General features: G+C 70.8%; 50 protein-coding genes and 1 pseudogene (2 of these 51 cut by a window edge). 31 read left to right on the top strand and 20 right to left on the bottom strand.

Going from position 1 to position 57671, the window contains the following annotated elements:
- Positions 1-970: the 5' portion of a glycosyltransferase gene (locus MQN93_RS22975; RefSeq protein ID WP_372504437.1), read on the bottom strand. The gene continues 200 nt to the left of window position 1, outside the view; 970 of the gene's 1170 nt are visible here — the first part of the coding sequence; its start codon is at positions 968-970; its stop codon lies off the left edge, out of view.
- A gap of 69 nt (positions 971-1039) precedes the next feature.
- On the opposite strand from MQN93_RS22975, the gene MQN93_RS22970 reads away from it, so the two are divergent.
- The gene (locus MQN93_RS22970; protein WP_242711062.1) at positions 1040-1825 is read left to right on the top strand and encodes a glutamate racemase; all 786 of its coding nucleotides are present in this window, start codon (positions 1040-1042) and stop codon (positions 1823-1825) included.
- A gap of 105 nt (positions 1826-1930) precedes the next feature.
- Positions 1931-2476 (top strand): hypothetical protein, encoded by a 546-nt coding sequence (locus MQN93_RS22965; RefSeq protein ID WP_016433520.1) that lies wholly within the window; start codon positions 1931-1933, stop codon positions 2474-2476.
- An 83-nt stretch (positions 2477-2559) separates the two neighbouring features.
- Here MQN93_RS22965 and MQN93_RS22960 read toward each other — a convergent pair whose 3' ends face one another.
- Positions 2560-3627, bottom strand: a complete 1068-nt coding sequence (locus tag MQN93_RS22960; protein ID WP_278191043.1) for an O-antigen ligase family protein — start codon at positions 3625-3627, stop codon at positions 2560-2562.
- Between the two features lie 244 nt (positions 3628-3871).
- Here MQN93_RS22960 and lnt point away from each other — a divergent pair, with 244 nt between their 5' ends.
- The 4 genes from lnt (at position 3872) to MQN93_RS22940 (ending at position 8932) form a co-directional block, all read left to right on the top strand.
- On the top strand, positions 3872-5482 hold the full coding sequence (lnt, locus tag MQN93_RS22955) for an apolipoprotein N-acyltransferase (RefSeq protein WP_242711061.1): 1611 nt from the start codon (positions 3872-3874) through the stop codon (positions 5480-5482).
- A 68-nt stretch (positions 5483-5550) separates the two neighbouring features.
- A complete protein-coding gene (locus MQN93_RS22950) occupies positions 5551-6030 on the top strand; it encodes an NUDIX hydrolase (RefSeq protein WP_242711060.1) in 480 nt (159 codons plus the stop codon).
- Between the two features lie 54 nt (positions 6031-6084).
- On the top strand, positions 6085-6885 hold the full coding sequence (locus MQN93_RS22945; protein WP_242711059.1) for a 3-hydroxybutyrate dehydrogenase: 801 nt from the start codon (positions 6085-6087) through the stop codon (positions 6883-6885).
- 76 nt (positions 6886-6961) lie between these two features.
- Entirely contained in the window at positions 6962-8932 is a 1971-nt protein-coding gene (locus MQN93_RS22940) for a helix-turn-helix domain-containing protein (protein WP_242711058.1), read from the top strand.
- A gap of 39 nt (positions 8933-8971) precedes the next feature.
- On the opposite strand, the gene MQN93_RS22935 is transcribed toward MQN93_RS22940, so the two are convergent.
- Positions 8972-10357: an MFS transporter gene (locus MQN93_RS22935; protein ID WP_242711057.1), complete on the bottom strand. Its 1386-nt coding sequence runs from the start codon at positions 10355-10357 to the stop codon at positions 8972-8974.
- A gap of 263 nt (positions 10358-10620) precedes the next feature.
- Here MQN93_RS22935 and MQN93_RS22930 point away from each other — a divergent pair, with 263 nt between their 5' ends.
- Positions 10621-12189 carry a glycoside hydrolase family 30 protein gene (locus MQN93_RS22930; protein ID WP_242711056.1) on the top strand — a complete coding sequence of 523 codons (1569 nt, stop codon included), beginning with the start codon at positions 10621-10623 and terminating at the stop codon, positions 12187-12189.
- A gap of 274 nt (positions 12190-12463) precedes the next feature.
- Here MQN93_RS22930 and MQN93_RS22925 read toward each other — a convergent pair whose 3' ends face one another.
- Positions 12464-13417, bottom strand: coding sequence for a GlxA family transcriptional regulator (locus MQN93_RS22925; RefSeq protein ID WP_242711055.1), 954 nt, complete (start codon positions 13415-13417; stop codon positions 12464-12466).
- Between the two features lie 106 nt (positions 13418-13523).
- Here MQN93_RS22925 and MQN93_RS22920 point away from each other — a divergent pair, with 106 nt between their 5' ends.
- Positions 13524-14162, top strand: a complete 639-nt coding sequence (locus MQN93_RS22920; RefSeq protein WP_242711054.1) for an HD domain-containing protein — start codon at positions 13524-13526, stop codon at positions 14160-14162.
- A gap of 21 nt (positions 14163-14183) precedes the next feature.
- On the opposite strand, the gene MQN93_RS22915 is transcribed toward MQN93_RS22920, so the two are convergent.
- Together MQN93_RS22915 and MQN93_RS22910 are read right to left on the bottom strand one after the other, a co-directional pair.
- Positions 14184-15419, bottom strand: a complete 1236-nt coding sequence (locus MQN93_RS22915) for a serine hydrolase domain-containing protein (protein WP_242711053.1) — start codon at positions 15417-15419, stop codon at positions 14184-14186.
- A gap of 147 nt (positions 15420-15566) precedes the next feature.
- Entirely contained in the window at positions 15567-16751 is a 1185-nt protein-coding gene (locus MQN93_RS22910) for an MFS transporter (protein WP_242711052.1), read from the bottom strand.
- A 99-nt stretch (positions 16752-16850) separates the two neighbouring features.
- Between MQN93_RS22910 and MQN93_RS22905 the strand changes: the two genes are divergently transcribed.
- Both MQN93_RS22905 and MQN93_RS22900 read left to right on the top strand, forming a co-directional pair.
- Positions 16851-17936 carry a DUF5937 family protein gene (locus MQN93_RS22905; RefSeq protein ID WP_242711051.1) on the top strand — a complete coding sequence of 362 codons (1086 nt, stop codon included), beginning with the start codon at positions 16851-16853 and terminating at the stop codon, positions 17934-17936.
- A gap of 180 nt (positions 17937-18116) precedes the next feature.
- Positions 18117-19782, top strand: a pseudogene (locus tag MQN93_RS22900) (sigma-70 family RNA polymerase sigma factor).
- A 50-nt stretch (positions 19783-19832) separates the two neighbouring features.
- Here the strand turns inward: MQN93_RS22900 and MQN93_RS22895 are convergent.
- The 8 genes from MQN93_RS22895 to MQN93_RS22860 all read right to left on the bottom strand — a co-directional run bounded on the left by MQN93_RS22895 (position 19833) and on the right by MQN93_RS22860 (position 32351).
- Positions 19833-21821, bottom strand: coding sequence for a carbohydrate-binding protein (locus tag MQN93_RS22895; protein ID WP_242711050.1), 1989 nt, complete (start codon positions 21819-21821; stop codon positions 19833-19835).
- Between the two features lie 136 nt (positions 21822-21957).
- Positions 21958-22245 (bottom strand): zinc-ribbon domain-containing protein, encoded by a 288-nt coding sequence (locus tag MQN93_RS22890; protein ID WP_242711049.1) that lies wholly within the window; start codon positions 22243-22245, stop codon positions 21958-21960.
- Between the two features lie 113 nt (positions 22246-22358).
- Entirely contained in the window at positions 22359-23117 is a 759-nt protein-coding gene (locus MQN93_RS22885) for a polysaccharide deacetylase family protein (protein ID WP_242711048.1), read from the bottom strand.
- Positions 23118-23258: 141 nt separating this feature from the next.
- Positions 23259-25187, bottom strand: a complete 1929-nt coding sequence (locus MQN93_RS22880) for a glycoside hydrolase family 5 protein (RefSeq protein WP_242711047.1) — start codon at positions 25185-25187, stop codon at positions 23259-23261.
- Positions 25188-25568: 381 nt separating this feature from the next.
- Positions 25569-26285, bottom strand: coding sequence for a LuxR C-terminal-related transcriptional regulator (locus MQN93_RS22875; protein ID WP_242711046.1), 717 nt, complete (start codon positions 26283-26285; stop codon positions 25569-25571).
- Positions 26286-26403: 118 nt separating this feature from the next.
- Positions 26404-27855: a purine-cytosine permease family protein gene (locus tag MQN93_RS22870; protein ID WP_016433501.1), complete on the bottom strand. Its 1452-nt coding sequence runs from the start codon at positions 27853-27855 to the stop codon at positions 26404-26406.
- Between the two features lie 67 nt (positions 27856-27922).
- The gene (locus MQN93_RS22865; RefSeq protein ID WP_242711045.1) at positions 27923-28393 is read right to left on the bottom strand and encodes a hypothetical protein; all 471 of its coding nucleotides are present in this window, start codon (positions 28391-28393) and stop codon (positions 27923-27925) included.
- A gap of 4 nt (positions 28394-28397) precedes the next feature.
- On the bottom strand, positions 28398-32351 hold the full coding sequence (locus MQN93_RS22860) for a golvesin C-terminal-like domain-containing protein (RefSeq protein ID WP_242711044.1): 3954 nt from the start codon (positions 32349-32351) through the stop codon (positions 28398-28400).
- A 545-nt stretch (positions 32352-32896) separates the two neighbouring features.
- On the opposite strand from MQN93_RS22860, the gene MQN93_RS22855 reads away from it, so the two are divergent.
- The 5 genes from MQN93_RS22855 (at position 32897) to MQN93_RS22835 (ending at position 38868) form a co-directional block, all read left to right on the top strand.
- Complete coding sequence (locus tag MQN93_RS22855; RefSeq protein WP_016433498.1) at positions 32897-33418, top strand: DUF2690 domain-containing protein; 522 nt, start codon at positions 32897-32899, stop codon at positions 33416-33418.
- Positions 33409-36429: a hypothetical protein gene (locus MQN93_RS22850; RefSeq protein ID WP_242711043.1), complete on the top strand. Its 3021-nt coding sequence runs from the start codon at positions 33409-33411 to the stop codon at positions 36427-36429. Before MQN93_RS22855 ends, MQN93_RS22850 begins: the two co-directional genes overlap by 10 nt.
- Before the next feature lie 101 nt (positions 36430-36530).
- Positions 36531-37253, top strand: coding sequence for a hypothetical protein (locus MQN93_RS22845; RefSeq protein ID WP_242711042.1), 723 nt, complete (start codon positions 36531-36533; stop codon positions 37251-37253).
- A 155-nt stretch (positions 37254-37408) separates the two neighbouring features.
- Positions 37409-38359 (top strand): hypothetical protein, encoded by a 951-nt coding sequence (locus MQN93_RS22840; protein ID WP_242711041.1) that lies wholly within the window; start codon positions 37409-37411, stop codon positions 38357-38359.
- A complete protein-coding gene (locus tag MQN93_RS22835) occupies positions 38356-38868 on the top strand; it encodes a hypothetical protein (protein WP_016433494.1) in 513 nt (170 codons plus the stop codon). The genes MQN93_RS22840 and MQN93_RS22835 overlap by 4 nt, the downstream gene beginning before the upstream one ends.
- 100 nt (positions 38869-38968) lie before the next feature.
- On the opposite strand, the gene MQN93_RS22830 is transcribed toward MQN93_RS22835, so the two are convergent.
- Positions 38969-40426, bottom strand: a complete 1458-nt coding sequence (locus MQN93_RS22830; protein ID WP_016433493.1) for a glyceraldehyde-3-phosphate dehydrogenase — start codon at positions 40424-40426, stop codon at positions 38969-38971.
- A 265-nt stretch (positions 40427-40691) separates the two neighbouring features.
- Here MQN93_RS22830 and gnd point away from each other — a divergent pair, with 265 nt between their 5' ends.
- The 7 genes from gnd (at position 40692) to MQN93_RS22795 (ending at position 47573) form a co-directional block, all read left to right on the top strand.
- Positions 40692-42131, top strand: a complete 1440-nt coding sequence (gene gnd, locus MQN93_RS22825) for an NADP-dependent phosphogluconate dehydrogenase (protein ID WP_242711040.1) — start codon at positions 40692-40694, stop codon at positions 42129-42131.
- 170 nt (positions 42132-42301) lie between these two features.
- Positions 42302-43801: a purine-cytosine permease family protein gene (locus MQN93_RS22820; protein ID WP_242711039.1), complete on the top strand. Its 1500-nt coding sequence runs from the start codon at positions 42302-42304 to the stop codon at positions 43799-43801.
- Positions 43798-44343 carry a cysteine hydrolase family protein gene (locus tag MQN93_RS22815; RefSeq protein WP_242711038.1) on the top strand — a complete coding sequence of 182 codons (546 nt, stop codon included), beginning with the start codon at positions 43798-43800 and terminating at the stop codon, positions 44341-44343. The genes MQN93_RS22820 and MQN93_RS22815 overlap by 4 nt, the downstream gene beginning before the upstream one ends.
- Entirely contained in the window at positions 44340-45068 is a 729-nt protein-coding gene (locus MQN93_RS22810; protein ID WP_242711037.1) for a Type 1 glutamine amidotransferase-like domain-containing protein, read from the top strand. Before MQN93_RS22815 ends, MQN93_RS22810 begins: the two co-directional genes overlap by 4 nt.
- A gap of 98 nt (positions 45069-45166) precedes the next feature.
- On the top strand, positions 45167-46408 hold the full coding sequence (locus tag MQN93_RS44245; RefSeq protein WP_242711036.1) for an acyl-CoA dehydrogenase family protein: 1242 nt from the start codon (positions 45167-45169) through the stop codon (positions 46406-46408).
- A gap of 191 nt (positions 46409-46599) precedes the next feature.
- Complete coding sequence (locus MQN93_RS22800) at positions 46600-47001, top strand: SseB family protein (protein WP_016433426.1); 402 nt, start codon at positions 46600-46602, stop codon at positions 46999-47001.
- 131 nt (positions 47002-47132) lie between these two features.
- On the top strand, positions 47133-47573 hold the full coding sequence (locus tag MQN93_RS22795) for a VOC family protein (protein ID WP_242711035.1): 441 nt from the start codon (positions 47133-47135) through the stop codon (positions 47571-47573).
- A gap of 23 nt (positions 47574-47596) precedes the next feature.
- Here the strand turns inward: MQN93_RS22795 and MQN93_RS22790 are convergent, their stop codons facing one another.
- Positions 47597-48370: a class I SAM-dependent methyltransferase gene (locus MQN93_RS22790; protein WP_242711034.1), complete on the bottom strand. Its 774-nt coding sequence runs from the start codon at positions 48368-48370 to the stop codon at positions 47597-47599.
- A gap of 201 nt (positions 48371-48571) precedes the next feature.
- Between MQN93_RS22790 and MQN93_RS22785 the strand changes: the two genes are divergently transcribed.
- Positions 48572-48985 (top strand): nitroreductase family deazaflavin-dependent oxidoreductase, encoded by a 414-nt coding sequence (locus MQN93_RS22785; protein WP_242711033.1) that lies wholly within the window; start codon positions 48572-48574, stop codon positions 48983-48985.
- Between the two features lie 91 nt (positions 48986-49076).
- Here MQN93_RS22785 and MQN93_RS22780 read toward each other — a convergent pair whose 3' ends face one another.
- The gene (locus MQN93_RS22780; protein WP_242711032.1) at positions 49077-49994 is read right to left on the bottom strand and encodes an oxidoreductase; all 918 of its coding nucleotides are present in this window, start codon (positions 49992-49994) and stop codon (positions 49077-49079) included.
- A gap of 100 nt (positions 49995-50094) precedes the next feature.
- Here MQN93_RS22780 and MQN93_RS22775 point away from each other — a divergent pair, with 100 nt between their 5' ends.
- Entirely contained in the window at positions 50095-50691 is a 597-nt protein-coding gene (locus MQN93_RS22775; RefSeq protein WP_037781928.1) for a TetR/AcrR family transcriptional regulator, read from the top strand.
- A 210-nt stretch (positions 50692-50901) separates the two neighbouring features.
- Entirely contained in the window at positions 50902-51666 is a 765-nt protein-coding gene (locus tag MQN93_RS22770) for an alpha/beta fold hydrolase (protein ID WP_242711031.1), read from the top strand.
- Positions 51667-51716: 50 nt separating this feature from the next.
- Here MQN93_RS22770 and MQN93_RS22765 read toward each other — a convergent pair whose 3' ends face one another.
- The 3 genes from MQN93_RS22765 to MQN93_RS22755 all read right to left on the bottom strand — a co-directional run bounded on the left by MQN93_RS22765 (position 51717) and on the right by MQN93_RS22755 (position 53635).
- On the bottom strand, positions 51717-52124 hold the full coding sequence (locus MQN93_RS22765; RefSeq protein ID WP_016433419.1) for a MarR family winged helix-turn-helix transcriptional regulator: 408 nt from the start codon (positions 52122-52124) through the stop codon (positions 51717-51719).
- 76 nt (positions 52125-52200) lie between these two features.
- On the bottom strand, positions 52201-52551 hold the full coding sequence (locus MQN93_RS22760; protein WP_016433418.1) for a VOC family protein: 351 nt from the start codon (positions 52549-52551) through the stop codon (positions 52201-52203).
- A gap of 205 nt (positions 52552-52756) precedes the next feature.
- Positions 52757-53635 (bottom strand): YhjD/YihY/BrkB family envelope integrity protein, encoded by an 879-nt coding sequence (locus MQN93_RS22755; protein ID WP_242711030.1) that lies wholly within the window; start codon positions 53633-53635, stop codon positions 52757-52759.
- Positions 53636-53790: 155 nt separating this feature from the next.
- Between MQN93_RS22755 and MQN93_RS22750 the strand changes: the two genes are divergently transcribed.
- The 6 genes from MQN93_RS22750 to MQN93_RS22725 all read left to right on the top strand — a co-directional run.
- Positions 53791-54753, top strand: coding sequence for an SMP-30/gluconolactonase/LRE family protein (locus MQN93_RS22750; protein ID WP_242711096.1), 963 nt, complete (start codon positions 53791-53793; stop codon positions 54751-54753).
- A gap of 169 nt (positions 54754-54922) precedes the next feature.
- Positions 54923-55384: a fluoride efflux transporter CrcB gene (gene crcB, locus MQN93_RS22745; RefSeq protein ID WP_242711029.1), complete on the top strand. Its 462-nt coding sequence runs from the start codon at positions 54923-54925 to the stop codon at positions 55382-55384.
- Entirely contained in the window at positions 55381-55761 is a 381-nt protein-coding gene (locus MQN93_RS22740; protein WP_016433414.1) for a DUF190 domain-containing protein, read from the top strand. Before crcB (MQN93_RS22745) ends, MQN93_RS22740 begins: the two co-directional genes overlap by 4 nt.
- A complete protein-coding gene (crcB, locus tag MQN93_RS22735; protein ID WP_242711028.1) occupies positions 55758-56132 on the top strand; it encodes a fluoride efflux transporter CrcB in 375 nt (124 codons plus the stop codon). Before MQN93_RS22740 ends, crcB (MQN93_RS22735) begins: the two co-directional genes overlap by 4 nt.
- A 72-nt stretch (positions 56133-56204) precedes the next feature.
- Positions 56205-57041, top strand: coding sequence for an undecaprenyl-diphosphate phosphatase (locus MQN93_RS22730; protein WP_242711027.1), 837 nt, complete (start codon positions 56205-56207; stop codon positions 57039-57041).
- A gap of 168 nt (positions 57042-57209) precedes the next feature.
- Positions 57210-57671 carry the 5' portion of a FadR/GntR family transcriptional regulator gene (locus MQN93_RS22725; protein ID WP_242711095.1) on the top strand. The gene runs 249 nt beyond the window's last position, so 462 of the gene's 711 nt are visible here — the first part of the coding sequence; its start codon is at positions 57210-57212; its stop codon lies beyond the right edge, outside the window.

The following is a 57671-nucleotide window of genomic DNA, read 5'->3' as shown; positions in this document are numbered from 1 at the left end:
CCAGCCAGGCGAGGCCGCCGAGGAGCGCGGCGGCCGTCCCCCCGGTGGCCAGACCGGCGATCAGGGTCACCGGCGGTACCAGATACACCAGGGCCAGCCCGAGCACCGTCCCGAGCAGCACCAGCGGGTTGTGCCTCAACTGCGCGTACGCGCTGCGCGAGACCATCCGCCACAGGTCGTGCAGCCGCGGATAGGGCCGCACGCTGTCCACCTGTTCGGCAAGGCCCAGCCAGATGCGGCCGCCGCTGCCCTTGACCGCGCGCGCGAGCGCCACGTCGTCGATGACGGCATGCCGGATCGCGTCCGGGATCCGCGCACGCTCGGCGGCCTCGGTGCGCAGCAGCACGCAGCCGCCCGCGGCGGCCGCCGTCCGCGTGCCCTTCCCGCCGATCCGGCGGAACGGATACAGCTGCGCGAAGAAGTAGACGAAGGCCGGCACCACCAGCCGCTCCCACGGGCTCTTCACCCTCAGCCGGGCCATCTGCGAGACCACGTCGAAGCCGCCGCTGCGCGCGGCGGCGACCAACTCCCGCAGGCTGTCCGGCGCGTGCGCGATGTCCGCGTCCGTCAGCAGCAGATATTCGGGCTCACGCGCGCGTGCCAGTGTGATGCCGTGCCGTACGGCCCACAGCTTGCCCGTCCAGCCGGCCGGCGGTTCGCCGGGCGAGCCGACGGTCAGGGGCAGTCCGCCGTGTCTGTCCGCCAGTTCACGGGCCAGGGTCCCGGTGCCGTCCGAGCTGCCGTCGTCGACGAGGAAGATCTCCGCCCGGCCCGGATACCTCTGGGCGAGCAGGGACGGCAGACTCGCCGGAAGTACCTCGGCCTCGTCGCGTGCGGGTACGACGACACAGACCGGCGGCCAGTCGGCCGGGTCCTCGCGGCGCGGAAGTCTGACGTCGGTACGCCAGAAGAAGCCCTGACAGAGCAGCAGCCACAGCCAGGCGACGAGGGAGACGACGGCGGTCCACACAATGGCGCTCACCCGCGCAGTGTGCCCCACCCGGCGGGCCCGTAGGGGCCCATCGTCTATCGTGGCCGAGTGAAGATCGCGCTCATGGACTCCGGAATCGGTCTGCTGGCGGCCACCGCCGCGGTACGGCGTCTGCGGCCCGACGCAGATCTGGTGCTCTCCCTGGACCCCGACGGCATGCCCTGGGGCCCCAGGACTCCCGAAGACCTGACCGAGCGTGCCCTTCTGGTCGCCGAGGCGGCCGCCGCGCACCAGCCCGACGCCCTGATCGTCGGCTGCAACACGGCCAGTGTGCACGCCCTGCCCGCCCTGCGGGCCCGCCTCGAGCCGGGTGTGCCGGTCATCGGCACGGTCCCGGCGATCAAGCCGGCCGCAGCGGGCGGCGGCCCGCTGGCGATCTGGGCGACGCCCGCCACCACCGGCAGCCCCTACCAGCGCAACCTCATCGCGGAGTTCGCCGACGGCGTGCCGGTCACCGAGGTCCCGTGCCACGGCCTCGCCGAAGCCGTGGAGCACGCGGACGAGGCGGCCATCGACACGGCCGTCGCCGCGGCCGCGGCGCTGACCCCGGACGATGTAACGACCGTCGTCCTGGGCTGCACCCATTACGAGCTCGTCGCCGAGCGCATCCGTGCCGCCGTGCAGCAGCCGGGCCGCCCGCCGCTCGTGCTGCACGGTTCCGCCGGTGCCGTGGCCGCCCAGGCACTGCGCCGGATCGGTGAGCAGCCCGCCCCGGAGGCCCCCGCCACCGGAACCCTCACGGTGCTGCTGAGTGGCCGCGAGGGCGCACTCGTGGCGCCCGCCCTGGCCTACGAGGAGGGCCGCCTCCTTCGGACGGCCAGCCCCGCCCGCTGAACGAAAGCCGCGAAACGGACGCCGTGGGTCCGGGATGGGCCGGACGGCGCAGTCACTGACCGCGACTCGGTGCCCGCGCAGCGAAACCTGAGTAACCTCGTAGCCATGAGGGACCACCCCCACGGCGAGAACGCCAAGCATCCCGATGTCTGGACCGGACGCGCGACCAACCGGATCCAGTGGCTGCTGGCGCTCGGCGGTGCGGCCTTCATGGCGCTCGGCGTCGAGCTGGCGGTCGACTCCGCCTGGGGGTCCGGCATCGCCCCTCTCGTCATGTCCGTGGTCGGCTGCATCGCGGCCGGGCTGCTGGTCCTCTTCGGCACGCTCGCCTTCGTGCACGTCGATCTGAAGCTGGACAGGGAGTGCGTCGAGGTGCGCTGCGGTCACATCGGCGTGCCGCGCCGCCGCATTCCCCTCTCGCATGTCGCGGGAGCGGAGTTCGCCGAGCACGTCACTCCGCGCCAGTGGGGCGGCTGGGGCTACCGCTGGCGGCCCGAGAAGGGAACCGCCGTCGTCGTACGGCGCGGCGAGGGCATCGTGCTGCGGCTGTGGGACGGCCACACATTCACTATCACCGTGGACAACGCCGAGTCCGCCGTCAGCGTCATCCGGGACCGCCTGCGCCCGGGCTCGACCGGCGCGCTGCACTGATCAGCACCGCACTGATCACCACCGCACGGACCAGCACCGCACTGATCAGCACCGCACGATCGACCCCGTAGGCCACCGGCCCATCACGGCGTCAGCCGGCCGTTGCGCGGCCGTACCTTCAGCTCCTCCTGTGGTGACTCGTCCGCGAGCGGATGGGCCGTGGCCAGGCCCGCGAGAACGCCCGCGCCCACCGAGACGGCGGTGAAGCTCAGCGCGTTGCCGACCGTGGCGATCGTCGCGAGCGCCGTCAGGGCCGCTCCGGCGGTGAGCACGACCGGTGTGGGGCGCGGGGAGCGCCACAGTGCGTGCAGCACCCAGCAGAAGGACGCCCCGAGCAAGGCCACGCCGACGACACCCTGTTCGGACGCCTGCTGCAGCAGCGCCGAATGCGGTTTGCCGTCCGAGAGCAGGGTCCGGGTCGCCGTCGTGCTCAGTTCTCCGAACCGCTCCGGGCCGACGCCCAGGGCGGCGTTGTGATGCGCCAGATGCAGGGCGTCGCGCCACAGGTCGATCCGGTGCGGGGTGAGCTGGCCCTCCAGGGACGAGGTCAGTCCGGCGGGCAGGGCATCGCCGGCGACGGCCCAGGTCAGCCCGGTCACCGTGACCGCGGCCAGGGCGAAGCCCGCGATGCCCAGGCCGCGGTTGCTCATCCGGCCGGCGGCCAAGGAGCACAGCAGTACGGCGGCGCACGTCACGAATCCGCTGGTCGAGCCGAGGAGGGCCGCGGAGACCGTGATGCCGACCGCCAGCGCGCCGAGGGCGAGGCGCACGGCCGGGAACGGTGTCGACCAGGCCGCGCAGCACGCCGCACCGGCACACAGCGTCAGCAGCGCGGCACTGGCACCGGCGTGCCCCAGCGGCGCGACGATCTGGGGTCCCGGGGCCAGATGGGGAACGGCGACGGCCAGACCGAGCCCGGCCAGCGCCCCGGCGCAGGGCGCTGCCACCGGCAGCAGCGCCCCGCAGATCCGCCCGGCGGCAAAGCCCGCCGCCACGGCGAGCACCGCGAGCAGGACGCCCTCCGGGCGTCCCTCGCGCACGGTGGCCGTGATCAGCGACCAGGTGGCGCACGCTCCCAGCACCACCACGCCCGCCGCGTCAGAAACGTTTCGTCTCTCGCCGACCTCCCCAGGCCCGGCGTCAGACGTCATCCCCGTGGAACCCACCCCGCCCCCAGAACCCGACCGAGGCCCCCCGACCCCGTACGACCCAGGTCGCCGGGCGCCTGACCGCCCCGCGACTGTGGCTGGGCACACCGTAACGGCTGATGGACGTTTTGTGGATGAGTTGGACCGAGTTATGCAGGAACGATGCGGCGCCTGGGCCGCCCGGCGTCGCGTGCTGCCCCCTGGACCGCGCTGTCCGGGCCGAAGTCACCCGCCGTACACTCCCGGAGTGACCGTCACCGCTACTTCCGTGGACGAATCGGACCAGTTGGAGCCCCCGAACGCGCCCGCCTCGCTCGCGGCCCGCCTCGTACGCTTCGTCCCGGCTCTCGCCGCGGCGCTCTGCGGAGTGCTGCTCTACGTCAGCTTCCCGCCACGCACCCTGTGGTGGCTGGCCCTGCCGGCCTTCGCCGGGTTCGGCTGGGTGCTGCGCGGGCGGAGCTGGAAGGCGGGTCTCGGTCTCGGTTACCTCTTCGGCCTCGGATTCCTGCTGCCGCTCCTGGTGTGGACCGGTGTGGAGGTCGGCCCCGGACCCTGGCTCGCGCTGGTCGCCATCGAGGCGATCTTCGTCGCGCTGGTCGGCGCGGGCGTCGCCGCGGTGTCGAGGCTTCCCGCGTGGCCGCTCTGGGCGGCCGCGGTGTGGATCGCGGGCGAGGCGGCACGCGCGCGCGTGCCGTTCAACGGCTTCCCCTGGGGCAAGGTCGCCTTCGGCCAAGCCGACGGCGTCTTCCTGCCGCTGGCCGCGGTGGGCGGTACCCCGGTGCTCGGCTTCGCGGTCGTCCTGTGCGGCTTCGGCCTCTACGAGGTCGTGCGTGTCGCCGTCGAGGCCCGGCGCACCCGCGCCGTCCGGCGGTCGGCCGCAGTCACCGCGCTGCTCAGCGTGGCCGTGCCCTTGGCGGGCGCGGCGGCCGCCCCGCCGCTGGTGAGCGACAAGGCCGAGAACGGCTATGCCACCGTCGCGGTCATCCAGGGCAATGTGCCCCGCTCCGGCCTCGAGTTCAACGCCCAGCGGCGTGCCGTCCTCGACTACCACGCGCGCGAGACGCTGCGCCTGGCCGCCGACGTCAAGGCCGGCAAGGTCCCCAAGCCGGACTTCGTCCTGTGGCCGGAGAACTCCTCCGACGTCGACCCCTTCGCCAACGCCGACGCCTACGCGGTCATCGACCGGGCGGCCAAGGCCGTCGGGGTGCCCATCTCGGTGGGCGGCGTCGTCGAGCGGCACGGCAAGCTCTACAACGAGCAGATCCTGTGGGACCCGAAGAAGGGCCCCACCGACACCTACGACAAGCGGCAGATCCAGCCGTTCGGCGAGTACCTGCCGCTGCGCTCGCTCATCGGGGCGATCAACAGCGACTGGACGTCGATGGTCCGCCAGGACTTCAGCCGGGGCACCAAGCCGGGCGTGTTCACCATGGACCACGCGAAGGTCGGCCTGGTCACCTGCTACGAGGCGGCCTTCGACTGGGCCGTGCGCTCCGAGGTCACCGACGGTGCGCAGCTGATCTCGGTGCCCAGCAACAACGCGACCTTCGACCGCAGCGAGATGACCTACCAGCAGCTCGCCATGTCGCGCGTGCGTGCCGTCGAGCACAGCCGGACCGTCACGGTGCCGGTCACCAGCGGCGTCAGCGCGATCATCATGCCGGACGGGAGGATCACCCAGAAGACCGGCATGTTCGTCGCCGACCACCTGGTGCAGAAGGTGCCGCTGCGGTCGTCCGAGACACCGGCGACGCGGATGGGTGTCCTGCCGGAGATCGCCCTGGTGCTCATCGCCGCGGGCGGCCTGGGCTGGGCGATCGTCGCCGGAGTGCGCGGGCGGCGCGCCCGGGGCATGTAGCCGTACGCCGGGCGTACGCCTCCTGGAGTGCACAGAGGCCGGGGCGCCGGCCGTTTAGGGTCGGAACCATGCCGATACCTGACTTCATCCGTGACATCCGGGCCACCGCCGGCCACCAGCTGCTCTGGCTTCCCGGCGTCAGCGCCGTCGTGTTCGACGACGAGGGCCGGGTTCTTCTCGGGCAGCGCGCGGACAACCAACGGTGGGCACTGATCTCCGGCATCCCGGACCCGGGTGAACAGCCTGCCGCCGCCGTGGTGCGGGAGGTGCAGGAGGAGACGGGCGTCGAGTGCGTCGTCGAGCGGCTGGTCTCGGTGCGGTCCGGGAAAGAGGTGACCTTCCCCAACGGCGACGTCTGCCAGTTCATGGACGTCTGCTTCCGGGCCCGTGCCGTGGGCGGCGAGGCCCGGGTGAACGACGACGAGTCGCTGGACGTGGGCTGGTTCGCGCTGGACGCGCTGCCCACCCTGACCGACTATCACCACTTCAGGATCAAGCAGGCGCTCACCGACGAACCCACATGGTTCGAGCCTATGAGTATTGGCTGAAGTATGGGGCGCCAGCACATGCAGTCGGGCGGGGGCGCTGCCTAGGGTCGACTCATGACCCCGCCCAGCGCCCTTCCGGCCCCCCATGCCCCCTCGCTCGACCTCGGCGGCCGCACCGCCCTCGTCACCGGCGCCGCCGGTGGCATCGGCCGCGCCTGTGCGCTGCGGCTCGCCGCCGCCGGGGCCAAAGTGAGAGCGGTCGACCGGGACGCCACGGGCCTGGAGTCGCTCGCCGATCAGGCCCGGGGCCTCGCGGGCACCGTCGAACCGCACGTCCTCGACCTCACCGACCTCGACGCGGCAGAACTGGCGGCGGCGGGCACCGACATCCTCGTCAACAACGCCGGACTGCAGCTGGTGCGGCCCATCGAAGAGTTCCCGCCCGACGTCTTTCACACCGTGCTCACGGTCATGCTGGAGGCGCCCTTCCGTCTGATCCGTGGAGCGCTGCCCCACATGTACGGCCAGGAATGGGGCCGCATCGTCAACATCTCCTCGGTCCACGGCCTGCGGGCCTCCGCCTACAAGTCGGCCTATGTGGCCGCCAAGCACGGTCTGGAGGGCCTGTCCAAGACCGCCGCCCTCGAAGGCGCTCCGCACGGCGTCACGTCGAACTGCGTGAACCCGGCCTATGTCCGCACCCCCCTCGTCGAGAAGCAGCTCGCCGACCAGGCGCAGGCGCACGGCGTCCCCCCGGAGCGCGTCCTGAGCGATGTGCTGCTGCAGGACAGCGCGGTCAAGCGGCTCATCGAACCGGAGGAGGTCGCCGAGGCCGTCGCCTATCTGTGCAGCCCGCACGCCTCCTTCGTGACCGGCACCTCGCTCGTGCTGGACGGCGGCTGGACCGCGCACTGACCGGGCCCGCGCCCGTCGGGGACCGAGTTTTCCACAGGGCCGACCGGGCGGCCGGGCCATGAGGAATCCTGTGAGCATGTCTCGCGATCACGTGCAGTCCGCCGGGCGCAACGGCGCCGACGCGGCCGGAGCGGCGCTCGCCGCCGAAGCGGCCGTCATCGCGCCCGGCGGCGCGGAGGCGCCGTTCCTGGAGCTGCTGGCCAGGGGCGCGTCCGCCGATGCCTATGAGCAGCCGGTGCTGCTGGCGCGCGCCGAGGGCCGGCCGACCGAGGCGATCGCCGCGCTGGAGCGGGCCAAGCAGCTCGCGCTGCGCGTGCGGGCGGAGCTGGAGGGCCGGCGCCGCCGGGAGGCCGAGCTGTCCGCGCTCTTCGAGACGGCCCACGACCTCGCGGGTCTCAGGGACCTGGACTCCGTGCTGCAGGCGATCGTGCAGCGCGCCCGGTCGCTGCTGGGCACCGACGTCGCCTACCTCAGCCTGAACGACCCGGAGCGCGGCGACACCTATATGCGGGTGACCGAGGGTTCGGTCGCCGCCCGCTTCCAGCAGCTGCGGCTCGGCATGGGGGAGGGGCTGGGCGGTCTCGTGGCCCAGACCGCCCGTCCGTATGTCACCGACGACTACTTCAAGGACGGCCGCTTCCAGCACACCAACGCCATCGACAGCGGTGTACGGGACGAGGGTCTGGTCGCCATCCTCGGCGTGCCCCTGATGCTGGGTCCCCATGTCATCGGCGTCCTCTTCGCCGCCGACCGGCGCGCCCGGGTCTTCGAGCGGGAGCAGATCGCGCTGCTGGGCTCGTTCGCCGCGCTCGCCGCGGCCGCCATCGACTCGGCGAACATGCTCGCCGAGACCCGCACGGCCCTCGCCGGCCTGGAGCGGGCCAATGAGATCATCCGCGATCGCAGCGCCGTCATCGAGCGTGCCTCCGACGTCCACGACCGGCTCACGGAGCTCGTCCTGCGCGGCGGCGGCGTGCACGACGTGGCGGCCGCGGTGTCCCAGGTCCTCGACGGCACGGTCGAGTTCACCGAGGCCGCCGATGCCCCTGCTGAGCCGCTGGAGGCCTCCCGAGCGGAGGGCCACGCGGTGTGTCAGGGGGAGGACTGGATCGCCGCCGTCACGGCGGGCGGCGAGCTGCTCGGCGCGCTCGTCCTGCGCGGGCACCCCGGTCTGGACCCGGTCGACCAGCTCACCCTGGAGCGCGCCGCGATGGTCACCTCGCTGCTGCTGCTCGCCAGACGCTCCGCCGCCGAGGCCGAACAGCGGGTCCGCGGCGAGCTGTTGGACGACCTCCTGGACGCCCGCGACCGCGATCCGCGGCTGCTGCGTGAACGCGCGTTCCGGCTGCACGCCGACCTCGATGCCACCCATGTCGTGCTCGCCGCCCGGCTCGACGGCACCGCACCCGACGCCGACCAGGAGGCCGACGCCCGCCGCCGTCTGTGGTCCGCCGCCTCGCATCTGGCCGCGACCCGGCACGGCCTGGCAGCCGCCCGTGACGGCGGCACCGTTCTGCTGCTGCCGCTGAAGCCCGGGGACACCGCCACCGAACTGGCCCGCCGCACGGCCCGCCAACTGGGCACGGCGGTCCACGAGACGGTCACGGTCGGCGCCTCCGGCCCGGTGCGGGACCTCGCCGTCGCCCCGGACACCGTGGCCGCCGCCTATGCGGAGGGCCGGCGCTGTCTCGACGCCCTGCGCCTGCTCGGCCGCTCCGGTGACGGGGCCGCGGCCGAGGACTTCGGCTTCGTGGGCCTGCTGCTCGCGGGGGACAGGGACATCGCCGGATTCGTGGACCGCACCATCGGCGAGGTCGTCGCGTACGACGAACGGCGCGGCACCGACCTCGTGCGCACCCTCGACGCGTACTTCACCTGCGGCATGAGCCCGGCCCGCACCAAGGACGAACTGCACGTCCACGTCAACACCGTGGCGCAGCGCCTGGAGCGGGTCGCCCGTCTGCTGGGCGACGACTGGCAGAGCCCCGCCCGCGCCCTGGAGATACAACTCGCCCTGCGGCTGCACCGGTTGTCGGCACAGCACTGACCCCCGCACGCCAGGCGTACGGGGGTCGGCTGCCGCGGGTCACACCGTGCGGGCGTCCGCCGGAGCCGTGGCGGGCTGTTCGTGCACCGACGGCTCGACGTCGCTCAGGTCCCGGTGACGCGTCTCCTTGGCCACGCCGACGGCGAGGACCGTCAGGGCGGCCGCGGCGATGACGTACAGGGCGATCGGGGTGGAGCTGTCGTACTCCGACAGCAGCGCCGTGGCGATCAGCGGGGCCGGTGCGCCCGCCGCGACCGAGGCGAACTGCGCGCCGATGGAGGCACCGGAGTAGCGCATCCGGGTCGCGAACATCTCGGAGAAGAAGGCGGCCTGGGGCGCGTACATCGCCCCGTGCAGCACCAGGCCCACGGTGACCGCGAGGATCAGGTTGCCGAAGCCGCCGGTGTCGATGAGGGAGAAGAAGGGGAACATCCACAGCCCGACGCCGACCGCGCCGAGCAGGTACACCGGCCGCCGCCCGATCCGGTCCGACAGGGAGCCCCAGGCCGGGATGACCGCGAAGTGCACGGCCGAGGCGATCAGTACGGCGTTGAGCGCGGTCTGCTTGGAGACGCCGGCCGAGGTGGTGGCGTAGACGAGGATGAACGCGGTGATCACGTAGTAGCTGATGTTCTCCGCCATGCGCGCGCCCATGGCGATCAGTACGTCCTTCCAGTGGTGGCGCAGCACCGAGACGAGCGGCATCTTCTCGGCCACCGCGGTCCGGTCGGCCTTGCGGGCCTCGGCCCGCGCCAACGCCTCCTTGAACACGGGTGATTCATCGACAGAGAGACGTATCCACAAACCGACGATCACGAGAACGCCGGAGAGCAGGAAGGGGATCCGCCAGCCCCAGGACGTGAACGCGTCGTCCGACAGCAGGGCCGTCAGCGCGGACAGCACGCCGGTCGCGAGCAACTGCCCGGCGGGCGCACCGGTCTGCGGCCACGAGGCCCAGAAGCCGCGGCGCCGCGCGTCCCCGTGCTCGGACACCAGCAGCACGGCTCCGCCCCACTCGCCGCCGAGTGCGAAGCCCTGGATCAGGCGCAGGGTGGTGAGCAGCACCGGAGCGGCGGTGCCGACCGAGGCGTGGGTCGGCAGCAGGCCGATCGCGAAGGTCGCGCCGCCCATCATCAGCAGGCTCAGCACCAGCAGCTTCTTGCGCCCGATCCGGTCGCCGTAGTGCCCGAAGACCAAAGCGCCGAGCGGACGGGCGGCGAATCCGACGGCGTAGGTCAGGAAGGACAGCAGGGTGCCGACGAGCGGGTCGGAGTCGGGGAAGAAGAGCTTGTTGAAGACGAGAGCGGCGGCGGAACCGTAGAGGAAGAAGTCGTACCACTCGATCGTGGTGCCGATCAGGCTCGCTGCGACGATGCGCTTGAGGCTGGAGGGCGTCGGGGGAGCGGATGGTGCTGCGGAGGCCATGTGCGCCACTTCCTCGTGTGCGGTGGGGACGGGTGTGTGTCGGCATACCGTAGGAAGGGGCAGGTCAGGGGCACATGTGGCGGGGCTACATAGTTCTGGGTGCGGCTATGCGTGCGGCCACTATGCCCACGGCCCGTACGGGGACATCCGCGACGGCCAAGTCGGCTCGGTGCATCATTTTCAGTTCTTACTTCAAGCCTTGACTTAACACGATGGGTATTGCTTGGATCGCCGGGCATCGACTGAGAGGGGCAGGGGCTGTGGTGAGACGTAGCTTCACGACCTTCGCGGCCGTCGCGGCCACGACGCTGTCCGTGCTGGTGGGCACTGGACCGGCCGCGCACGCCGACCGGTCCACGAGCGGAGCCGCCCGGCACGGCCAGGTCGTGACCGGCACCTACTCCGCGGGCGGCACCCAGAGATGGCAGCCGCTGCCGGAGATCCGGACGGGCACGGACCGCGGAGGCCCCGTCGACGCCACGGTCGTCGCCGACCCCGGTGCGCTGCGGCAGAAGTACGAGGGCATCGGCTTCAGTCTCGACGAGACCAGCGTGTCCAACCTGTGGAAGCTCACCCCGGCCAAGCGCGAGGAGGCCGTCCGGCTGCTCGTCGATCCCAGGCACGGCGCAGGACTCGACCGGTTCCGGCTGACGATCGGCAGCCCCGACCTCATCGAGCATCTGCCGTTCTGGTCGGAGGACGACCTGCCCGCGGGCGTCAAGGACGACTTCGGGCTGAAGCACTTCTCCATCCAGCGCGACATCGACCTGCACATCATCGACACCATCAAGCTCATCCAGCGCTACAACCCCCGCGCCACGTTCTTCGCGTCGGCATGGAGCGCACCGGCGTGGATGAAGACGAACAACCGGTTCACGGGCGAGGTCGCGCTCAAGCCCGGAAGCACCACGGACTACTACCAGGTCGGCAAGTTGCGCGACGACTGCATCGACGTCTTCGCGCGGTACTACGTCAAGTACGTGCAGGCGTACGCCAAGCACGGCATCCGGGTCGACGCGTTGACCCTGCTGAACGAGCCGGGCATGGACGTCGTCTATCCGGCGATGGACATCAGCGTCGCGCAGCAGCAGAAGCTGGCGCTGGCGATGAAGCGGGAGTTCAGGGCCGCGCGGCTCAACACCCACCTGTACGTGCATGACTTCAACTTCTGGGACTGGCACGACCCCAACAGCACGGCGACCAAGAACTACTACCGCATCTTCGAGGACGCGCCCGACGGCTCGGTCACCGGCAAGCAGGTCCGCGACGCGGCCGACGCCATCGCCTTCCACCCCTACTGGGGCGACCCGAGCGTGATGCGCGACGCCTACGAGGAGACCGGGAAGCCGGTCGAGATGACCGAGACGAGCGACCTGTCGCCGTCGACCGTCCTCGACTACTTCCGCCTGGACGCCGGTTCCTACATCCTGTGGGCGCAGACCACCGACCAGGACGGCGGCACACTGCACTGGACGCCCGCCCGGGACAACGACATCGACTGGGACCAGGTCGCCGCCACCACCAAATGGCCCGACCGGCTGGTGAAGGTGAACACGCTCACCAGGGACTTCTCCGTCCGCGACGAGCTGTACCCGCTGGGGCAGTTCGCCAGGTACCTGTCGCCGGGCGACGTGCGTCTGGAGTCGAGTGCCGCGCAGAACGGCGTCAGCAATGTGGTCTACCGCTCCGGGAGGAACGGTTACGTCGCCGTCCTCGGCAACGGCTCCGACAGCGACCGCAGGGTCCGCGTCGTCGTCGGCCGCCAGACGTTCGTGGTGACCGTGCCGGCCGGGTCCTTCGCCACCTACCGGTGGAAGGGCCACGCCCTGTAGGGCTCCACCCTGGACTGCCTGCGCCTCAGCGCCGCCTCCGGACGGCCCTGGCCGCGCGCCACAGCATCCCTGACCGCGGCCTTCGTACACGCCGTGAGGGACTGGTGTGGGTGGGTTCGGCGGGAGAGTGGCTCGTCGGGCCCTGGTTGCTCATGGTCGCTCTCCTGGCAGTCGGGGTAACACCCCTGACCCTGGCGGGAGTTCGTATGGAAATTGTTAGGCGAGCATGAGGAATCGCTGACAAAGCGCCGGGCCGTGCCGCTCCCTGCCGCCCTCAGCCGGTGGTCGTGGCGAAGCGTCTGCGGTATTCGGTCGGGGTCGTCCCCAGATGGCGGGCGAAGGCGCGGCGCAGGGTCTCGTCGCTGCCCAGCCCGCTGCGCCGCGCGGCCGCGGTGACGCTGTGCCCGTCGAGCAGCAGTTGCTGCGCCCGGTCGAGGCGGACCCGCTCGACCCAGCGCGCGGGTGTGGTGTTCAGCTCGGCCTGGAACAGCCGGGCCAGATGCCGGGTGCTGACGGCCGCGGATGCGGCCATGGCGGGCAGGCTGTGGTCGGCGGCGGGGTCGGCGAGCACGGCCGCGACGATCGGGCCGAGCACGTCGCTGCGGGCGGGCGGGGTCTTTAGGGCCGTGGAGAACTGCGACTGGCCGCCCGGGCGTTGCATGAAGACGACCAGTTCGCGGGCGGCCTCACGGGCCACGTCCGCCCCGTGGTCGTCCTCGACCAGCGCGAGGGCGAGGTCGATGCCCGCGCTGATGCCCGCGGAGGTGACGTACCGCCCGTCGTGGATGTGCAGGGCGTCCGGCTCGACCCGGACGCGGGGGTAGCGGCGGGCGAGCGTCCCGGCGTGGCGCCAGTGCGTCGTCGCCCTGCGGCCGTCGAGCAGCCCCAGCTCGGCCAGGACGAACGCGCCGCTGCACACCGACGCCACCCGCCCTGCCCGCTCGGCGAGTTGGGCGGCCGCTGCCAGCAGTGCCCGGTCCGGGGGCCGCTCCGCGAGCACGTCGGCGCCCGCGACGACGAGCGTGTCGACCCGGCCCACCTGGTCCGCGGCGACGGTCCGTGCCAGCGCCGGGCCCGAGGAGGTCGTGACCACGCCACCGGAGGGCGAGACCAGCACCGGCTCGTAGGAGCAGCCGAGGCGCCGCGCCTGGCTCAGCACCTCCAGGGGGCCGCTGACATCGAGGAGGGTCACCCCGTCGAACGTCAGGAAGGCGACGCGGTGCGTCATGTCTGAATCTGTGGGTTGCCCGGCACAAAGGACATGGCGCCAGCATAGGCCACACCACGAATCTGAAGGAGGTCACTGATCGAGCAGGCCGAGGAAGGCGGACATCATGAGTGAAGAGATCGCGGGCGTACGGATCCCGGACAGCGCACTGGCACGGGAGGCGACCGAGCTCGTACGGGATTCCGCCGCACCGCTGCTGTTCGACCACTCCCGGCGCGTGTTCCTCTTCGGGGCGCTGCGCGGCAGGCAACAGGGGCTGTCCTTCGACCCCGAACTGCTCTACGTGGGCGCGATGTTCCACGACCTCGGGCTGACCGAGCGGTTCCGCCGCACCGATCAGCGCTTCGAGATCGACGGCGCCGACGAGGCCCGCAGCTTCCTGCACCGGCACGGCATCACCGGCGAGCCGGCCGACCGGGTCTGGACGGCGATCGCGCTGCACACCACGCCGGAGATCCCCCTGCACATGGCGCCCGAGGTCGCCCTGGTCACCCGGGGCGTGGAACTGGACGTCCTCGGCATCGGCTACGACACCGTCTCCGACGAGGAGCGCGCGGCCGTCACCGCGGCCCACCCCCGCCCCGACTTCAAGAACCGGATCCTCGCCGCCTTCACCGACGGCATCAAGGACCGCCCCGCAACGACGTTCGGCAACGTCAAGGCGGACGTACTGGCCCACTTCGTGCCGGGCTTCGTACGGGGCGACTTCGTCGAGGTCATCAAGGGCTCCAACTGGCCCGAGTAACGGCCGCGCGGCGGGGCGACGTCAGCCGGGACTGTCGCACAGGGCGTGGTCGACGAGGGCCTTGGTGGCGCGGTTGAGGGCGGCCAGGTCGGGCGGCGCCGTGGTGGTCGTGACGGAGACGGTCACGGCGCGCCTGCCGTCCGCGCTCACGGCGGGACGGGTGTGGACGCCCGCCCCGTCGCCCTCGTGGGTGTAGTAGAAGCCGCCGCAGGTCAGCGGGATCCTGCGCAGCCCGAGGCCGTAGGTGCCCTCCGGCATCTCGGCCACGTCCTCCGGGTCGTCGGTCCGCTGCACGGTCTGCCGCATCTCACGCCACTGCGCGGCGGGCAGCAGCCGGCCGCCGGCCAGGGCGCGGAAGAAGGTGTCGAGGTCGGCGGTCGTGCTCACCACACCGGAGTCAGCGGTGTGCTGGAAGCTGTGCTCGGTGATGTCGAGGCGCTTGCCGTCGGGACCCGTGAGATACGCGTTCACGTGCGGCTCGGGCAGGTAGGGGTTGAGCCCCGGGATCGAGGTGTCCCGCAGTCCCAGCTTCGCGATCACCCGGTGCTCGATCAGCTCCCGCCAGCTCGCACCTCCGGCCTTCTCCGCGATCATCGCGGCCAGCAGGTAGTTGGTGTTCGAGTACGCCCACCGGGTGGCGCCGCCCGGCCGCGGCACGAACACCGGCCGGTGCCTCATCGCCACCGCGACCAGATCGGCGGCCGGGGTGGCGTCGTGGCGGTCCTCGTCGAAGTGGTTGATCAGCCGGTCCAGGATCGCAGGGTCGTCGATGTAGTCGTACAGACCGCTGGTCTGGCGGAGCAGGTCGCGGACGGTGATACGACTGCCGTCGTTGCCGTTGCCCGCGACGACGCCGGGCAGCCAGTGCTCGACGGAGTCGTCGAGCGACAGCCGCTTCTCCGCCGCGAGTTGGAGCACGACGGTCGCCATGAACGTCTTGGTGGTGCTCGCGGCACGGAAGTGCGCGTTCCACGGGATCGGGTCCGAGGAGCCGGCCGTACGGGTGCCGATGCGTGCCATGAGCGGCCCGTGCTTCGTCCCGTCGACCCTGGCCAGCACGTTCACATCGCCCCCTCCGGCCTGCCGTACGGCGGCCAGATCCTGTTGGAGGGCGGCTCGGCCGTACGCACGCCTCTCGTCCGGGTGTCCGGACGGGTGCCCGGCGGTGGCGGCCGTCGCGGCCATGGGTGAGGCCAGGGCGAGCAGCGCTGCGGCCAGTACGGCGGCCCGTACCTTCTTCGATGTCGGCATCTGCATGGTCGTATCCCCCGTGTCGTGAGCCTCGGGCTACAGAAATCGGTCGGTGACGATCACCAGCGAACCGGATCCGGAAGCGGGTGGGGATGGGCCTGCCCTCCCGATGAGGGGTGTACGTAGGTCCACTGCGAGGTCCGGCCGCAGCGGCTATGTGCGGTGAACTGCCGTGGCGGAGGCGAGCGTTGCGGCGGCGAGGGTGCCCCACAGGGCGGTCGCGCCGTAGGGCGCGAGGGCGGTGATGACCGCCGGGGAGACGGCCAGTCCGAAGCCCGTGGACAACTGGAAGCGGGCCAGGCTACGCCCCAGGGCGTGGGGCGGGGCGAGGGCGGTGACGAGCGCGGTGGCGCTGCCCGCGTAGACGATCTCACCGATGGTGCAGAGCACGGACACCGCGGCCACGGCCGGGGCGCCCCAGCCGTGGCCCAGCGAGGTGGCCGCGAGGAAGCCGAGGTAGGACGCGGTGAGCACCACGCCCGCCAGGGCCAGCACCGTGCGGCGGGAGAAGCGGGACATCATCACCGTGAGCGGCACCTGAAGGGTGACCACGAGCACCGTGTTGGCCACGAATACGGCCCCCGCCCACACCTGGGATGCGTGCAACTGCGTCTCCAGGACCAGGGGGAGCGCGATCTCGGGGACGTTGAGGCAGAAGACGTAGATCACGTTGGCGGCCAGCAGGGCGGGCATCCGGGGTGCGGGGCCCTGCGGGCCGCCCTCCGCAGGGGGAGCCGATGGCTGCGCGCGCAGATGGACCGACCACGCCAGGGCCGCCGCGGCGAGATAGGCGAGCCCGGTGACTGCGGCCAGCCACTGCAGTGCGACGGCACCGCCCGCCAGGCATGCGGTGGCGACCAGTGCTCCCACGCCGAGCGCGGCGTTGCGCAGGGCGCGGCCGGCGGCGAGGGCGGCGTCCCGCTCACGGCCGTGCGCGACCGTGGCCACGACGGCGGCGTGGGCGGCCGGCCACGCCTGGTTGCCGATGCCGAGGAAGAGGGCCGCCGCCGCGAACGGTCCAACGTGCCCCGGCGGGGCGGCCAGCAGGAGCGCCACGCCCACCACCCTCACCAGCATCGCCGTCGCCACGACCGTGCTACGGGCGCCCCGGTCCAGCCACCGGCCCACCCCGGGCATGCACGCCAGGCCCGCGACGATGCCGGCCGTCATGGCGACGCCGGTGGCGGGCGGGGAGAGCCTCAGCACCGTCACCCCGTAGAGCAGCAGAAAGGGGCGCAGCAGGCCGGTGCCGAGCGCGTCCACGGCCAGCGCGACGGCGTAGCGGGGACCTCCGGAAGCCTGTACGAGGGCATGAGGGCGGATGCCGGTGAGTGCCATGGCGTCAAACGCTGCGTTCGGTCGCCCGGTCGGGCACGTGGGTTGACGGACACCGTCAATCGACGCCGCCGCTCGCCGTCCGGTCGGCGATGATGAAGGGTGACCTTGAGGATCGACGTCAGCGGCGCGCCGTCCGAGCGGGTGCGGTTCGCCGCCTCCCCGCTGGCCGAACTGACCGCGATGCTGCACGTGCTGGCCGAGCCCGGGCACCATCCGCAGCTCGCCGACTGGGCCGCGGACGTCTGGGCCGGGATGCGGCCGGAGCTGGCCGAGCGGCTCCGGGAGGCGGAGTTCCTCTGGCGTTCCTCCCAGGCCGACTTCCTGATCCCCGCGCGGCCCCGGGCGACCCTCGCCGAAGAGCTGGACGACGTCGACCGGATCGACGACGAGACCTATGTGACCGCCGCGCTCGTCACCACGTGCGGCAGCAACCGGGTCCACTTCCGCGGGGCGTCGCCGCTCACCGACACGACCGCGCGCGAACGGGCCCTGGAGGTGGCCCAGGCCCGCGGCGCCCTGCAGGAGGCCTTCTCGGAACGGCTCCTCGCGGATCCGGCCACGGTGCGGGCGCGGGTGCGGCACACCCTCGAAGCATGCGCGGGCGCCTTCTTCGAGGACGCCTGGGCGGGTGTCGCCGTACGGCTCGCCAGCGACCTGCGCGTGAAGAACGACCTGCTGCAGCGCGACGGAATCCGTGCGGCCCTCGCGTCCGTCTCCGGCGCGGTCACCCTGGCCGAGGACGGCGACTGCATCATCGTGGACAAGGTGCAGGACAAGGCGACCGCCGCCCGTGGCGCCGGGGTCACCTTCATCCCCAGCGTCTTCGGCAGCCCGCACCTGGTGGCGGTGCACGCCCCCGGGTGGCATCCCGTGGTGCAGTACCCCGTGGCCGAGCCGGCACCGTCGGAGCCCGTGTCCCTGGAAACGGTCACCCTACGGCTGGAGGCGCTCGCCCATCCCGTACGGCTGCGGCTGCTGCGCACGCTGGCCCGCGGCCCGCACACCACCAGCGAGCTGGCCCACTTCTGGGAACTGACGCCCCCGGAGGTCTCCCGTCACCTCACCGTCCTTCGCCGAGCGGGCCTGATCACACCCCGACGAGAGGGTCGTTATGTCCGCTACACCCTCAACCTCCCGGATCTGACGGCACTGGGCACCGACGTACTGAGGGCCGTCTTGCGCTGAGTCGGCCCCATGTGACACTCACCACAGCCCCGCGTCGCCGGTTCCCACCCTGATCTGCGACAACACACGTCTCAGCCCCGGCTCTTGGCACACCCGTCCGAAGAACTGTTATCCGGGACCGTCCGAACGGTCTCCCAGGTATCGGGCAGGATCGTTCGACGTCGACGACGGGAAGCTTTCATGAGTACACAGCGCACGACGGGGCCGGTGGCCCTGGTGGCCGCCGCCCGAGGGGGCGATCCGGAGGCTCAGGACGCCCTGGTCAGCGCGTGTCTCCCGCTCGTCTACAACATCGTGGGCCGGGCGCTGAACGGCTCGGTCGACGTCGACGACGTGGTGCAGGAGACCATGCTCCGGACCCTGGACGGTCTTGAGCGGCTGCGCACCCCCGAGAGCTTCCGCTCCTGGCTCGTCGCCATCGCGATGAACGAGATCCGCAGGCACTGGCAGGACCGCTCGCTCGCCCCGGGCACCGTGGAGGAGGCCGAGGAACTCGCGGACCCCGGGGGCCGACTTCGTGGACCTGACCATGGTGCAGCTGCAGCTGTCGGGCCAGCGCCAGGAGACGGCCCGCGCCACGCGCTGGCTGGAGCCGGACGACCGGGGCCTGCGGTCCCTGTGGTGGCTGGAGTGCGCGGGTGAGCTGACCCGCGCCGAGGTCGCCGCTGCCCTGCAGCTGTCGCCCCAGCACACGGCCGTACGGGTGCAGCGCATGAAGGCGCAGCTGGAGGCGGCCCGTGTCGTGGTGCGGGCGCTCGCCGCCAAGCCCCCGTGCGGGGAACTGCGCGGGGCACTGGCCACCTGGGACGGTCGCCCCTCGGCACTGTGGCGCAAGCGAATAGCCCGGCACGCCCGCGGCTGCGTCCAGTGCAACGGGCTGTGGAGCGGGCTGATGCCCGTCGAGGGACTGCTGGCCGGCCTCGCGCTGGTCGCGGCGTCGCCCGCGTTGTCGGCGAAGATCCGCGCTGCCGTGGGTGCGACGACCGAGGCCGCGATGAGTGAAGCCGCGATGGCGGCACCTGGCCCGGCCTCGTCCTCCTCCGGCGGCCGTGCCGGATCCGGCCGCGGCGGCGGACATCGTGCCGCGCGAGGACGCGCGGTGTCCCGCGCCGAGGCGCGCCGCCGTCGGCGCAACCGGCGCCGGGCCGTCGCGGGCACCGTCGTCGTGGCCTGTGTCGCGGGCGGCGGCCTCTGGTACTTCGGCACGGACTCCGGGCCCGCCACCACCGACGAGGCGACCGCCGAGCACTCCGCGGACGCACCGGTCGCGGACCTCTCGAAGTCGAGCGCCCTGGAGACCTCCCCGCCCGCCTCCATATCCGCGTCGCCCTCCGCGTCCCGTACGAAGAAGGCGAGCGCCTCCAAGACCAGGCGCCCGGCCAAGAAGGCCGCGCCGACGCCCCGGCCGGCCGGCATCCCCTCCCGGACCGCTGCCGCCGCACCGCAGTCCTCGCCGACACCGTCGGACACCGTCGCGCAGGTGGTCGCGCTGGTCAACCAGGAGCGGGCGAAGGCCGGTTGCGGTGCCCTCACCGAGGATCCGCTGCTGGAGAAGGCGGCGCAGGACCACTCCGACGACATGGCCGCCCGCGCCTTCTTCGACCACACCAACCCGGACGGCGCCGACCCCGGGCAGCGCATCACCGCCGCGGGCTACAAGTGGTCCACGTACGGCGAGAACATCGCCCAGGGGCAGCAGACCGCGGAGGCGGTGATGGAGTCCTGGATGAACAGCCCCGGTCACCGCGCCAACATCCTCAACTGCTCCTTCAAGGACATCGGCGTGGGCATCCACAAGGGCTCGGGCGGCCCGTGGTGGACACAGGACTTCGGCGCGAAGCTCTGAGGCCTACGGGCCCGGCGGGCCAAGGGAGTTGAGCGGGCGGCTCAGCGGGCTCAGTGGTCGAACGCGAACCAGTTGACGTTGACGAAGTCGCCGGACTGGTCGCTCGCGAAGGTCAGATACACGGTGTGGGTGCCGGTGACCCCGGAGACGGCCGTGCTCTTCGTGGTCCAGGTCTGCCAGCCGCCCGTGCCGGTCACCTCGATGCTGCCGACGGGTTCGGCGGTACGGGAGTTGAGCCGGATGTCGATGCGGCCGCCGACACCGTCGGCGGCACCGGACGCGAGCCGCACGCGGACCCGCGTCGCTCCCTTCGCGCCGAACGCGACCCTGCCGTACGCGACCCAGTCGCCGTCGCCCACCGAGCCGACGTCCTCGCCGCCGCCGGTGTCCCCGGTGACCTCGACGGCGACACCGGAGGCGGCGTCGTACGCCTCGGCCTGCACGGGCTGGTACGCGTCGGTCGTCGTGCCGCGCGAACCCGGCGGCGTCCAGACGTACGTACCGACGGTCTTCGCCGGCAGGGTGTGCGTGAGCTGCTGCCGGCCGCTGCGCAGGGTGAAGTCCTGTGCCGTGGCAGTGCCGTTGACGACGACGGTCGCGACCGTGCCGTCCGGGTTGCGGTAGGCGACCGTGCTGACGGTGCCGGTGTTGCCGTAGTCGCTGAAGATCCGGTGGGCGCCGCGGTGGATGAACTTCGAGAACTGGGCGAAGAAGTAGTACTCGGGCAGGGCCCAGTAGAGGTCGCGGTCGTCGAGGCTCTGCACGAACGGGGTCGGGTCGGGCGTGCCGAACTGCTGGGTGGCCCGGTTCTGGTCGAGCAGCGTGACCCACGAGATGTAACCCGTCGACCAGCTGCGCAGATAGCGGGCGATGCGGTCGGCGCCCTCCGTGCCCCACAGCATCCGCTCGGTCAGCACCATGTCCAGGTCGGGGTAGCTGGTCTTCATCAGCGACATCGTGCTCGGGTCCCCGGAGTAGTCGTGCCAGGCGATGCCGTCGGTGTCGCGGTAGGTGTCGGTGTAGCCGGCGTCCCTGCTGCCGAACATGTCACCGAGATAGGACCCGGTGTCGCCGAAGTTCCAGTCCCACGCCCAGATCCGCGTGGTGATGCCGTGCGCGTCGAACTCCTCGCGCAGTGCCTCGACGAACCGCTTCGCCTGCTGCGCCGAGACGAGCATGCTCGGGTAGTGGCCCGCGGGCCAGCCCGGTTCGTTCTGGGGCGTCACGGCGTGGATGTGGATGCCCTGGCCGGCATACGCCTGGACGACCTTGCGGTAGTAGCGGGCGAGGGTGGGGACGTGCTCGTCGAGCAGGTGGCCGTCGATGAGGCTGTTGTTGTCCTTCATCCAGGCCGGGGCGGTCCAGGCGGTGCCGCAGATGGTGAGCTCCGGATTGATCCGGAGGGCCTCCTTGAGGGTCGAGATGATGTGGTTGTCGATGTCCCTCTGAATGGAGAACCGCGACAGCGTCGGATCGGCCGGGCCGTCGTCGTACGTGTAGAACTCGCCGTGCGTGAAGTCGGACGTGCCGAAGCAGATACGGGTGAGGTCGAAACCGGCGCCCTCGCGGGGGTCGAAGAGCGCGCGAAGGGCCTTGGTGCGGGCGCCCTTGCTCATCAACGACAGGTTGTGGATGGTCGAGTCCTCCATGGAGACGCCGACGCCGAGCATGCGCTGGTACGTCTTTCCCGGGTCGACGTTGATCACCGTGCCGAAGTCCCTGCCCGCCGGGGTCAGCGCGAGGTCGTCCTGCCGGCTGAGTCTGTGCGCGACCGAGGCGAGGCCGGTCGCCGGATCCGTGTACCAGGTGGCGCTCTTGGGGGCGTAGCCGGGCGCCGTGGACTCCGAACTCCAGGTCACCTCGACCTTGTCGGCGCCGTGGTGGCCGCCCGCGTCGGCGCTCGCCTGTCCCGGCAGAGCGAGCGCGGAGCCCGCCGCGGTCACGGCAGCGGCGGCCATGAACGTACGGCGGCTGAGCGGGGCACGGTCCGGCTCCTGCGGGAACGGCTGCGCCGGCGGCAGGGAGGCAGACGTGGACATGGGCGTCTCCTTGAGGGGGGTCGGGGCTCGCCGTCCTGTGAGGTCACGAATTAATTTAAGAACTAATGGAAGCCTCCGCGGAACGTCAAGGTCTCGAACACGGTTGATCGAATCCGCGCTGCGCCGGGCGCCGGGCTCAGTGCTGATGCGGCTGCTGCGGCTGCCCGTAGGACTGGCCGCTCCGACCGCCGGCGGCCTGCGCCTGCATCTGGTCGGCCTGTTCCCTGGTCAGCTTGTGCTCCGTGCCGCAGAAGGTGCACTGCGTCGAGTACTTCGTCGAGATCGGGAACAGGGGCACGAAGAACAGCGTGAACTTGGTGACGTGCTTCTTGAGCGTGTGGGCGGAGGGATTGCCGCAGTTGCCGCACACCAGCGTCAGGATCGCGAGCTGGTAGAGGTACCCCTTGGTACCGAAGATGATCATGCTGGCGGCCTCCCCGATCTGTGTGTCCGGCCATCGTGTCACGCAGCGGCAGAAGGGGAGAGGCCGGCGGGCACCTGGGCGGCAGGTACCCGGGCGGACCGAGGCGCCGTCCCTCAGCGCACCGGGAAGCCGAAGGAGTAGCCCTGCTGCTTCAGCCAGGGCAGGCATTCGCGCAGGGCGGCGACGGTCTGTGAACGGTCGCCGCCGGCGTCGTGGAAGAGGATCGTCGGGCCGTTGGCCACCTCGCTCCTGACGGTGGCGACGATGGCCTCGGTGCCGGGGCGCTCGAAGTCCTTGGTGTCCACGTTCCAGCCCAGCGGGCGCATCCCCTGCTTGGCCGCGAGGCTCCGGCTGTACGGCGTGAACGCGCCGCCCGGCGCGCGGTAGTACTGCGGCCGTACGCCCCCGGAGGCCTTGGTGATCATGTCCGCGGCGTCCAGGATCTGCTGGGACTGGTACGACTCGGCCTTCTTGTCCATGGTGGTGTCGTGCGACACGGTGTGGTCGCACAGCCGGTGCCCGGCCGCCACCACGGCCTTGACCAGATCCGGGTGGGCCTGCGCCTGGGTGCCGACCATGCAGAACGTGGCCTTCACGCCGTTCTCCTCAAGCACTTGGAGGACCTGCGGCGTCCAGACCGGGTCGGGGCCGTCGTCGATGGTGATGTTGACGCCGTGCGGCCCCTTGTCCGAGGCATGGGCGATGGACACCGGGACCGTGCGCGGAGCGGAGGGGTGCGCCGAGGCTCCCGCCTGCTCGTCGACGGGACCGGCCTGCGCGGTCCACACCGAGGTGGCAGCCGCCACCGCGGTCACCCCGACCGCCGCCGCGATCACCCGGCCGTACCATCCCCGCCCGCCATGCCGTGCCATGTCCGCTCCGCTCCCTGCCGTCCCGGTGGTGTTCGTGCACCTGTCAGGACGAAGATCGAGTGGCGCGGGATCCGGCTGTTACTGATCACGGACAAATTCGCGGGAGTTCCGAGACGCGGCACGATCACCGACGGGTGCCTGTCACGGGCGCAGCGGGCTGCACAACAGGGCCGCGGGGCCCGGTGAACTGCCCAGACGCGTGGTGAACGCGATGCCGGCGGCGTACTCGTCGGCGGCGCACTGCCCCTTGTAGTGCCCCTGCGCGAAGTCACCGCCCGCCCCGTCGGAGGGCCGGTTGTCGGAGCGGTCGAACCACACGGTCCGGCCGGAGAGGCCCAGCGGGACGCGGGCGGGTACGCACAGAGCCGCCGACACGCGCTCACCGCGGCGGCTGTAGCCGATGAGGAACTGCCCTGCGGGGCACTGGAGTTTGGTGTAGCCGCCGGCCCAGTCGCCGCCCGCGGGGACATGGCGTTCGTCGGTGACGACGGTCTGAGTGTCGCCGGCAGCGCGCAGGTCGCCGGCCGTCGTGTCGGTGCACAGGCCGCGCCCGCCGGTGTGACTGAGGCCTGTCAGCCGCAGGCCGTCGGGGCACACCGCCTTGTAGGCGCCGGAGTCCCAGTCGCCGCCGCCGCGCACCCGCAGCGACTCCACGGCGTCGCCGTGGTCGGTGGCGAGCATGCGCCACACGGGCGCCTGCGGGACGTCGCCGGTGCGGCTCGCGGCGGTCATGAGATGGTTCCAGGCAGGGGCCCGCCAGTCGTCCTGGTCGAGGATGCCGTACCGGTGCCCGGCCGTGTCGTAGCGCAGCAGCGCCCAGTCGTCGTGGCCCTCCCAGCCGACCAGCGGCCAGTACGCGAAGTCCGCGTCGTGGTCGGCGAAGTAGTCGGTGATGTTGCCGAACCAGGTTCGGGCCGCCGCTCCCGTCTCGTTCGCGCCGACGCCGAACTCGCTGATCCACACGGGCGCGGTGTAGTGCTGCCCCTCCGTGGTGACGAAGAAGGCCTGGTCGCCGAGGACTTGGTACAGCTGGTCGCGGGTCAGGTCCTGGTAGCGCGGGTCGTGGGTCTCACCGACTCCGGTGGCGCCGCTGTGCCGGGGGCCCGTGTAGCCGTAGAAGTGCGCGGAGTAGACCAGCTTGTGGGCGTCGACGAGGGTGTGCGACAGCGTGCGTGCGGGCGCGAGGGTGGGGCGGTCGTGCGGCAGTCCGTCGACGGGCAGGCCGGTCCAGTTGATGCCTTCCACGACGATGAGCAGGTCCGGGTTCGCCTCGGTGAGGATGCGGTCCGCGGCGAGTTGGGCGGCGGCGTACCAGTCGTGCTCGTCGCCGAGGCCCCAGTTGGGGTCGTCGAGGATGTCGCGGCGTACCTCGTTGTAGAGATCGGCGCCCACGACCCGCGGATCGGCCCTGTACCTACGGGCCATGAAGACCCAGTCGTCCGCCCACTGCGCGGTGGACTGGCTGCTGTTCCAGCGTTCGTTGCCGTCGATGCCGCAGCACCAACGCGTCGTGTTGGTGTGGTTGTTCAGGACGACGGCGAACCCGTCGCCGGTGAGGGCGGCCACGACCGCGTCGTAGACCTCCAGGGGCGTCTTGCCGCGCAGCTGCGGATTGGCGGCGACTGCCGTGTCCGGTACGGGAGTTGTCGCGTGGATCATCTCGTTGGAGAACGGCAGCCGGATGCTGTTGATGCCGAGTTCGTGGAAGTCGGCGAGGAGGTCGGACAGCGGGGCGCGGTCCAGGCCGAGAGGGATGCCGTACGAGTTCTGGCCGGCGTGGTGGTTGGCGGGATCGGCGGTGCTGCCGCTTCCGGTCCAGGAGCCCTGAGCGCCGTCCCAGTTGGCCGACTTGAGGCGGAAGCGGTGGCCCTGGGCGTCGACGATGTAGCGGCCGCGGGTGGAGAGGGGTGGTTGCCAGGTGTCGGTGAGTGGGGGAGCGGTGTGCGCGGTCAGGTCGACGGGGGAGTCGGCGGGAGGCCGTTCTGTGGCTACGGCGGACGGTGCCGTGTTGAGCAGCGCGAAGGACAGGGTCAAGGCTGTCAGGAACTTGACAAATCTGTCGGTCTGCATCCGGTCCTCCGGAGTCCGCGGCGGGAAGGCGATGGGCCGATCGACGAGTGGCGGCTGACACCCTATGAATGAACGGGCGTCAGGTCGATAGGGAGTTGGGGCGCGGTGGCGTCTGCCGCGACAGCGGGGAGGGGGTCGTGGCCGCGACCGGAGCTACGTCCGGCGCGGGTATGCGCAGGCGCGGTCGGGGGATCCGCATTCGGGTGCTGACGGGGGACGGCGTCGACAACACCGCGGGGCGGCGCCGGGGAATGGGCTGCGCCACCTCGTTGCACCCGGTGAACTCCCCGCCGCCGTCGCCGCGTTCGATGAGCCGTGCACAGCGCCTCGCCGCCGAGACGGCGGGACGCCTCCCCCCCCGCGAACCGCCGGAGGCCGCCATCAAGCCGCCGGGTGGATCAGCCCCGACTCGTAGGCGAAGGCGACCGCCTGGACGCGGGCGCGGGCGCCGATCTTGGCGAGGATGTGGCTGACGTGGGACTTGACGGTGGTCGGGGCGATGGAGAGGCGCAGGGCGATCTCGCTGTTGGACCAGCCGGAGGCGACGGCGGTGAGGACGTCGCGCTCGCGCTGGGTGAGGTTGTCCAGCCCGGCGTCGCGCCGCAGCGGGCGGGGGGCCGGCTCGGCGCGGACCGCGTCGATGAGTGCGCGGGTCAGGGTGGGTGTGATCACGGCGTCGCCCGCGGCGACGACCCTGATGGCGGCGGTCAGTTCCGCCGGGGAGGCGTTCGTGAGGAGGAACCCGTCGGCGCCGGCGCGCAGGGCGGCGTTCGCGTGGCTCTCGTCGGTGGCCGAGGCCAGGACGAGGACGCGGGGTGGGGTCCCTTGCGTCCCCTGCGTCGCTTCGGCGAGGGCGGGTTGGGCGGTCGGGAGGAGACGCTGCGGTCGGGCGATGCGGCGGACCAGGTCGATGTCGTCCGTGTCGGCGAGGCGGATGTCCATCAGTACGACGTCCGGGCGGAGCGCGGCGCTCATGGCGACCGCCTCGGCCCCGTCGGCCGCTTCGCCGACGACGGTCAGATCGGACTCGGCGCTCAGCAGCAAGCGCAGGCCGAGGCGCTGAAGAGACTGGTCGTTGACGACGAGTACGGAGACCATGTCTGTCCTTCCCCACACTCTAAACGAAACTGTTTCGTTCACCTGATGGGTACAGTACCCCGCACAGCTATCGAAACGACATCGTTCACCTTATGGTTTGAGTCACATCTCGCCGCGGTCAGGGCTCCCGGTGCTCGTGCGCCGCCCGCTCCAGGTCCGCCGCCTCCGCCTCGGCCAGCCGCTGCTCGGCCGCTACGTCGATGGAGCGGGTCAGCAGCCAGTAGAGCCCCGCGGAGACGGGCAGCCCGATGAACAGGGAGATGTCGGCGCCGTCGAGCGCGTCGGCGATGGGCCCGGTGTAGAGCGTCCCGACGGAGAAGAAGGGGATCATGACGACAAAGCCGACCGCGTAGGCGATGATGCCGTGCCAGCCCCAACGGCCGTAGATGCCACGGGGGTTGAAGATCTCGGCGATGGCGTAGTGGCCGCGGCGCACGACGTAGTAGTCCATGAGGTTCACCGCGGTCCACGGGATGAAGAGATAGAGGACCAGCAGCAGGAAGTTGTTGAAGTTCTCGAGGAAGTTGGAGGTCGCGGCGAGCGCGCCGACCAGGGAGAGCGCGGCCGTGAGCCCGATGGTCACCAGACGCACGCCGAGGGTCGGCCGCACCCGCTTGATCGAGTCGATCGCGCTGATCAACGTGAGCGATCCGCCGTACATGTTGAGCGCGGTGACCGAAACCAGACCCAGGACCGCGAAGAGCAGCACGATCGCGCCGAACCCGCTGAACACCTTGTCGCCCGCCGCGTTGATCGACTCGATGGTGTCGAAGTCCTTGCCCGCCCAGGCGGCGAGCAGCGAGCCGAGGACCATCAGCCAGATGCCGCCGAGGGCCGAGCCGAAGTACGTCCAGTAGAAGGTCTTGCGGACGGTGACGCCCGGCGGGAGATAGCGCGAGTAGTCGGAGACGTAGATCGCCCAGCTGATCTGGTAGCCGGCGACCACACCGAACTGGGCGAGGAACGGCGTCCACTTGAAGGCGCCGAGGTCGAAGGAACCGGCCGGGTAGTGCAGCGTGACCAGGGCGCCCACGGTGAAGATCCCGAAGACGACCAGGAAGGAGTACGTCAGGAACTGCTCGGCCTTGTGGATGACGTCGTAGCCCACCAGCGCGATGACGAGGGCGACCAGGGTGACCACGACCACCCAGAGCTTGACCCCTCCGTGCACCGTGGTGTGCATCGCCTCCCCGGCGAGGATGGTGTTGAAGACGTTGAAGCCCGCGTACTGCACATAGGCGAACAGCCACACCAGCAGGGCGCCGACATAGCCGAACTGGGGGCGCGACTGGATCATCTGGGGCAGCCCGAGCTGCGGGCCCTGCGCCGAGTGGAACGCCATGAAGAAGGTGCCGATGACGGTGCCCGCCACGATCGCGATCAGCGACCAGATCAGATTGCCGCCCTCGGTGATGCTGATCAGACCCACGGCCAGCGTGGCGATCTGGGCGTTCGACATGAACCACAGGGGGCCGAGGTGCCACAGCTTCCCGTGGCGTTCGTCCAGCGGCACATAGTCGATGGAGCGGATCTCCAGACCCGACACGCGCGGTTCCGACGATGTGCTCACGAGGCCTCCAGAGTGTTGATCCACCCCTGTGGCCACATTCATGCCCCACGGCCACCCGGTCAAGCGGTCATTGCCGACCCTTGACCGGAGGGTTCACCGAGCCGGGAGCGCGGGGGCTTTGGGAGGGGCAGGTCGTGAGCGGCTCGCTGGTCACCGTGCCGGTGGGCAGTGCGGTGTACGAGTAGCACCGGGCCTGGTCGTATCCGGCGACCTGCACCACGACGACGGTGCGGCCCTCGTCGCGGGCGAGGGAGCGGGGGCTGCGGTGCTCCAGTGCCTCGGTGATCTCCCGGTCGGTGAGGGTGCCGTCGGCGTCGGCGTCCGCGAGCCTGGACCTGAGCCGGTCGGCCGAGGCGGCGAGCGCGGCTTGGGAGTCGTGGTCGCGGCTCTGTGCGGTGTGGTGCCAGGAGAAGAAGAACCAGGTCACCAGCACCCCGGCGAGCAGGACGAAGACCGTCACCGCCATGAGGAGACAGCCGGCCGTACGGGCAACGGGCCCGAACGACCGGCCGACCGGTTGCTGCCCGTCGGAGGTCACGGGGTCATCCTCCCGTATATCCCAGGCCGGGCAGCGCGTTCTCCACGACGTGCTCGTAGCCGGTGGTGCCCGCATTGTTGGGGTGGAAGGCCTCGCGGCTCAGACACGTCTGGCCGACGCCGGAGGCCGAGATGCACACACCGTTCGGGTCCCCGGCATGGAAGTCGCCGTCCCCGTTGGGACCGAGCACGATCTTGTTGATCCATTCGTCGCTGTCGCAGCCTCCGTGGCCCACGAACGCCGACACCGGATTGACGTACCCGACGTCGAGTCCGGAGGCATGCAGATCGTCGACCTTGGCCTTCTGGGCGTCGTCCATGTAGTTGGCGAGGGTGGCGAGATCGGCGGCCTCGTCACCGTCGATGTACCAGGAGCCGGTGCACTTGACGGTGCGGCTGAGGATCTCCGGGTAACCGACCAGCACAATCTTGGCCTTGGGGGCCCGTTGCGCGATGACCTGGAGGGTGGCGCCGATGTCCTCCTTCGTCTGGTCGATGAGTGCCTCGTACTTGTCGAGGAAAGCACTGCCGGAACAGTCGGTGAGATTGGCGCAGTCGGTGACCGCGTTCACGAATGCGCCGTAGTTGTTGCCGCCGATGGTGAGCGTCACCAGAGTGGTGTCCTTGGTCAGCACGCCGGAGTCCACCTGGGGGATCTCGCGGAACTCACCGTCTCCCTGGGCGATGCCGCCGTTCTGCCAGTAGCTGGTGTCGACGGTTCCGTCCACCTGCCACGTATGGGCGCCGGAACACGCGACGAAGCCGAGTTCCGCGCTCGGGCTGTAGTTGTCGGACAGCAGCGCCAGGCTCGCGGACGTCCCCGGCAGGACGAGCTTGCGCGGCCAGGCATTGCTGCTGCGGCGGCAGGCGTTCCAGTCGACGGTGCCGTGTTCCTGGTTCGAGGATTCGTCGTACGAGCCCGCGCCCTCGCCGGAGGAATAGGAGTCGCCGAGCGCGGCCACGATGTGCCGCGGCTTGGCCGGCAGCCACTGGAAGCCCACCGCGTCCCAGGCGACGTCGTTGTCCGCCTGTCCCTCGGGCGTGTAGTTGGACAGCGTGACGCCTTGGAAGTCGGAGCCCGAGGTGAAGTGGTAGATGCCGAGGCTCACCCACTGGTTCTTGTGGGAGACGGCGTTGATGATCCGATTGTGCGTGGTGCCGTCGCCGAGATGGATGGTGTAGACGGCCTGTTGACTGCCGGAGCCGGTGTTCGGCAGGTGCACCAGCACGCGTGTCCACGAGGTGCGCTGGGTGGTGAGCTTCCATGTGCCGGTGACGGCCATGGCGCCGGAGGCGTTGCCCGGGTCGGTGTCGGGATCGGTGAGGCCGGCGAAGGCACCGTGGGAGTCGTCGCGGGCGTGGGCGTACCAGAAGTGGTCGCCGAAGCCGCCGCCGATCTGGTGCAGATCGCCCTTGGCCTCGTAGTGGTTCGCGGAATCGGCGTTGAAGTGGAAGCTGAGGGTGCCGGAGTTGGTCCAGCCCGACTTGCCGCACCCGTCGGTGAAGGCCGGAACACTGCCGGCCACGTCGTCGACGACGGTGAAGCCGAGGTCGGAGTTGTCGCACATCGTGCCGGCACCGTTGTTGCCGTTGCCGAGTTCGGTCCTGAGGGTCTTGTAGGTCAGGTACTCATGGCCGCAACTGGTGGGGCAGTAGACCTTCCAGGTGGTCTGAGTCGCGTGGTACCAGTGCGGCGGGTCGCACGTCTCGCCGAGATGGTCGATCTCGCAGCGGGGCGGGTCGGCCGGATCACAGTCGTTGACCAGCGGGTCGCAGAACGTGTCGAGGTCCGGCTTGACCGTGGAGCGGTCGGTGTCGGAGTCCCACCAGGCCGGCGAATAGCCCGCGGTGTTGCTGTTGTTGGCGGTGCCGTCATCGGCGTAGGCCCGCCCCGTGTCGATCGGCCAGGCGCCCCAGCCGAGAACCTTCTCCTCGTACGGCCAGTCCTGCGGATGCCCGGCGTCGGCATAGGTGTTGCCGTCCAGGAAGGCATGGCGGTCCGGCGGGTAGAGCGGGTTGGAGGGGTTGTTCAGCCAGCCCAGGCCCCAGTTGGCGCTCGGGTTGGCCGGAACGTAGTAGTTGAGGCCGGAGTTGTAGTCCCACAGTGCGGCGAACCAGTTCTCCGGGGCCGCCGGGTCGTCGGTGTTCAGCCGGATGCCGCCGGGGGTGATCGCGGTGTCGTGCAGCTCGTTCCACTTCGTGGAGAGCGTGCGCGCGGCCACGGCGATGTTCGAGGTGTAGTCGAGCGCGATCGCCTTCTGCTGGGCGGCCGGCAGCTCGTCCACCTCGCCCGTCTTCATCCCGTCGGTCTGCTGGCCGATGCCGTAACCGCAGTCGGTCTTGGACCAGTCGATCAACCAGTGGTCCTCGGGGGTCGCCGGGTCGCTCGGATGGCCGTAGAAGCCGTTGGTGCTGGCGAGCGTGGAGCTGGTCTGGCCGGGCAGGGCTCCGCCCTCGGCCTGCCACAGATTGGACTCCTGGGCCAGCACACCGAGGAGCACCTGCGCCGGGATGCGGCCGCCGTCGGTGCCCACCAGGCCGGGCAGCGGGAACATGCCCTGCGGATCGACGGTGCCGAGGCCGGCGGCGCTGCGCCAGCCGCCCTGGCGTACATAGGCACTGGTGAGGTTGCCGCGGACGGCCATGTCGACGGCCCACTCGACCTGGTTGGGGGTCGGCTGGTACGCCTGCTGGTTGGGGTCGTTGCGCGGCTGCGAGCACGTCCGGTCGTTGTCGACCGTGGAGTTCGGATCGCCGGCCGTTGCCGCACGCGCGGATGCGGTGGACGCAGACGCCGTGAGCGCCGGGGACACGGCCCCGCCCGCCTTCCTCGATCCGGCACCGGAGGCGCCGACCGTGAAGGCGAGCTTCTTGCCGGTCGCGGTCACATGAGTCTTGAGCTGCAGGGGAGCCGCCGTGTTCCAGGCCGTTGCCGCCAGCGGGTTGCTGACATGGCTGCGCAGGCTCTTCGACACGGCCTGGTCGATGGCGAGCGCGCCGGTGGAGGACACCGTGGCCCGGGCCGAGGCCTTGAGCCGGTGCACGGTGGCGGGCAGGGACGCCGTGGAGGTGGGAGTCCCGGTGAGGAAGACCCGTCCGGAGGTTCCGGCTGCCAGTCCCAGTGAACCGACGGGGCCTTGAGCGAGGGTGCTGGTCCTGCCGTCCGCAACGCGGCGGGCGCGGGCCCTGTCGCCCTTGCGGTCCAGGAAGTTGACGCCGCCTGCACCGTCCACGCGCAGATCGAAGGCGGGGCCGCTGGTGGTGGTCAGCTGGGTGGCGTGGTTGTTGCGGTCGAAGCGGATCAGCCGTCCTGCCGCCGCGCCCACGACACCGTCCCCGGCGGGAACCGCGGAGGTGACCTGGACGCTCTCGGTCTGCTTGCGGGTGACGGTCGCGGTGACGGTGTCCACCGTCAGCAGCCGCGTCCGGTCGGTCCGGTCGTCACCGACCTGGGTGAGCACGGCGGTCTCGCCCGTGCCGCAACCAGGGTTGAAATAGGCCAGCGTGACGGTGTGGGCGAGCTTGGTCACCTTTCCGGTCGTCAGATCGACGACGGCGGCGAAGGCTCCGTGCTCCAGCAGTTCGGGCCGATTGGTGAAGCTCCGGGGCGCGTAGACCACCACCGCTCGCTTGCCGGACCCGGTCACGCATGCGTTGCCGATCCACAGATCGGTCGCGAAGGCGGGCTCCGACACAGTCGCGACGGTGCGCCACTGGTAGGCCTGGTCGCTGTCGGCTGCCAGGACGTGCAGGCCGGAGCCGTCGCCCGTCACCGTGACGGCGCGGTCCGCGGACTTCTGCCACCCCTTGGGCAGGACCTGGTCGGGACTCAACACCCTGTCGGACTGGTCCTGTTGAGGCTTGTCGCCGCCCGGGTCCGCGGTCTTCCGCCCGACCGCGGGTGGCGACTGGTCGGCACCGGCTGCCGTCCCGACCGGGCCTCCCAGTGCGAGACTCACCAACAGGGCAAGCACCCCGGCCACAGCCGGGCGTCTACCACGCCGCAATGAACTCCCGCCCCCTCGACGTGTTGCACGCACGTCATCGTGTGGCACGCATCAGTCTCGTCATGTGCCTGACACAGGTTTTCCTTGAGTGAAGTGCTCGAAACCTACATGGGTACTGCACGTTTGTAAAAGGGTCCATACCAATCCGACACGCCCGAATCGGCCGAACCGGTCGACCGGAGGGTGGGTGTCGGCAAGTCGACGATTTCGGAAGCCGTTGAATTCCGCGCAGGCGTCGGGATGGAGGGCTGGAGGCCACGTGCATCAAATCGGCGTAGATGGCGGCAAGTTGGGGTCGACGTTGCCAGTGGCGGTCACCGATTCGAAGGTCGCCGCCTTGGGGTGTTCTTTAGTTGGTCTTGGTTGTTCCTGTGGGATTTCGACGATCATCTATTGGTGGTTGAGTCGTCAAACTCACCGTCGGTTGACGCGGTGACGGCTCCGGCCCACGCGTCAGCGATTAGCCAACTTCCCTATCGCAAAGGATTCATGTGTCCATGCGAAGACGTGCGCCCGGCTCGGGGTCCCGGCTCCGGCTCCTTCGCACGCTCAGCTCCGCGGCCCTGACTGTGGCCCTGGCCGCCGCCTGCGTGTTCACCGGATCGACAGCGGCATCGGCCGCCGGCTGCAAAGGTGCGGCGTGCACCGGGCAGAGCCCCGCCACGATGGGGTGCGACGACGACGCCCGGCTCCTGGAGGAGATCGACGACACGTCGATGTCCCTGAAGTTCTACTACTCGGGCACCTGCGACGCCTCATGGGCGTACGTCACCGTCGATCCGCAGTCGAGCATCTATCCGCAGGCGGCGAACATCTTCTACGTTCCGCAGCTCGGGGGCAGCGAGGCCTCGTACTCGGCCGGTTACGTGAACCAGGACGACGTTGCCAAGGCGACTCCGATGGTCGGTGGCAACGCGATGGCGAAGGGCTGCGCCACCGACATCGGGCCGGGTTTCGATCCGGCGCCGGAAACCTGGAAGCAGGAGGGGACCACCGGAGTGTGCACCCAATGGCACTGACCAGGAGCAACAAGAGTGCGGGCGCCCGCAGACGCACCGCTCGACGGACCGCCAGAATCGGCATGCTGTCCTGCGCCGTCCTGGCCGCGGGGCTGTTGCCCGCTTCGGGGGTGGCCACGTCCGCGCAGGCGGCGCCGCAGGATTCCGTCCCGCACACCAACGGGAACCTGTTCACCTCCCCGAAGAAGGCGCTGGGCGAGGACTGGCAGACGTCCACCGACCGCTCGGTCATCGGCACCGGCGACTCGACGGGCTTCCACATCCTGGCGGCCGACGAGTCGCAGTCCTTCCGTTACCGCGAGGTGGCCAATCTGACGGAGACCGGACTCGACGGCATCGGGCCGTGGACCGGTTACGTCTGCACCACCGGAACCGGCCGTTACGCGGCGGCCGTCTACGCCCCGTCCACGGCCACCAACAAGCCCGCTCTGATGCAGCACGGCGCCTTCGCCGCGGTGGTGGACCTGACCACCGGCAAGGTCACCCGCTCGGTCGCGGGGGTCCAACTCGCCTACTTCTCCCCGGGCTGCGGTCAGGGCGACACCGTCACCTTCACGCGCAGCGCGGTCGGGGACTCGGGGAAGGGCACCACCAAACTCTTCGACGTGGACGCCACCACCGGCAAGACCGTCGGCACCCGGACCGTCACCGGCCAGTTCACGAACCCCTTGCCGACACCGGACGGCGACCTCGGCGTGCTCGGCGGGCGGCTGGTCAAGGTCTCGGCCGGCGGACGGGCCGACGTCCTCACCGACCTGCCCGGGCGGCTGTTCGCCCTCACCCCGTCCGCAGGCGGAGCCGTCGATCTGGCCGTCGTGGCGCACGGCAAGGACGTCCTGCACCGCTGGGACGGCAAGAAGCTCACCAGCCTGGGAACCGCCCCGCTCGGCAGACTCGGTCTCTATCCCCGCCGGGGAGGCGACCTGGTCGCCGGCGACGTGTCCGGCATCGACACCGCCAAGGCACCGGGTCTCAGCAAGTCCACGGCGCCCGGCAAGCCGCTGGCCGCCTCGCGCGAGGGGCATCTGCTGACCACCTCGGCCGCCTCCGAGGAGCTCAAGGGCATCACCTCGAAGATCGGCTCGTCCAGCCGTCAGGGCGCAGGCCTCATCGACGTGAAGGCCCTCGCCACCACCAGCGGCACCCCGGCGGCCACGCAGGTCACCACGGCCGAGGCCGTGACCGCGGGCACAGACGACGTGGAACCCGACGTCAACGGCCAGCCGGAGAAGATCGCCCTCGCACAGTCAGGGGTGACGGCGAGTGACCCCAACCCCCAGTCCCACTACTCCAACTGCCTCGTCAAGCGCAACAACGTGCACGCGCAGGCCCTGCAGCCCAGCACCAACATGGTCGAGTGGGCCGTCGACCAGGCCGTGCACGGCGACCTGAACATCACCCGTCCGGCCAACTACCTGGGCGCCGGCAGTGCCGCCTACAACCCGCAGACGCTCTTCCCGCGCCTGCCGCTGACCGGCGGCGGTTACGTTCCCGCGCAGGTGATGCTCGGCATCCTCGCGCAGGAGTCCAACTTCAAGCAGGCGAGCTGGCACTCCGTCCCCGGGGACGGCGGCAACCCGCTGCTCGGCGACTACTACGGCAACGCCGACAGCATCCACAACTACCCCAACAACGGCGCCGCCGACTGCGGTTACGGCATCGCCCAGGTCACCACGGGCATGAACGAGGCCAAGCCCGACCCCTACGAGCCGACCGAGGCGTACGCGATCGCCACCGACTACGCGGCCAACATCGCCGCCGGCGTGCGCATCCTGAGCCAGACGTGGAACCAGCTCAAGAGCCTCGGCATGAACGTCAACACCGGCAACCCGGCGTATGTCGAGAACTGGTCCATGGCGCTGTGGGGCTACAACAGCGGCGTCTACACCGACTCCTCGCAGAACGGCGGGCACACCGGACTGGGCTGGTTCAACAACCCGGCCAACCCCAACTACCCCTCCGACCGGGCCCCGTTCCTGCGGGACTCCTACGACGATGCGGCACACCCGGCGAACTGGCCCTACGAAGAGAAGATCATGGGCTGGGTGGAGACCCCGCAGCTGACGTACAACGCCAAGCCGTCGTACGCCCTGCCCCTGTTCCCCACGGGTGGTACCAGCCCGGCGGGCAAGCTCAACCTCAACCTGAACTACCGCGCCTACTGCGACAGTTCCAACAACTGCGACCCGGGCGCCTCGTCCGGCAGCGACCCGTGCCCCGCCGAGAACGAGACCTGCTGGTTCCACGGCTCGGTCGACTGGGGCGCCGGCAGCGACTCCACCGACGGTTCCACCGAGAACCTGGTCTACTCCCTGGGCAGCGGCGAGCCGGCCCTCAACCGGCAGTACGACGCCGGTCCGTGCAACAACGCTCCCGCAGGTCTGCTCGTCGACGACCTGCCCGACCCGGACGACAACACCCAGGGCTGCACGGAATCACAGCCGAGCGAGGGGAAGTTCAACCTGCAGCTGGGGGACAACTTCACCTACGACCGCGGTGACGGCACCTGGCGGGCCACCGGCGACATCGCTCCGATCGACCTGCACCAGCTCGGCGCCGGATACGACGGACACGCCTGGTTCACCCACGGCTACAAGGGCGGAGCCGGCAGCGACGCCGACCTCTGGCACAGGGTCACCGCCACCTGGACGCCGAACCCGTCCCTGATGTCGGAGCCCGGCACGACCGGTCTGCTGTACGACATCTATGTCCACCTGCCCAATCACGGCGCTCAGGCGATCGTCCCGTACACCGTTCACGTCGGCATGAACACCGCGGGCGTGGCCGCCACCCGCACTTGCAGCGTCAACCAGGCCACCCGCAGCAACGGCAAGGACGTATGGGTCGAACTCGGTACCGTACGCATGTGGCAGGGCGGCAACCTCCAGGCCGACAACACCAGTCGCTCGGACTACACGGGTGATCTGGACGTCGCCTACGACGCCGTGGTCTTCTCCGCCACGACCACGGCGTCCAGCTCCGGCATCTGCTTCCACGACGCAATGCCCTGACCACGCCCGCACCATGGCAGAGCGGTGCGCCTCCCGGCCCGATACCGGCCGGGCGGCGCACCGCGCACGACAGACCGGCCTTCGCAACGGAGCACACGTTCATGAAGTTCCCCCATGTCCTCGCGACGGCGCTGGCGTTGACCGCCCTCCTCGCAGGGTGTTCCTCCCAGCACAGCTCCTCCCCGGGCACCGGCTCCTCGGCATCACCGGGACCGGGCGAAGGTGAGATCACACCCTCCACCACGGCGGGGGCGGCGGCCCCGTCCGCCACGGCGGCCCACGGTCTGGACGACTGGCCGCCCCGACCCGCGACGGCGGACGAGCTGCCGCGCAGCATCCGCAGCACCGCCGTGGCGAAGGGCTACACCGGCTCCTCGTATCTGGACATGCTGACGAAGCAGTGGCACATCAGGATGAGCCCCAGAAAGAAGAACGACTTCAACAAGAAGGACGACGTACCCCCGGTCTGGTATGCCTCGGGGTCCGGACACCCGTCGGCCGGAAGCAAGATGAGCATCGCCGTCGTCTGGAACCTGTCCGGCGATCTCGAGTCCCTCACCTGCATCGCCGACCGCGCGGCGCCCGGCCACACCGACTTCCTTCGAGCGTGCCTCGAACTGGACCACCCGAGCGCGAAGCCGGCTTCGGCCGCCGCTTGGTTCAAGGGCGCGCTCCCCAGCCTCGACAAGGCGTTCGAGAAGACCAGGAAACAGATGGCCAGTCCGCTGTACCGGTCGGGCCGGGTGGTGTCCTACCTCCTCGAATACAGCAACGGCAAGGAGGGGACGGCCTGTACGGCCCGGGTCCTGGGAACCTCGGCCTGAGCGTCCGGCGCCCCCGCCCGCGCCTTCTGTACCCCTCAAGGGTCCAGACCATTCGCCGCCACTCCGTGATCTTCACCATGTGGTCACCGTGAAAGCGCGTGCCCTACATTCCACCTGTCATGCACATGGAGTGAGAGACGATGAGGGGGTAGTGCATGCGCAAGGGGCAAGTGCTCACAGGCTTGTTCGCGGCGACGGCACTCGTCGCCGGCGTGGCCGTGAGTGCGATCGGCGGGGCCGGGGCGCCGGATGGGGCGTCACCGCAGACAGTGGCCGCAAACGCGGTCGACGAGAGCAAGTGGCCCAGCCGTACGCCGGAAAGCGGACTGGTGAAGGGGCTGTCCCTGCCCGTGGAGAAGTATCTCGTCGGCTACACGGACGTCGTCGAGTGGCAGCGCGCCCAACGCGACCTGTGGGTCGGCTGCATGGCCCGCTTCGGCTTCGACTCGTTCAACCCGCCGGTGCCCGGAACCGAACCGCCGATCGAGTTCAACGACGCCAACATGCCCAGGCGGTACGGGGCTTCGGACGCGACGGAAGCGTCCCGATACGGGTACCACCTGCCGCCGGCCCAGCAGAACGAGCCGCCGGTGTGGGAGCCGGCCTCCGGGGCGGAAGGCGCCGTGTTCCTCGGCGACGGACCAGAGGTCGAGGGCGGCACGTACAACGGAGTGACGGTGCCCGAGGGCGGATGCCGCGGTGAGACCGAGCGCCGACTCGGTGCGCTCGTGCCGGGCGACGAGGCGTCGAAGGTCAACGCATCGAGCATGACCCAGTCGTTGCAGCAGCCCGCTGTCCAGGATGCCATCGCCGACTGGGCGGCCTGCATGAAGGACAAGGGCCACCCGTTCGACGATCCGTACAAGCCCGCCGCCGGCTTCGACCTGACGACGCCCACCGCGTCGTCGGAGGAGATCGAGGTGGCCGAGGCCGACGTCGCCTGCAAGAGCGAGACCGGCCTCATCAAGGTCTGGTACGGGGAGGAGACCGCGATCCAGAACAAGGAGATCGCCGCCAGAAAGACCGCTCTCGACGCCGAACTCAGCAGGAGGAACGCCGTGAAGGCGGCCGCGCAACGAGTGAACTCGGAGGGCAGCGACAAGTGACCCAGGCCATACGCAACCTGATCCGGGCGATCCCCGTCGCCGCGCTGATCGCCGCAGGCGTCTTCTGCGCCCAGCCCGCGCAGGCCGCCACCTCCTACGAGTCGGACGGCTGCACCTCCAGCGGCAACACGTACTGCTTCGCGCTCTACTACAACAGCGTCGGCTCGACCACCAACTCGGGTGTGGGCTCCTGTTACGTCTCCAACAGGAGCGTCCCCGACCACTACGGCTACTCCCCGAACGGCGCGACACTGGTCCGCCTGGTCTTCCACTACGGACTGCTTCCGGGCGGCACCTGCAGGACCGACCCGGGCGACGGACAGCCCCTGAAGAACAACGCCGCCTCCGTCGCGAACGCCGAATGCGGCGTCTACGACCGCGTCTACTGGGGCTCCGGCTACCAGAGCATCTCCCAGGCGTTCTACGGCACCTGCGGCGGATACGGCGGCCTGGCCGTGAATCTCGTGCCCGAGCTGAAGAACAACAACGCCTCGCACAAGAGGTACTAGACCCCCCGCGTCCCACCCGCGTGTCACCGCACTCGACTGTGCGGTGACGCGCGGCGGTCCGTCGTTCCGCGCAATCCCGACGGGCGCTGCCCTGCCGGCGTCAGACCGCCGGGCTCGGGAACGTGGGGTACTCCACCCCGGAGACATGCTGCACGACCCGGATGACCTGGCAGGAGTAGCCGAACTCGTTGTCGTACCAGAGGTAGAGGATGGCGTTGTCGCCCTCCACCTTGGTGGCGCCGGCGTCGACGATCGAGGCGTGGCGGGAGCCGATGAAGTCGCTGGAGACCGCGTCGGGGGCCGTGGTGAAGTCGATCTGGCGGCGCAGCGGGGAGGTCAGCGAGACCTCGCGCAGATGGTCGAGGACCTCCTCGCGGGAAGTCTCGCGCGAGAGCTGCAGGTTGAGGATCGCGATCGAGACGTCCGGCACGGGGACGCGGATCGAGCTGCCGGTGATGCGCGCCTTGAGGTCGGGCAGCGCCTTGGCGACGGCGGAGGCGGCACCGGTCTCGGTGATGACCATGTTGAGCGGCGCGGAACGGCCGCGGCGCTCGGCCTTGTGGTAATTGTCCAGCAGGTTCTGGTCGTTGGTGAAGGAGTGCACGGTCTCCACGTGACCGCGCTCGACACCGAACTCGTCGTCCATCGCCTTCAGCGGCGGCACGATCGCGTTGGTGGTGCAGGACGCGCACGACAGGATCTGCTCGTCCGGCTTGACGGTGTCGTGGTTGACGCCGTGCACGATGTTCGGGACGTCGCCCTTGCCCGGCGCGGTCAGCACGACCTTGTCGATGCCGGGGCGCAGATGCTGCGAAAGCCCCTCGCGGTCACGCCACTTGCCGGTGTTGTCGATCAGGATGGCGTTCTTGATGCCGTACGCCGTGTAGTCGACCTCGGACGGGTCGTTCGCGTAGATCACCTTGATGGCGTTGCCGTTGGCGAAGATGGTGCTGCTCGCCTCGTCCACGGTGATGGTGCCCTGGAACTGGCCGTGGATGGAGTCGCGGCGCAGCAGCGAGGCGCGCTTGACGATGTCTTCGGCGGACTGCTCGCCGCCGCCCCGGACGACGATCGCGCGCAGCCGCAGTCCGTTGCCGGAGCCGGCCTTCTCGATCAGCAGCCGGGCCACCAGGCGGCCGATGCGGCCGAAGCCGTAGAGGACGACGTCCCGGCCCTCGCCGCGCTCGATCTTGTTGGCGCCCGTGGCACCCGCGACCGCCTCGGCGGTGAACTCGGCCACGGACAGGCCGCGGTCGTCGCCCTTGTACGTCGCCGCGAGCATGCCGATGTCGATCTGCGAGGGACCGAGGTCGAGCGCGGTGAGCGCCTGCAGGAACGGCAGGGTCTCGACCACCGAGAGCTCCTCGCCGGCTATCTGCCGGGCGAAGCGGTGCGTCTTGAGGATGCTGACCACCGACTTGTTCACCAGGGAGCGGCTGTGCAGCAGGACGGTGACGTCCCGCTCGCGGTGCAGCTTCCCGATGATCGGGATCATCGACTCCGCGATCTCCTCGCGGGTCTTCCAGTTGGTGAACGAGTCGTCGTTGACAGCAGTCACTGATCCATCTTTCGCTGATCCATCGTTCGAGCTAGGCGGCGCTCATATGTTAAACCCTGTTTGATCGATCGTTCGGGCGGGGTTCGTCACACTCACGTCGGCCCGCGACGCGCTCGCGTCCCCCGAATCCGCCGGACCCGTCCCCGTCCCCGCCCCGGTCTCCGTCCGCGATCGAGACGATCCGGCGCCCCGTCCGTACCTTCCGGACATGGGGCCCCGTGGGCCTCGCCCGTCACCGCCTTCGCACGGATCGAGGACGAACACCATGAACGCAACCGCAGCCATCGGCGTGACCGGCCTGGGCGTGATGGGCCGCAACCTGGCCCGCAACTTCGCCCGCAACGGGTACACCGTCGCCGTCCACAACCGCACGGTCGGCCGCACGCGCGCGCTCATGGAGGTGTACGGCGACGAGGGCGCGTTCGTCCCCGCCGAGACGGCCGAGGAGTTCGTGGCGGCGCTGGAGCGCCCCCGCCGCCTGATGATCATGGTCCAGGCGGGGGCCGCGACCGACTCCGTCATCGAGGAGTTCGCCGCCCTCCTGGAGCCCGGCGACATGATCATCGACGGCGGCAACGCCCACTTCGCCGACACCCGCCGCCGCGAGGCCGCCCTGCGCGAGCTGGGGATCCACTTCGTCGGCACCGGGGTCTCCGGCGGCGAGGAGGGCGCCCTCGAAGGACCGTCGATCATGGTCGGCGGCTCGGCGGAGTCGTACGCCGTCCTCGGGTCGATGTTCGAGCGGATCAGCGCCAAGGTCGACGGCGAGCCGTGTGCCGCCCACATCGGGAGCGACGGCGCGGGGCACTTCGTGAAGATGGTGCACAACGGCATCGAGTACGCCGACATGCAGCTCATCGCGGAGGCGTACGACCTGTTGCGGCAGGTCGGCGGCTACACCCCGCACGAGATCGCCGACGTCTTCCGCCGCTGGAACCAGGGCCGGCTCGGCTCCTACCTCGTCGAGATCACCGCCGAGGTGCTCGCCCACACCGACGCGGACACCGGCGCCCCGTTCGTCGACGTCGTCCAGGACGCCGCGGGCCAGAAGGGAACGGGGCGCTGGACCGTGCAGACGGCGCTGGACCTGGCCTCCCCGGTCACCGCCATCGCCCAGGCCACGTTCGCCCGCGCCGCGTCCGGCCAGCGCGACCTGCGCGCCGCCTACGCGGGCCTGCCCGGCGGCACCCGCCCCCAGCTCAGCCGCACCGAGGCCGAGCGCTTCACCTCACAGGTCGAGCACGCCCTCTACGCCTCCAAGGTCATCGCCTACGACCAGGGCTGGAAGATGATCCAGGACGCGGCCGCCGAGTACGGCTGGAAGATCGACCTCGGCACGGTCGCCCGGATCTGGCGCGGCGGCTGCATCATCCGCGCCTCCTTCCTCGACCGCATCCGCGCCGCCTACGCCGCCGACCACGAACTGGTGAGCCTGCTCGGCGAGATGGAGTTCGCCATGGAGATCACCGACGCGCAGGTGCCGTGGCGCGAGACGGTCGCCTCCGCCGCCCGCCGCGGCATCCCCGTCCCCGCCTTCTCCGCCGCCCTCGCCCACTACGACACCCTGCGCGCCGACCGCCTCCCCGCCGCCCTGCTGCAGGGCCAACGCGACTACTTCGGCGCCCACACCTACCGCCGCACCGACCGCGAGGGCACCTTCCACACCCACTGGGGAGCCGCGGACCGCGCGGAAACCTCCGCCTGACGGCTCGCCCTGCGCGCGCATCTCGGGGGTTTCCGCGCGCTGAAGCGAAGGCCGACAGGGGCGCCGCCACCCTCGGCGTCCCTGTGGCCCTTGACGCTCCGACCAGCGCAGACCAGGCTTCACCCCTCGGTGCACCGCAGGCGGACGGCAACTGGACAGGCAGGGCGACGATGGCACAGGCTCCGGACACCCCCGACAAGAGAGCCACGGGACGGCAGCTCCAGGTGGAGACGCACGGGCTCGACGTCATCTCCGACGCCGAGCGCAAGGGCACTCCGCGCACGCTGTTCTGGCCCTGGTTCGGTGCCAACGTCTCGGTCCTCGGACTCAGTTATGGCGCCTTCGCGCTCGGCTTCGGGACCTCCTTCTGGCAGTCCCTGGCCGCAGGCGTCATCGGCATCGTCTTCTCGTTCCTGCTGTGCGGCTTCGTCGCGGTGGCCGGCAAGCGCGGCTCGGCGCCGACGATGGTCCTCGGCCGCGCCGCGTACGGCGTGCGCGGCAACCGCCTGCCCTCGGTGATCTCCTGGGTGCTCACCGTCGGCTGGGAGACCGTGCTGTGCGCGCTCGCCACCATGGCCACCGCCACCGTCTTCGACCGGCTCGGCTGGGGCGGCGGCACCGGTACCAAGGTGGTGGCCCTCGTCCTGGTCGGTGCGCTGACCGTCGTCGGCGGGGTGATGGGCTTCGACCTGATCATGCGGCTGCAGACCGTGATCACGGTCGTCACCGGCGTACTCACCGTCGTCTACATCGCGCTGGTCGCCGACCACATCCACTGGAGCACGGTCAGCGCCGTCCCGGCCGGCTCCACCCAGGACTTCATCGGCGCGCTGGTGTTCATGATGACCGGCTTCGGCCTCGGCTGGGTCAACGCCGCCGCCGACTACTCCCGCTATCTGCCGCGCAGTTCGTCCGGCCGCGGGGTGATCGGCTGGACCACCTTCGGCGCGTCCCTGGCCCCGCTGCTCCTACTGGTCTTCGGCCTGCTGCTGGCCGGCTCCTCCGCCAAGCTCAGCGCGGCCGTCGCCGCCGACCCGATCGGCGCCCTCACCACCATCCTGCCGACCTGGTTCCTGGTCCCGTTCGCCGTCGTGGCGGTGCTCGGGCTGGTCGGCGGCGCGGTCCTCGACATCTACTCCTCCGGCCTCGCCCTGCTGTCGGCGGGCATCAGGATCCCGCGCTACGTCGCGGCGTTCGTCGACGGCGTCCTGATGATCGCCGGCTCGATCTACATCGTCTTCTTCGCCGACGACTTCCTCGGCCAGTTCATGGGCTTCCTGACCACCCTCGGCGTCCCCATCGCCGCCTGGTGCGGCATCATGCTCGCCGACCTGGCGCTGCGCCGCCGCGACTACGACGAGGGCGACCTCTACCGCCCCACGGGCCGCTACGGCGACGTACCGCCCGTCCCGCTGCTCCTCACCGTCGCCGCCACCGCCCTCGGCTGGGGCCTGGTCACCAACTCGGCCGCCGGCTGGCTCGACTGGCAGGGCTACCTCCTCGACCCGTTCGGCCTCGGCGGCAGGTCCGGCTCCTGGGCCTACGCCAACCTCGGTGTCCTCGCCGCCCTCGTGCTCGGCTTCCTCGGCACCCTCGCGCTGTCGCGCACCCGTGTCCGTGCCCAGGAGGCGCAGGCGCCCGGCCCCCGGGACGCGGGAGCGGCCGTATGACGACCGGGCTGCTCGCCGTCATCGACATGCAGCGTGTGTTCGCCGAGCCCGAAAGCCCCTGGGCCGCCCCGCGGTTCGCCGAGGCGGCGGCAGGAGTACGACGCCTGCTGCCGGCCTACGCCGACCGCGTCGCCTTCACCCGCTTCCTGGCGCCCGCGCAACCCGTCGGCGCCTGGGCGGCGTACTACGAACAGTGGCCCTTCGCCCTCCGGCCACCGGAAGCCCAACTCTGGGAGCTGGCAGACGAGTTCGCCAAGACGGCCCCCCGCACCGTCGACGCCACCACCTTCGGCAAATGGCCCTGCCTCGCCCCGCACCTGGGTCCCGACAGCCGTCTGATCCTCACCGGCGTCAGCACCGACTGCTGCGTCCTGTCCACCGCCCTCGCGGCCGCCGACGCCGGAGTTGAGGTCCTGGTGGTCGCCGACGCCTGCGCCGGCGCGGACGACGACTCCCACGCGAAGGCGCTCCACGTGCTGGACCTGTACCGGCCGCTGATCCGCGTGACGAGCGTGACCGAACTGCTGGCGGAGGCGCGGTGAGCCCGTCCGTGCAGCGGCAACTGGCCCTTCTCGGCGGCGGCTTCAGCACCGACGACGACGGTCTGCTGGACGACTGGGTCCTGAGCCGGGTGCGCAGCCGGGCGGGGGCCGCCCCGACGCGCGTCTGCTTCCTGCCCACCGCCAGCGGCGACGCGGCCGCGTACATCGACCGCTTCGACGACGCGTTCCGGACACGCCATGACTGCGAGCCGTCCGTACTCCCGCTGTTCCGACGGGAGTTGGACGACGGGGCACTGCGTGCCCGGCTGCTCGGGCAGGACGTCGTGTACGTGGGCGGCGGCAACACGGCGAACATGCTGGCCGTCTGGCGCGTGCACGGCGTCGACCGGCTGCTGCGCGAGGCCTACGACCGCGGCGTCCTGCTGTGCGGCATCAGCGCGGGCGCGAACTGCTGGGCCGAGGCCTCCCACACCGACTCCTTCGGGCCGCTGACCCACCTCCACGACGGTCTGGGCCTGCTCGCCGGCTCGGTCTGTCCGCACTACGACAGCGAACCCGGGCGGCGCGCCTCGTACACGTCGGCCGTGGCCGTCGGCACGCTGCCGGGTGGGTGGGCGCTGGAGGACGGCGTCGGAGTCCTGTTCACGGACGGGCAGTTGACGCAGGTCGTGACGCGGGCGCCGGACGCACACGCGTACCGCGTGGAGGCCGACGGGCGAGGCGGTGCCGAGGAGCGCGCGCTGCCGAGCCGCCCGCTCCGCTGAGACCTTGGCGCTTTCCGGTCGGTACCGCGGGCTGTTTGACGTGTTCAATCACGTGTATCGCGTCATGCAACGGACGGCCCCACCCGTCAGGAGGCACCGTGCTCGCCGCACCCGAACCCACCCTCACCGAAAGCGAGATCATCGAGCGCGCCGTCGCGCTCAGGCCCGCACTGCTCGAACGCCAGCCGGAGACCGAGCAGTTGACGCACTACCCCAAGGACACCCACGAGGACTTCCTGAGGGCCGGCTTCTACCGGATCCTGCAGCCGCGGCGCTACGGCGGCTACGAGTTCGGCCTGCCGGTCTTCTACCGCGTGGTCACCGAGACCGCCCGGGGCTGCCCCTCCACCGGCTGGGCCCTCTCGCTCACCGCGGCCCATGTGCTGCAGGTGGCCACGGTCTTCGACGAGAAGGCCCAGGACGAGATCTTCGGTCCCGACGGCGACTTCCGGGCGGCGTCCACCGTCGTGCCCGTAGGAGTCGCGGAGCGCGACGGAGACGGCCGGGTCGTCTTGGACGGCACCTGGCCGTACTCCTCGGGCGCCCCCTACTCCACGCACTACCTCGGGCAGACCTTGCGCGCCCCGGCCACACCGGACGGTCCGCCCGGACCACCGGTCCTGTTCGTCGCCCCGCGCTCGGTGTGGACGGTGCTCGACGACTGGCACGGCGTCCTGGGCCTGCGCGGCAGCGGCTCCAACAGCGTCCACATGGAACGGGCGCGAATCCCGGAGCACTTCACGCGCGAGGCGTTCCTGCTGGACCTGCCCGTCGAGGGCGGCAGCACCGGCTCGGAACTGCACGGCAACCCGATGTACGCGGGCCGGGCGCCGAGCTTCTTCCACGGTGAACTGGCCGCCGTCATGATCGGCACCGCGTACGCCGCGGCCGACGAGTACGCCCGGATCATCGCCGCCCGCCCGCTCACCCTGGACCCCGGCCGCACCCGCGCCGACCTGCACGACTACCAGCGCCACCTCGGTCAGGCGCTCGGCACGATCGACATGGCCGAGGCGGCCCTGCGGCAGACCGCGCAGGACTGGATGGACACCTGCCGCCGCAACGTCACCGGCGAGGCCCCCTTCACCGTCGTCGAGGACAACCGGCTCGCTCTGATGTTCCTGAATGCCGGGCGTGCCGCCTGGGACGTGCTGCAGGGCATCCTCTTCCGTACGGCCGGCTCACGGCACGCCCGCGACGGCGAACGGATGCAGCGCTACTTCCGGGATGCGGCGACGTACTGGACGCATGTGGGCGCGAGCATGGCCGAGCCGCTGACCCGCCGGGTCGGCTGCGACCGCCTGGGCCTGCCGTCGCAGGACATTCCGCTCATCCCCTGACGCGGGTCAGGGTGTTCCGGTGAAGGAAATCCGTGGTTCCGGGTGGTGGCCCACCGCCGGAATGTCCCGGCGGTGAATGTCCGGGGGAGAGGGGAATGGGTCGGTCCGGATCGGGTACGCGAGCAGGACCGTGCCCGGGGTGGATCTTGCCCCGCGCGGGCCGTACCACCGCCGCTACCAGGGGATCTGCCATGGACACACCTGCCAACGACGACAAGACCACACCGGCCCGGCAGGCGCTGGACGCGCTGGCCGTGAACAACGAGGACGCCGGGGCGCTGGACACGCTCGCCGGCAGCGAGGTGCTCGTGCCCGTGCCGGACGACGCGAACCAGGAGGACGCGGTGGACCCGGGAGCGGTGGCGCTGCCGGTCCTGGAGCAGCCGGGCGGCGACCCGGTCGTGCCCGTGTTCACCTCGGAGGTGGAGATGGCCGGCCTGCTGCCGTTCGTCTCCCGCTATCGGCTGGTGCCGCTGGGCGCGCTCGCCTCGCAGTGGCCGGCCGACGATCTCTCGCTGTCCATAGACGCGGGGTCGGAGCATCCGCTGACGCTCACCTCCGAGGGCGTACGCACCCTCCTGGCCCGGCCCTGACGCGCGAGGTCAGGAGCCCGGCCGCCGCGAGTCCGGGAAGGGGCGGGACGCCTCGGCCTCCCGCCGCCCCGGCTCTCGCTGTCCCGGCTCCCGCACGGCACGCAGCGGGAACCAGGCAGTAGCGTGAGCACATGGAACAGCGCATCACCTTGATCACGCTGGGTGTCTCCGATCTCGCGCGCGCCAAGGCCTTCTACGAGGCGCTGGGCTGGCGCGGCCAGGAGATCGAGGAGACCGTCTTCTTCCAGGCGGGCGGTCTGGGACTGGTCCTGTGGAGCCGCGAGAAGCTGGCCCGGGACGTCGGCCTGGAGCCCGGACCGGCACCGACGAGCGGCTTCGGCGGGATCGCGCTCGCCCACAACGTCCGCTCCGAGGCCGAGGTCGACGCACTGCTCGCGGCCGTGGAGCGGGCGGGCGGAACCATCACCAAGCCCGCCGCCGTCAACACCGTCGGCTTCTACTCCAGCGCCTTCACCGACCCGGACGGCCACGCCTGGGAGGTCGCGTACAACCCCGGTTTCCCGCTCGCGGACGACGGCACGGTGACCATCCCCGACTTCGGCGGCGCATGAGGGCTCGGTGACGCCGACGGGCGTCACACGGTGCACTCCGCGTAGACGGCGTGCGGGATCTTGAGGTAGTCGGCCCAGTGGTCCTCGCCGAACGCCGCGACGCCCTCGGCCGACACCGTCGGATGCACCCAGTCCACGGCGGAGAAGCCCGCCTCATGCAGGACGTCCTCGTACGTCCGCAGCGTCCAGCGGTAGGGCAGGAGCGGGAACTCGGCGAAGCCGGGGACCTTCATCACCGCCGGGGCCTCCTCACCGTCCCGGGTGGCCGGACCGGTGGTGAAGTCGACGCCGTAGCGCGTGTAGTAGCCGGGCTCGACGGAGATGTCGGGGTTGAGCGTGGCGAAGACGAACCGGCCCCCCTCCGGACGCAGCGCGCGGCGGGCGGTGCGGCAGAAGCCGGACAGCGCCTGCCGGGTCGGCGCGTAGCACAGCACGTACACCGAGTAGACCAGGTCGAAGCGGCCGTCGAGTTCGGGATCGCCCTCGGCGGGAGGGGCGTCGGCCTCGCGCGCGAAGTAGGAGATGTCCATCCCCTCCGCCGCCGCACGTCGCCGGGCGAAGCCGAGCATGCCCTCGGAGCTGTCGACGCCGGCGACCGACGCGGCGCCGAGCTCGCGCAGGGTGCGGGTGTACAGGCCGCTGCCGCAGCCCAGGTCGAGGACGGCCCGGCCCGAGACGTCGCCGAGGAGCGCGAAGAGGGTGTGGGCCTCGACGTGCTCGCGCAGCGGCAGGGCGGTGGCCATGCGTTCGTAGGCCTCGGCGAGGTCGTCGAAGTCCGTGCCGCGGTCCTCGTCCATGGGATTCCTCCTGCTTGCCCAACTCCCTTGTCGGGCAAGGCAGTTTACTCATGAACTCGTGCGGCCGGTGCGCCCGTACGGCCGCACGGGGGTGGTGAAGCGCGCATTCACGGTGCAGGATCCCCCTGTAGGCGACCACGGCGCCGCGGCGGCTCCGGTCGGCTCGACCGGACCGTCCCGCCGACAGGGGAGTGGACCTCGATGGCAGACCGTACCTACCTCAAACCGCCCTGGATGCAGCAGCATGTCGGGAACCGTCTGGCGCCGCTGTTCGGACGGTCCATGGTGTCCCGGCTCTCGGTGCGGGGCCGCACCAGCGGGCGCTGGCGGACGGTGCCCGTCGCCGTCCTGGACCACGAGGGCGAGCGCTATCTCGTCTCCTACCGCGGCCTGAGCGACTGGGCGCTGAACCTGCGCGCCACGCCCGAGTGCCGGCTGACGGTGCGCGGCCGCACGGAGGAACTCACCACGGAGGAGGTCCCCGAGGCGGAGCGTCCGCCGATCATGGCGGCCTACCGCGAGAAGTTCGGCAGCATGCCCACGGTCTCCTCGGTCCTGACCGCACTTCCCGACCCCGCCGACCACCCGGTCTTCCGACTGCGCAGCCGCGGCTGACCGAGGTGTCCCGGCGGGGCCGGGTGTCCGGGTCGTTCCCCGGGCGGCGAGTCAACTGCCCAGTGTCCGCCGACGAGTTGTGCCGGAACGCTCATGCCGCCGTCAGTGGGGCCGGCCGCGGGAAGGTGACACCGGTCAGCTCCTCGGAGGCGGTCCACAGGCGACGGGCGGCGACCGGGTCGCTGGCCGCGGAGGAGCGGCCCACCAGGGTCGGGGCGCCGCGCATCTCGCCGAGGCTGTCCGGGCCGACATAGCTCGCACCGGGCAGGTCCTGCACGGCGGCGTACAGCGTCGGCAGGGCGCCGGCCCTGTTGTCCTGTGCCACGAAGCGGTTGCCGACCCGCAGGAAGGCCCGGCGCAGCACGCTGCCGTCGTGGCTCTGGAGGTTGGTGGCCGCCCAGCCCGGGTGTGCGGACGTGGCGCGGACGGCGGAGCCCGTCTCGGTGAGCCTGCGCTGCAGTTCGAGGGTGAAGAGCAGATTGGCGAGCTTGGACTGGCTGTAGGCCTTCATCGGCGTGTACTCACCGGTGAGGTTGAGGTTGTCGAAGTGGATGCGAGGGCTGCCCGGCATCCTGTGCGCGCCGGAGGAGACGGTCACCACCCGGTCGGTGATGTGGGGCAGCAGCAGGTTCGTCAGGGCGAAGTGCCCCAGGTGGTTGGTGCCGAACTGCATCTCGAATCCGTCCTTGGTGGCGGACTCCGGGATGTTCATGACGCCGGCGTTGTTGATGAGCAGATCCAGGTCGCCGCTCCAGGCGGCGGCGAACTCGCGCACGGAGGCGAGGTCGGCGAGGTCGAGCCGGCGTACCTCCACGCTGCCGTTCACGCCCGCCGCAGCCGCCTCGCCGCGCTTGGGGTCCCGTACGGCGAGGACGACATGGGCGCCCGCGCCGGCCAGCGCCTCGACGGTGGCGATGCCGAGTCCGCTGTTGGCGCCGGTCACGACGGCCGTGCGGCCGCTCTGGTCGGGGATGTCGGAGATGTTCCACTTGCTGGTTCGCGTTGTCATGCCAGCCAATGTAGGCGCCGCCAACAATGCTGTCAATGACAACAATGATGACGCTGCCAACAATGTAGGCGTCGCAAACGTGACGGATACACTGATGTCCATGCACCCCCGCACTCGCAGCTACCACCACGGCGACCTGCGCGCCGCCCTGCTGACCCGCGCCGAGGAGACGCTCCGGGAGAAGGGTCCGGCCGCACTGTCCCTGCGCGAGCTCGCCCGCGATCTCGGCGTCAGCCACGCCGCGCCGAGCCGCCACTTCAAGGACAAGCAGGCGCTGCTGGACGCGCTGGCGCAGAGCGGATTCGAGCGCATGGCCGCTGTCCTCGGGGCCTCGCAGGACGGTGTCCCGGAGAAGATCTCGGAGCAGGTCGAGGCGGTGGTCCGCGCCTATGTGGGCTTCGCCCGGGACAATGCGGCGCTGCTCGACCTGATGTACTCGGTCAAGCACGATCCGGAGGCGTCCGACGCGCTGCTGGAGGCGACCCAGCGCTGGTCGGACCTGGTCCTGCGGCTCGTCGCCGACGCACAGGCCAGGGGAGAGGTGCGGGAGGGGCCGCTGGAGCACACCGCCCTCCCGGTGTTCGCGACCCTGCACGGCTACGCCGACCTCGCGGTCAGCGGCATGCTGCCGCCCGAGATGGACGAGCACGGTCTGGACGTCGTGATCGCGTTCATCCTGCGGGGCATACGGCCGTGACCGCCGCGCCCGAAGCCGGGCGCCGGGAAAATGAGTTGGGCGGACGGAGGCCGGCGGGTAACGTGCGCGACGCCATGACGCCGACCGAGGAGGTGAGACCCATGAACGCTGTGACCGTGTGGGTGCTCCCTGTGGGGATCATGGCCGGCGACTGACGCAGGGGTCGCCGGGAGCGCCTCGACCGACAGGCCTCCCGAAAGGCAACCACCCGTGCAAGCTTTGCAGTTCACCGCCGAGACATCGGCGGCCGGCGTCCGCGAGCGCGACTTCACCCTGGGCGACATCCCCGGCGTGCTCTGGTCTCCCGTCTCCGGCCCCGAGCGCGCACCGCTGATCCTGATGGGTCACGGCGGCGGCACCCACAAGAGATGGCCGGCGATGACCGGCCGCGCGGAACGACTGGTGAACGGCGGCGGCTTCCATGTCGCCGTCATCGACGCCCCCGGCCACGGCGACCGGCCCCGCACGGCCCACGACGAGCAGGAGATCGCCGCACTGCTGCGGGCGCGGGAGGCGGGCGAGCCGGAAGGCCCGGTCGTCGTCCGCTACAACGCCCACCTGGCCGAGCGCGCCGTCCCCGAGTGGCGGGCGACCCTCGACGCCCTCCAGGAACTGCCGGAGATCGGCGCCGACGGACCGGTCGGCTACTACGGCCTCAACATGGCCACCGCGATCGGCGTCCCGCTGACCGCGTCCGACGCCAGGATCACCGCCGCGGTCTTCGGACTGCACTGGCCCGACGCCCTGGCCGAGGCGGCGAGGAGGATCACCGTCCCGGTCGAGTTCGACATGCAGTGGGACGACGAGCACATCCCGCGCGAGGCGGGCCTCGCTCTCTTCGACGCCTTCGCCTCACGGGAGAAGTCGTTGCACGTCAACGCGGGCAGGCACAAGGAGCTGCCCCGCTTCGAGGCGGACAGCGCGGTCCGGTTCTTCGTCCGGCACCTCGGCGGGACGGTGGCGGAGCCGGCATGACGTGACGGCACCGGTGTGACGTGTCCGGCACCGGGTTGACGTGACGGCCGCTACGGCATGGGTACGGCCCGGCTGCCCAGCAGTCGGGCCAGTACGTCGCGCTGCAGCGGCAGCACTTCGGCATGCAGGGCGCGGCCCTTGTCCGTCAGGGCGACCCACACCCCGCGCCGGTCCTCCACACAGACCGAACGCTCCACCAGGCCGTCCTTCTCCAGTCGACCGATGAGCCGGGACAGCGCGCTCTGGCTGAGGTGGACGCGTCCCACGAGGTTCTGCACCCGGCACTGATCACCCTCGCCGGGCGCCTCGGACGCCAGGATGTCGAGCACTTCGAAGTCGCTCGCGCCCAGGCCGTGCGGGTGCAGGACCCGGTCGATCTCGCACATCGTGCGGGCGTGCACGGAGAGAATGTCCCGCCACTTCTCCTCGAGTCGGGTGGCGGCCGATTTCACTGCCATGACCGCACGGTAACACCGAATCAGCTATTTGTTGACAGTGCAACCAATGCGGGTGCATGCAAATCTGTCTGTGCGGTCAGGCGGGCGGGTCCTGGAGCAGCCCCACGAAGTTGCCGTCCGCGTCCTTGACGAAGGCGATGAGCCGGCCGTTGCCGACGTCCTGCACGTCCTGCTGCACCTCGGCACCGGCGTCCACCAGAGCGGCCAGACGCCCGCGGATGTCGGAGACGTGCCAGTACGGCACCGGGCCGGTCATGCCCCTGGAGTGCCCGTTGGGGTCGAGCCCGACGTCCTGCCCGGCGTCCTTGAAGCCGACGTAGTACGGCTCGTCGGCATACGGCTCCACCTCCAGCAGAGCGCTGAACAGGGCCTTCGCCCGCGCGAGGTCCTTGACGGGGTAGATGACGGTCTGGATGCCGGCGGTCATGGCGTGCTCCTTGGCCAAGGGGATTCCGACGGATTTCGTCGGTGGTTCCACGCTAGGCCGGGGGAGCGGGGCTGGGCTTCTTCGATCCTGACCGGATGCCCAGGACGCTGCGGATGCCCGCGACACGACCGCTGCCGGAGGGTCCGCTCGGTGCCCGCCGTCACCCCGTCACGACAGGGTCCGCTCGGTGCCCGCCATCACCTCGTCACGACAGGGTCCGCCGGGACCGCTTCTGCCACGACCGCAGGGCCGCCGGAGGCTCCGGTCCGCCGCGGTCCGTCGGCCCGGGCGGCGCGACGTCCGGGGGTTCGCCGGGGCTGTCCACATGCCCGAACCACTCGCACACGAGCCGGCCGAGCAGCGCACCGCCGTAGACGACGAACCCCACGCCGACGAGCCAGGACTCCACCACCAGGACGGTGCCGACCGGTCCGTAGCTGATCGCGTTGGTGACCAGGAGCGGGGTGAACACCAGATACGAGAAGCCGCGCAGGCCGACCAGGCCCGCCATCGTCGCGAGCGCACCGGGCAGCAGATGCCGCCAGGGCACCTGGCGGCCGAGCAGGAAGTGCGGACCCCACCAGAAGAACAGCACGCCGACGCCCATGCTGAGCAGGATGCGGGGCGTGCCTTCCAGGACATTCCGCGTCTGCACCTGGGCATACAGGTACACCATCAGCATCACCAGCCACACCGCCTGCCGCCAGATCCGGTGCCAGGCGATGGAGGGCGTCTTCCAGATCCGCTCGTAGCCGTTCTGCACGCTCGATGCGAAGGACATGCCGAAGAACGCCAGCAGCGCCACACTCAGCACGCTGGTGGTGCTGATCACCTTGCGGGTCGGGCCGAAGACATGCGCGAGCGCGTCGGCGGACCGGCCGGACAGCGCCATTCCGTCCACCAGCCACAGGGCGAAGCCGCCGTGCCCGAAGGGGTCCGCCGCCGCGACCACGATCAGCAGCGGGGCCAGGGTGACCAGGGCGAGGGTCGCGAACCCCATGGCCCGGTGCAGCAGCTCCAGTTCCGAGCCGCGCCGGTGCAACTCGGCCAGCCCCGGCCGGTGCCGTGCGGCTGACCGCGACATGAGGACCACCCCTTCCTCCGGCCCGGGGCCACCCGTGGTGATGTGCAGAGTGGCCAGGAACGCCCCCGGACAAACCTGATCGGGTGACGCGGTACCCGATGGGCGGCCCCACCCATGCCAGCATGAACCGTCCCGACCTCGACGAGGAGGTTTTCATGGACCGTCCCGGTGAACTGATCCCGCTCCAGTACGTCGACATCGGTGGCCGCGGCCCCGAGGACGTCGTCGCGGACTCCCGCGGCCGGGTCCTGACCGGTGTGGAGGACGGCCGCATCCTGCGCATCGACGGACTCACCGATCCCGCGTCCGCGCGCGTCGAGGTGCTCGCCGAAACCGGCGGCCGGCCGCTCGGCCTCGAACTCCTCACCGACGACGCCCTGTTGGTGTGCGACGCCGAACTCGGACTGCTGCGCGTCGATCTGCGCGAGGGCATCGTCCGCATCCTCGCCGACGCGGTGGCGGGTCAGAGACTGAGCTTCTGCAGCAACGCGGTCGCCCTGTCCGACAACAGCGTGTACTTCACCGTCTCCAGCCGTCGCTACCCCCTGGAGCAGTGGATCGGCGACATCGTCGAACACACCGGAACGGGCCGCCTGCTGCGCCTCGCCCCCGGCAGCGAGACCCCCGAAATCCTGCTGGAGGGGCTCCAGTTCGCCAACGGGCTCGCGCTGAGCGCCGACGAGTCCTTCCTGGTCGTCGCCGAGACGGGCGCCTGCCGGCTCACCCGCTACTGGCTCGGCGGCCCGCACGCCGGGCGGAGCGAGCCCTTCGCCGAGCACCTGCCGGGCATGCCCGACAACATCTGGCGCGGCGCACCCGACGGCCCGATCTGGGTCTCGCTGGCCGGGCCGCGGGTGCCCCCACTCGACCTGCTGCACCGCGCCGCCACCGCCGTCCGGGCCGCCGCGGCCCGCATCGCCGTCCGCGCCCCCTACCGCCCCACCGGCACCATCGGCGTCCTCGCGGTCGACGACTCCGGCGGGATCGTCCACCACCTCGCCCACCGCCGCTCCGGCTACCGCATGGTGACCAGCGTGTGCGAGGCCGCCGGACATCTGGTGCTCGGCAGCCTGTGGGAACGGGGCATCGCGGTGTGCGAGCGGCCCGCCCCGAAGTGACCCGGGTACGGCCCGGGCGCTACCCTGTTGCCCGGCCGCGATTCCCCCCTCGCGGCGCGGCGGTGGGGCCCGCCGTACCCCAACCGCGGCCGTGCCGCCGCCAACGGTCCCTACTTGCGAACGGACGGCGCCCGCATGCCGGGCCCGGGCGAGTAGGAGACGTACGACCATGACAGCCCCCGAAACCGAGACCCTGCGCACGCAGCGCCGCAGCCCGCGCCCGCCCGCCTGGCGCGGCCAGATCCCCGTCGTCGCGGTGGTCGCGCTCGGCGGCGCCGTCGGCGCGACCGCCCGCTACGCACTGACGCTGTGGTGGCCCGCCCCGCCGGGCGGATTCCCCTGGGCGACCTTCTGGACCAATGTCGTCGGCTGTGCCGTGATGGGCGTGTTCATGGTCGTCATCACCGACGTGTGGGCCGCCCACCGCCTGGTGCGGCCCTTCTTCGGCACCGGTGTGCTCGGCGGCTTCACCACCTTCTCGACCTACGCCGTCGACATCCAGCGGCTCGTCGACCTGGGCCACCCCCGCACCGGCCTGGCCTACCTCGCCGCGACCCTGCTCGCGGCCCTCGCGGCGGTGTGGCTGGCGATGACCGCCGCCCGCCGCGTCCTGAAGTGGAGGCAGCCATGACGAGGCTGACCGGCACCGCCCTGCGCGTGACCGTCTTCATCGGCGAGAACGACACCTGGCACCACAAGCCGCTCTACTCGGAGATCGTGCACCGCGCACACGCCGCCGGACTCGCCGGCGCCAGCGTCTTCCGCGGCATCGAGGGCTTCGGCGCCTCCTCCCTGATCCACACCTCACGGCTGCTGTCCCTGAGCGAGGACCTGCCGGTCGCGGTCGTCATCGTCGACACGGAGGAACGCGTCCGTGCCTTCCTCCCGCAGCTCGACGAACTCGTCGCGGAGGGCCTGGTGATCCTCGACGACTGCGAGGTCATCCGGTACGTGGGCCGCGAGGGCGATCCCGGCGAAACGGGCAAGAAGGGTAAGAAGTCGTTGTGAACTGGCTGTTGGTCGTCGCGGGTGCCGCGGTCGGTGCCCCGGTGCGCTATCTCACCGACCGCGCGGTGCAGTCCCGGCACGACACGGTCTTCCCCTGGGGTACGTTCGCGGTGAACGTCTGCGGCTCGCTGATCCTCGGCCTGCTGACCGGTGCCATGTCCGCCGGAGCGGCAGGTTCCCACCTCCAGCTGCTGATCGGCACGGGCCTGTGCGGGGCGCTGACGACGTACTCGACCTTCTCGTACGAGACCCTGCGCCTGACCGAGACCGGTGCGGGGCTCTACGCTGCCGCCAACGTCGTCGGGAGCGTGCTGGCGGGCCTCGGCGCCGCCTTCGTCGGGGTGTCGGTCGCCCAGGCCCTGTGGGGGTAGGTGACCGGCCCTTGTCCCGGCGTAGTAAGACTTTCCGCAGCACTGTCGACCCACTCAGCAGAACTGGATCCCATGAGCGTCATTAACGTCGGTCAGGCCGTCGTCCTCGGTGTCGTCGAGGGGGTGACCGAGTTCCTCCCGGTCTCCTCGACCGGCCATCTGAAGATCACCGAGGGGCTGATGGACATCCCCGTGGACGACGACGCCGTGGTGGGTTTCTCGGCCGTCATCCAGGTGGGTGCGATCGCGGCCGTGCTCGTCTACTTCTTCAAGGACATCGTGCGGATCGTCACCGCGTGGGGCCGTGGCCTGGTGAACAAGGAGGAGCGGTACCACCACGACTACAAGTTCGCCTGGTGGGTGATCGCCTCCACCATTCCCATCGTGATCGTGGGGCTCGCGGCCAAGCCGCTGATCGAGGGTCCGCTCGCGTCGCTGTGGGTGGTGGCCGGTTCGCTGATCGTCGGCAGTGGTGTGATGTGGGCGGCGGACCAGATGGGCCGGCACAAGCGCGGTGAGGACGACACCACCTTCAAGGACGCGATGCTGGTCGGCTGCTCGCAGATCCTGGCGCTGCTCTTCCCGGGCTTCTCGCGCTCCGGCGCCACCATGTCCACGGCGCTGATCCTGGACCTGGACCGGGTCGCGGCCACCCGTCTGTCGTTCTTCCTCGGCATCCCGGCCCTGACCGGCGCCGGACTGTACGAGCTCAAGGACGCGCTGGGGACGGGGGTGGGCGCCGCGCCGCTGGCCGTCGGCACGATCGTCTCCTTCGTGGTGGCGTACGCCTCCATCGCCTGGCTGCTGAAGTTCGTCGCCAAGCACTCGTTCAACGCGTTCGTGATCTACCGCATCGTCGTCGGCGTGCTGCTGCTGGGCCTGCTCGGCACGGGCACCCTCAACAGCTGAGGGCCGCTGACGGTCGTATCGAGGTGTGAGGCCCGAGTCCGGGCCTCACACCTCATGCGTTTCGTCATCCGCCCGCCTTGACAGCTGCCACCCGTCACCCGCACCATCGCTCACGTGAACCTGTCAGACAGCCAGACAGCCGGTGGGGGCCCGCGACGCGTCAGCGCGATGGAAGCGGTCCTCGCGCATCTGCGCGGCGCCATCGAGCGCGGCGAGTACGAGGTGGGCGACAAGCTGCCCTCCGAGGCGGAGCTCTGCCGCACCCTCGAGGTCAGCCGGCCCGTACTGCGCGAGGCGCTGCGGGCCCTGCAGACGATGGGTCTGACCGTCTCCAGGACGGGCAAGGGCACGTTCGTCGTCGCCGGCGCGGTGGAGGACCCCACCTTCGGCGACTACGCGGCCAGCGATCTGATGGAGGTGCGCCGGCACGTCGAGATCCCGGTCGCGGGCTACGCGGCTCTGCGCCGCACCCCCGAGGACCTCGATCACCTGGCGCATCTGCTGGAGCGCATGGAGCAGGAGACCGACACCACCTCGTGGGTCGCCCTCGACACGCTCTTCCACCTGACGGTCGCCGAGGCCTCCCAGAACCCCGTCTTCCGCCGGGTCATCGAGGAGATCCGTGACGCG

Origin of the sequence: Streptomyces spinosisporus, assembly GCF_022698145.1 — a bacterium.
Lineage (GTDB): Bacteria > Actinomycetota > Actinomycetes > Streptomycetales > Streptomycetaceae > Streptomyces > Streptomyces spinosisporus.
Note: the sequence above shows the minus strand (reverse complement) of the source record. Positions and strands in the feature narration are given on the sequence as shown.

Bases quoted from the DNA above. Each gene is read 5' to 3' on its own strand.
- MQN93_RS22965 (WP_016433520.1), top strand. From the start codon at position 1,931: ATGAGGGACCACCCCCACGGCGAGAACGCCAAGCATCCCGATGTCTGG.
- MQN93_RS22960 (WP_278191043.1), bottom strand. From the start codon at position 3,627: ATGACGTCTGACGCCGGGCCTGGGGAGGTCGGCGAGAGACGAAACGTT.
- MQN93_RS22950 (WP_242711060.1), top strand. From the start codon at position 5,551: ATGCCGATACCTGACTTCATCCGTGACATCCGGGCCACCGCCGGCCAC.
- MQN93_RS22945 (WP_242711059.1), top strand. From the start codon at position 6,085: ATGACCCCGCCCAGCGCCCTTCCGGCCCCCCATGCCCCCTCGCTCGAC.
- MQN93_RS22940 (WP_242711058.1), top strand. From the start codon at position 6,962: ATGTCTCGCGATCACGTGCAGTCCGCCGGGCGCAACGGCGCCGACGCG.
- MQN93_RS22935 (WP_242711057.1), bottom strand. From the start codon at position 10,357: ATGGCCTCCGCAGCACCATCCGCTCCCCCGACGCCCTCCAGCCTCAAG.
- MQN93_RS22925 (WP_242711055.1), bottom strand. From the start codon at position 13,417: ATGACGCACCGCGTCGCCTTCCTGACGTTCGACGGGGTGACCCTCCTC.
- MQN93_RS22920 (WP_242711054.1), top strand. From the start codon at position 13,524: ATGAGTGAAGAGATCGCGGGCGTACGGATCCCGGACAGCGCACTGGCA.
- MQN93_RS22915 (WP_242711053.1), bottom strand. From the start codon at position 15,419: ATGCAGATGCCGACATCGAAGAAGGTACGGGCCGCCGTACTGGCCGCA.
- MQN93_RS22910 (WP_242711052.1), bottom strand. From the start codon at position 16,751: ATGGCACTCACCGGCATCCGCCCTCATGCCCTCGTACAGGCTTCCGGA.
- MQN93_RS22895 (WP_242711050.1), bottom strand. From the start codon at position 21,821: ATGTCCACGTCTGCCTCCCTGCCGCCGGCGCAGCCGTTCCCGCAGGAG.
- MQN93_RS22890 (WP_242711049.1), bottom strand. From the start codon at position 22,245: ATGATCATCTTCGGTACCAAGGGGTACCTCTACCAGCTCGCGATCCTG.
- MQN93_RS22885 (WP_242711048.1), bottom strand. From the start codon at position 23,117: ATGGCACGGCATGGCGGGCGGGGATGGTACGGCCGGGTGATCGCGGCG.
- MQN93_RS22880 (WP_242711047.1), bottom strand. From the start codon at position 25,187: ATGCAGACCGACAGATTTGTCAAGTTCCTGACAGCCTTGACCCTGTCC.
- MQN93_RS22875 (WP_242711046.1), bottom strand. From the start codon at position 26,285: ATGGTCTCCGTACTCGTCGTCAACGACCAGTCTCTTCAGCGCCTCGGC.
- MQN93_RS22855 (WP_016433498.1), top strand. From the start codon at position 32,897: ATGCGAAGACGTGCGCCCGGCTCGGGGTCCCGGCTCCGGCTCCTTCGC.
- MQN93_RS22850 (WP_242711043.1), top strand. From the start codon at position 33,409: ATGGCACTGACCAGGAGCAACAAGAGTGCGGGCGCCCGCAGACGCACC.
- MQN93_RS22845 (WP_242711042.1), top strand. From the start codon at position 36,531: ATGAAGTTCCCCCATGTCCTCGCGACGGCGCTGGCGTTGACCGCCCTC.
- MQN93_RS22840 (WP_242711041.1), top strand. From the start codon at position 37,409: ATGCGCAAGGGGCAAGTGCTCACAGGCTTGTTCGCGGCGACGGCACTC.
- gnd (WP_242711040.1), top strand. From the start codon at position 40,692: ATGAACGCAACCGCAGCCATCGGCGTGACCGGCCTGGGCGTGATGGGC.
- MQN93_RS22820 (WP_242711039.1), top strand. From the start codon at position 42,302: ATGGCACAGGCTCCGGACACCCCCGACAAGAGAGCCACGGGACGGCAG.
- MQN93_RS22815 (WP_242711038.1), top strand. From the start codon at position 43,798: ATGACGACCGGGCTGCTCGCCGTCATCGACATGCAGCGTGTGTTCGCC.
- MQN93_RS22800 (WP_016433426.1), top strand. From the start codon at position 46,600: ATGGACACACCTGCCAACGACGACAAGACCACACCGGCCCGGCAGGCG.
- MQN93_RS22795 (WP_242711035.1), top strand. From the start codon at position 47,133: ATGGAACAGCGCATCACCTTGATCACGCTGGGTGTCTCCGATCTCGCG.
- MQN93_RS22790 (WP_242711034.1), bottom strand. From the start codon at position 48,370: ATGGACGAGGACCGCGGCACGGACTTCGACGACCTCGCCGAGGCCTAC.
- MQN93_RS22785 (WP_242711033.1), top strand. From the start codon at position 48,572: ATGGCAGACCGTACCTACCTCAAACCGCCCTGGATGCAGCAGCATGTC.
- MQN93_RS22780 (WP_242711032.1), bottom strand. From the start codon at position 49,994: ATGACAACGCGAACCAGCAAGTGGAACATCTCCGACATCCCCGACCAG.
- MQN93_RS22775 (WP_037781928.1), top strand. From the start codon at position 50,095: ATGCACCCCCGCACTCGCAGCTACCACCACGGCGACCTGCGCGCCGCC.
- MQN93_RS22765 (WP_016433419.1), bottom strand. From the start codon at position 52,124: ATGGCAGTGAAATCGGCCGCCACCCGACTCGAGGAGAAGTGGCGGGAC.
- MQN93_RS22760 (WP_016433418.1), bottom strand. From the start codon at position 52,551: ATGACCGCCGGCATCCAGACCGTCATCTACCCCGTCAAGGACCTCGCG.
- MQN93_RS22755 (WP_242711030.1), bottom strand. From the start codon at position 53,635: ATGTCGCGGTCAGCCGCACGGCACCGGCCGGGGCTGGCCGAGTTGCAC.
- MQN93_RS22750 (WP_242711096.1), top strand. From the start codon at position 53,791: ATGGACCGTCCCGGTGAACTGATCCCGCTCCAGTACGTCGACATCGGT.
- crcB (WP_242711029.1), top strand. From the start codon at position 54,923: ATGACAGCCCCCGAAACCGAGACCCTGCGCACGCAGCGCCGCAGCCCG.
- MQN93_RS22740 (WP_016433414.1), top strand. From the start codon at position 55,381: ATGACGAGGCTGACCGGCACCGCCCTGCGCGTGACCGTCTTCATCGGC.
- MQN93_RS22730 (WP_242711027.1), top strand. From the start codon at position 56,205: ATGAGCGTCATTAACGTCGGTCAGGCCGTCGTCCTCGGTGTCGTCGAG.